Source organism: Haloarcula nitratireducens, assembly GCF_019599505.1.
The window spans coordinates 385,240-439,526 of record NZ_RKLT01000002.1 but is presented as its reverse complement, the minus strand read 5'-3'; the positions used below and the strand labels follow the sequence as shown (position 1 = coordinate 439,526).

The 54,287-nt window shown below is 67.4% G+C and carries 60 protein-coding genes and 1 tRNA gene (1 of these 61 running past the window's edge); 30 read left to right on the top strand and 31 right to left on the bottom strand.

Annotation, left to right across the window (positions count from 1 at the left end; translation table 11 throughout):
- The first annotated feature begins 293 nt into the window (after window positions 1-293).
- Both EGH23_RS08980 and EGH23_RS08975 read left to right on the top strand, forming a co-directional pair.
- Entirely contained in the window at window positions 294-965 is a 672-nt protein-coding gene (locus tag EGH23_RS08980; protein ID WP_220579857.1) for a hypothetical protein, read from the top strand.
- 147 nt (window positions 966-1,112) lie between these two features.
- Window positions 1,113-1,544 (top strand): universal stress protein, encoded by a 432-nt coding sequence (locus EGH23_RS08975; RefSeq protein ID WP_220579659.1) that lies wholly within the window; start codon window positions 1,113-1,115, stop codon window positions 1,542-1,544.
- 60 nt (window positions 1,545-1,604) lie between these two features.
- Here the strand turns inward: EGH23_RS08975 and EGH23_RS08970 are convergent, their stop codons facing one another.
- The gene (locus tag EGH23_RS08970; RefSeq protein WP_220579658.1) at window positions 1,605-2,048 is read right to left on the bottom strand and encodes a universal stress protein; all 444 of its coding nucleotides are present in this window, start codon (window positions 2,046-2,048) and stop codon (window positions 1,605-1,607) included.
- Between the two features lie 60 nt (window positions 2,049-2,108).
- The gene (locus tag EGH23_RS08965) at window positions 2,109-3,119 is read right to left on the bottom strand and encodes a KaiC domain-containing protein (RefSeq protein WP_220579657.1); all 1,011 of its coding nucleotides are present in this window, start codon (window positions 3,117-3,119) and stop codon (window positions 2,109-2,111) included.
- 111 nt (window positions 3,120-3,230) lie between these two features.
- Here EGH23_RS08965 and EGH23_RS08960 point away from each other — a divergent pair, with 111 nt between their 5' ends.
- Entirely contained in the window at window positions 3,231-4,082 is an 852-nt protein-coding gene (locus EGH23_RS08960; protein WP_220579656.1) for an NAD(+)/NADH kinase, read from the top strand.
- Here EGH23_RS08960 and EGH23_RS08955 read toward each other — a convergent pair.
- On the bottom strand, window positions 4,079-4,366 hold the full coding sequence (locus EGH23_RS08955) for a DUF8006 family protein (protein WP_220579655.1): 288 nt from the start codon (window positions 4,364-4,366) through the stop codon (window positions 4,079-4,081). The two genes, EGH23_RS08960 and EGH23_RS08955, sit on opposite strands and share 4 nt — an antisense overlap.
- A gap of 147 nt (window positions 4,367-4,513) precedes the next feature.
- Here EGH23_RS08955 and EGH23_RS08950 point away from each other — a divergent pair, with 147 nt between their 5' ends.
- Window positions 4,514-5,089: a response regulator gene (locus EGH23_RS08950; RefSeq protein WP_220579654.1), complete on the top strand. Its 576-nt coding sequence runs from the start codon at window positions 4,514-4,516 to the stop codon at window positions 5,087-5,089.
- Between the two features lie 21 nt (window positions 5,090-5,110).
- Here the strand turns inward: EGH23_RS08950 and EGH23_RS08945 are convergent, their stop codons facing one another.
- Together EGH23_RS08945 and EGH23_RS08940 are read right to left on the bottom strand one after the other, a co-directional pair.
- Entirely contained in the window at window positions 5,111-5,713 is a 603-nt protein-coding gene (locus EGH23_RS08945; protein WP_236044714.1) for a PAS domain-containing protein, read from the bottom strand.
- Window positions 5,714-5,806: 93 nt separating this feature from the next.
- The gene (locus tag EGH23_RS08940; RefSeq protein ID WP_220579653.1) at window positions 5,807-6,433 is read right to left on the bottom strand and encodes a TetR/AcrR family transcriptional regulator; all 627 of its coding nucleotides are present in this window, start codon (window positions 6,431-6,433) and stop codon (window positions 5,807-5,809) included.
- Window positions 6,434-6,615: 182 nt separating this feature from the next.
- On the opposite strand from EGH23_RS08940, the gene EGH23_RS08935 reads away from it, so the two are divergent.
- The 3 genes from EGH23_RS08935 (at window position 6,616) to EGH23_RS08925 (ending at window position 12,563) form a co-directional block, all read left to right on the top strand.
- On the top strand, window positions 6,616-8,538 hold the full coding sequence (locus EGH23_RS08935; RefSeq protein WP_220579652.1) for a COG1361 S-layer family protein: 1,923 nt from the start codon (window positions 6,616-6,618) through the stop codon (window positions 8,536-8,538).
- Window positions 8,539-11,055: an efflux RND transporter permease subunit gene (locus EGH23_RS08930; RefSeq protein ID WP_220579651.1), complete on the top strand. Its 2,517-nt coding sequence runs from the start codon at window positions 8,539-8,541 to the stop codon at window positions 11,053-11,055. It abuts the gene before it with no gap.
- Between the two features lie 101 nt (window positions 11,056-11,156).
- Window positions 11,157-12,563: a dihydrolipoyl dehydrogenase family protein gene (locus EGH23_RS08925; protein WP_220579650.1), complete on the top strand. Its 1,407-nt coding sequence runs from the start codon at window positions 11,157-11,159 to the stop codon at window positions 12,561-12,563.
- Window position 12,564: 1 nt separating this feature from the next.
- On the opposite strand, the gene EGH23_RS08920 is transcribed toward EGH23_RS08925, so the two are convergent.
- Both EGH23_RS08920 and EGH23_RS08915 read right to left on the bottom strand, forming a co-directional pair.
- Window positions 12,565-12,738: a hypothetical protein gene (locus EGH23_RS08920; protein WP_220579649.1), complete on the bottom strand. Its 174-nt coding sequence runs from the start codon at window positions 12,736-12,738 to the stop codon at window positions 12,565-12,567.
- A 65-nt stretch (window positions 12,739-12,803) separates the two neighbouring features.
- Window positions 12,804-13,547 carry a 5-formyltetrahydrofolate cyclo-ligase gene (locus EGH23_RS08915; RefSeq protein ID WP_220579648.1) on the bottom strand — a complete coding sequence of 248 codons (744 nt, stop codon included), beginning with the start codon at window positions 13,545-13,547 and terminating at the stop codon, window positions 12,804-12,806.
- 61 nt (window positions 13,548-13,608) lie between these two features.
- On the opposite strand from EGH23_RS08915, the gene EGH23_RS08910 reads away from it, so the two are divergent.
- The gene (locus EGH23_RS08910; RefSeq protein WP_220579647.1) at window positions 13,609-14,799 is read left to right on the top strand and encodes a hypothetical protein; all 1,191 of its coding nucleotides are present in this window, start codon (window positions 13,609-13,611) and stop codon (window positions 14,797-14,799) included.
- Window positions 14,800-14,822: 23 nt separating this feature from the next.
- Here the strand turns inward: EGH23_RS08910 and EGH23_RS08905 are convergent, their stop codons facing one another.
- Window positions 14,823-14,963, bottom strand: coding sequence for a hypothetical protein (locus EGH23_RS08905; protein ID WP_220579646.1), 141 nt, complete (start codon window positions 14,961-14,963; stop codon window positions 14,823-14,825).
- A 142-nt stretch (window positions 14,964-15,105) separates the two neighbouring features.
- Window positions 15,106-15,360, bottom strand: coding sequence for a DUF8028 family protein (locus EGH23_RS08900; RefSeq protein WP_220579645.1), 255 nt, complete (start codon window positions 15,358-15,360; stop codon window positions 15,106-15,108).
- Between the two features lie 349 nt (window positions 15,361-15,709).
- Between EGH23_RS08900 and EGH23_RS08895 the strand changes: the two genes are divergently transcribed.
- Window positions 15,710-16,684 carry an AAA family ATPase gene (locus EGH23_RS08895; RefSeq protein ID WP_220579644.1) on the top strand — a complete coding sequence of 325 codons (975 nt, stop codon included), beginning with the start codon at window positions 15,710-15,712 and terminating at the stop codon, window positions 16,682-16,684.
- A 487-nt stretch (window positions 16,685-17,171) separates the two neighbouring features.
- Here EGH23_RS08895 and EGH23_RS08890 read toward each other — a convergent pair whose 3' ends face one another.
- Genes EGH23_RS08890 through EGH23_RS08875 form a run of 4 tightly spaced genes read right to left on the bottom strand, consistent with a single transcriptional unit; the run spans window position 17,172 to window position 20,588 of the window.
- The gene (locus EGH23_RS08890; protein ID WP_220579643.1) at window positions 17,172-17,867 is read right to left on the bottom strand and encodes a DUF7519 family protein; all 696 of its coding nucleotides are present in this window, start codon (window positions 17,865-17,867) and stop codon (window positions 17,172-17,174) included.
- Window positions 17,864-19,135, bottom strand: coding sequence for a DUF58 domain-containing protein (locus EGH23_RS08885; protein ID WP_220579642.1), 1,272 nt, complete (start codon window positions 19,133-19,135; stop codon window positions 17,864-17,866). Before EGH23_RS08885 ends, EGH23_RS08890 begins: the two co-directional genes overlap by 4 nt.
- Window positions 19,132-19,803, bottom strand: a complete 672-nt coding sequence (locus EGH23_RS08880) for a DUF7269 family protein (protein WP_220579641.1) — start codon at window positions 19,801-19,803, stop codon at window positions 19,132-19,134. Before EGH23_RS08880 ends, EGH23_RS08885 begins: the two co-directional genes overlap by 4 nt.
- Complete coding sequence (locus EGH23_RS08875) at window positions 19,800-20,588, bottom strand: DUF4129 domain-containing protein (protein WP_220579640.1); 789 nt, start codon at window positions 20,586-20,588, stop codon at window positions 19,800-19,802. The genes EGH23_RS08880 and EGH23_RS08875 overlap by 4 nt, the downstream gene beginning before the upstream one ends.
- A 214-nt stretch (window positions 20,589-20,802) precedes the next feature.
- On the opposite strand from EGH23_RS08875, the gene aglM reads away from it, so the two are divergent.
- Complete coding sequence (gene aglM / locus EGH23_RS08870) at window positions 20,803-22,107, top strand: UDP-glucose 6-dehydrogenase AglM (protein ID WP_220579639.1); 1,305 nt, start codon at window positions 20,803-20,805, stop codon at window positions 22,105-22,107.
- A gap of 16 nt (window positions 22,108-22,123) precedes the next feature.
- Here the strand turns inward: aglM and EGH23_RS08865 are convergent, their stop codons facing one another.
- Window positions 22,124-23,104 carry an NAD-dependent epimerase/dehydratase family protein gene (locus EGH23_RS08865; protein ID WP_220579638.1) on the bottom strand — a complete coding sequence of 327 codons (981 nt, stop codon included), beginning with the start codon at window positions 23,102-23,104 and terminating at the stop codon, window positions 22,124-22,126.
- Window positions 23,105-23,231: 127 nt separating this feature from the next.
- Between EGH23_RS08865 and EGH23_RS08860 the strand changes: the two genes are divergently transcribed.
- Window positions 23,232-24,317: a guanosine monophosphate reductase gene (locus tag EGH23_RS08860; RefSeq protein WP_220579637.1), complete on the top strand. Its 1,086-nt coding sequence runs from the start codon at window positions 23,232-23,234 to the stop codon at window positions 24,315-24,317.
- 23 nt (window positions 24,318-24,340) lie between these two features.
- Here the strand turns inward: EGH23_RS08860 and EGH23_RS08855 are convergent, their stop codons facing one another.
- Both EGH23_RS08855 and hpt read right to left on the bottom strand, forming a co-directional pair.
- Window positions 24,341-25,720: a uracil-xanthine permease family protein gene (locus tag EGH23_RS08855; RefSeq protein WP_220579636.1), complete on the bottom strand. Its 1,380-nt coding sequence runs from the start codon at window positions 25,718-25,720 to the stop codon at window positions 24,341-24,343.
- A gap of 81 nt (window positions 25,721-25,801) precedes the next feature.
- Complete coding sequence (gene hpt / locus EGH23_RS08850) at window positions 25,802-26,347, bottom strand: hypoxanthine/guanine phosphoribosyltransferase (protein ID WP_220579635.1); 546 nt, start codon at window positions 26,345-26,347, stop codon at window positions 25,802-25,804.
- A 107-nt stretch (window positions 26,348-26,454) separates the two neighbouring features.
- Between hpt and EGH23_RS08845 the strand changes: the two genes are divergently transcribed.
- The gene (locus EGH23_RS08845) at window positions 26,455-26,682 is read left to right on the top strand and encodes an antitoxin VapB family protein (RefSeq protein ID WP_220579634.1); all 228 of its coding nucleotides are present in this window, start codon (window positions 26,455-26,457) and stop codon (window positions 26,680-26,682) included.
- A complete protein-coding gene (locus EGH23_RS08840) occupies window positions 26,669-27,082 on the top strand; it encodes a type II toxin-antitoxin system VapC family toxin (RefSeq protein WP_220579633.1) in 414 nt (137 codons plus the stop codon). Before EGH23_RS08845 ends, EGH23_RS08840 begins: the two co-directional genes overlap by 14 nt.
- A gap of 18 nt (window positions 27,083-27,100) precedes the next feature.
- Here EGH23_RS08840 and EGH23_RS08835 read toward each other — a convergent pair whose 3' ends face one another.
- The 3 genes from EGH23_RS08835 to EGH23_RS08825 all read right to left on the bottom strand — a co-directional run bounded on the left by EGH23_RS08835 (window position 27,101) and on the right by EGH23_RS08825 (window position 30,987).
- Entirely contained in the window at window positions 27,101-28,033 is a 933-nt protein-coding gene (locus EGH23_RS08835) for an NAD-dependent epimerase/dehydratase family protein (RefSeq protein ID WP_220579632.1), read from the bottom strand.
- Between the two features lie 2 nt (window positions 28,034-28,035).
- On the bottom strand, window positions 28,036-29,208 hold the full coding sequence (locus EGH23_RS08830) for an NAD-dependent epimerase/dehydratase family protein (protein ID WP_220579631.1): 1,173 nt from the start codon (window positions 29,206-29,208) through the stop codon (window positions 28,036-28,038).
- Window positions 29,209-29,328: 120 nt separating this feature from the next.
- Window positions 29,329-30,987, bottom strand: coding sequence for a potassium channel family protein (locus tag EGH23_RS08825; protein WP_220579630.1), 1,659 nt, complete (start codon window positions 30,985-30,987; stop codon window positions 29,329-29,331).
- Window positions 30,988-31,110: 123 nt separating this feature from the next.
- On the opposite strand from EGH23_RS08825, the gene EGH23_RS08820 reads away from it, so the two are divergent.
- A tRNA-Pro gene (locus tag EGH23_RS08820) sits at window positions 31,111-31,183 on the top strand.
- A 239-nt stretch (window positions 31,184-31,422) separates the two neighbouring features.
- On the opposite strand, the gene EGH23_RS08815 is transcribed toward EGH23_RS08820, so the two are convergent.
- Both EGH23_RS08815 and EGH23_RS08810 read right to left on the bottom strand, forming a co-directional pair.
- Entirely contained in the window at window positions 31,423-31,692 is a 270-nt protein-coding gene (locus tag EGH23_RS08815; protein WP_220579629.1) for a hypothetical protein, read from the bottom strand.
- Between the two features lie 138 nt (window positions 31,693-31,830).
- Window positions 31,831-33,414 carry an ATP-binding protein gene (locus tag EGH23_RS08810; RefSeq protein WP_220579628.1) on the bottom strand — a complete coding sequence of 528 codons (1,584 nt, stop codon included), beginning with the start codon at window positions 33,412-33,414 and terminating at the stop codon, window positions 31,831-31,833.
- Between the two features lie 263 nt (window positions 33,415-33,677).
- Here EGH23_RS08810 and EGH23_RS08805 point away from each other — a divergent pair, with 263 nt between their 5' ends.
- From EGH23_RS08805 to EGH23_RS08780, 6 genes are all read left to right on the top strand, one after another.
- Window positions 33,678-34,250 carry a hypothetical protein gene (locus tag EGH23_RS08805; protein WP_220579627.1) on the top strand — a complete coding sequence of 191 codons (573 nt, stop codon included), beginning with the start codon at window positions 33,678-33,680 and terminating at the stop codon, window positions 34,248-34,250.
- Between the two features lie 512 nt (window positions 34,251-34,762).
- Window positions 34,763-35,815, top strand: coding sequence for a metal ABC transporter substrate-binding protein (locus EGH23_RS08800; RefSeq protein WP_220579844.1), 1,053 nt, complete (start codon window positions 34,763-34,765; stop codon window positions 35,813-35,815).
- Complete coding sequence (locus EGH23_RS08795; RefSeq protein WP_220579626.1) at window positions 35,812-36,636, top strand: metal ABC transporter ATP-binding protein; 825 nt, start codon at window positions 35,812-35,814, stop codon at window positions 36,634-36,636. Before EGH23_RS08800 ends, EGH23_RS08795 begins: the two co-directional genes overlap by 4 nt.
- Complete coding sequence (locus tag EGH23_RS08790; RefSeq protein WP_220579625.1) at window positions 36,633-37,718, top strand: metal ABC transporter permease; 1,086 nt, start codon at window positions 36,633-36,635, stop codon at window positions 37,716-37,718. Before EGH23_RS08795 ends, EGH23_RS08790 begins: the two co-directional genes overlap by 4 nt.
- A gap of 247 nt (window positions 37,719-37,965) precedes the next feature.
- Window positions 37,966-38,562, top strand: coding sequence for a tRNA (pseudouridine(54)-N(1))-methyltransferase TrmY (trmY, locus tag EGH23_RS08785; protein ID WP_220579624.1), 597 nt, complete (start codon window positions 37,966-37,968; stop codon window positions 38,560-38,562).
- A 53-nt stretch (window positions 38,563-38,615) separates the two neighbouring features.
- Window positions 38,616-39,065: a VanZ family protein gene (locus EGH23_RS08780; RefSeq protein WP_220579623.1), complete on the top strand. Its 450-nt coding sequence runs from the start codon at window positions 38,616-38,618 to the stop codon at window positions 39,063-39,065.
- A gap of 18 nt (window positions 39,066-39,083) precedes the next feature.
- Here the strand turns inward: EGH23_RS08780 and EGH23_RS08775 are convergent, their stop codons facing one another.
- Complete coding sequence (locus EGH23_RS08775; protein WP_220579622.1) at window positions 39,084-39,302, bottom strand: hypothetical protein; 219 nt, start codon at window positions 39,300-39,302, stop codon at window positions 39,084-39,086.
- 47 nt (window positions 39,303-39,349) lie between these two features.
- On the bottom strand, window positions 39,350-39,475 hold the full coding sequence (locus tag EGH23_RS26815; RefSeq protein ID WP_268899420.1) for a hypothetical protein: 126 nt from the start codon (window positions 39,473-39,475) through the stop codon (window positions 39,350-39,352).
- Window positions 39,476-39,559: 84 nt separating this feature from the next.
- On the opposite strand from EGH23_RS26815, the gene EGH23_RS08770 reads away from it, so the two are divergent.
- From EGH23_RS08770 to EGH23_RS08750, 5 genes are all read left to right on the top strand, one after another.
- Entirely contained in the window at window positions 39,560-40,105 is a 546-nt protein-coding gene (locus EGH23_RS08770; protein ID WP_220579621.1) for an NUDIX hydrolase, read from the top strand.
- Window positions 40,106-40,159: 54 nt separating this feature from the next.
- Window positions 40,160-41,632, top strand: coding sequence for a tRNA guanosine(15) transglycosylase TgtA (gene tgtA / locus EGH23_RS08765; RefSeq protein ID WP_220579620.1), 1,473 nt, complete (start codon window positions 40,160-40,162; stop codon window positions 41,630-41,632).
- Between the two features lie 150 nt (window positions 41,633-41,782).
- Window positions 41,783-43,087 carry an acetamidase/formamidase family protein gene (locus EGH23_RS08760; RefSeq protein WP_220579619.1) on the top strand — a complete coding sequence of 435 codons (1,305 nt, stop codon included), beginning with the start codon at window positions 41,783-41,785 and terminating at the stop codon, window positions 43,085-43,087.
- A gap of 61 nt (window positions 43,088-43,148) precedes the next feature.
- Complete coding sequence (locus EGH23_RS08755) at window positions 43,149-43,763, top strand: class I SAM-dependent methyltransferase (RefSeq protein WP_220579618.1); 615 nt, start codon at window positions 43,149-43,151, stop codon at window positions 43,761-43,763.
- Window positions 43,764-43,946: 183 nt separating this feature from the next.
- Window positions 43,947-45,521, top strand: coding sequence for an FAD-dependent oxidoreductase (locus tag EGH23_RS08750; protein WP_220579617.1), 1,575 nt, complete (start codon window positions 43,947-43,949; stop codon window positions 45,519-45,521).
- A gap of 5 nt (window positions 45,522-45,526) precedes the next feature.
- On the opposite strand, the gene EGH23_RS08745 is transcribed toward EGH23_RS08750, so the two are convergent.
- Genes EGH23_RS08745 through EGH23_RS08735 form a run of 3 tightly spaced genes read right to left on the bottom strand, consistent with a single transcriptional unit; the run spans window position 45,527 to window position 46,606 of the window.
- Window positions 45,527-46,057: a hypothetical protein gene (locus EGH23_RS08745; protein ID WP_220579616.1), complete on the bottom strand. Its 531-nt coding sequence runs from the start codon at window positions 46,055-46,057 to the stop codon at window positions 45,527-45,529.
- Between the two features lie 54 nt (window positions 46,058-46,111).
- Entirely contained in the window at window positions 46,112-46,363 is a 252-nt protein-coding gene (locus EGH23_RS08740) for a hypothetical protein (protein WP_220579615.1), read from the bottom strand.
- A 39-nt stretch (window positions 46,364-46,402) separates the two neighbouring features.
- On the bottom strand, window positions 46,403-46,606 hold the full coding sequence (locus EGH23_RS08735; protein WP_220579614.1) for a hypothetical protein: 204 nt from the start codon (window positions 46,604-46,606) through the stop codon (window positions 46,403-46,405).
- A 102-nt stretch (window positions 46,607-46,708) separates the two neighbouring features.
- Here EGH23_RS08735 and arcS point away from each other — a divergent pair, with 102 nt between their 5' ends.
- Complete coding sequence (gene arcS / locus EGH23_RS08730) at window positions 46,709-48,496, top strand: archaeosine synthase subunit alpha (RefSeq protein ID WP_220579613.1); 1,788 nt, start codon at window positions 46,709-46,711, stop codon at window positions 48,494-48,496.
- Window positions 48,497-48,575: 79 nt separating this feature from the next.
- On the top strand, window positions 48,576-48,941 hold the full coding sequence (locus EGH23_RS08725) for a VanZ family protein (RefSeq protein ID WP_220579612.1): 366 nt from the start codon (window positions 48,576-48,578) through the stop codon (window positions 48,939-48,941).
- A 22-nt stretch (window positions 48,942-48,963) separates the two neighbouring features.
- Here the strand turns inward: EGH23_RS08725 and EGH23_RS08720 are convergent, their stop codons facing one another.
- Window positions 48,964-49,191: a hypothetical protein gene (locus EGH23_RS08720; RefSeq protein WP_220579611.1), complete on the bottom strand. Its 228-nt coding sequence runs from the start codon at window positions 49,189-49,191 to the stop codon at window positions 48,964-48,966.
- A gap of 237 nt (window positions 49,192-49,428) precedes the next feature.
- Between EGH23_RS08720 and EGH23_RS08715 the strand changes: the two genes are divergently transcribed.
- Window positions 49,429-50,505 carry an archaeosine biosynthesis radical SAM protein RaSEA gene (locus EGH23_RS08715; RefSeq protein WP_220579610.1) on the top strand — a complete coding sequence of 359 codons (1,077 nt, stop codon included), beginning with the start codon at window positions 49,429-49,431 and terminating at the stop codon, window positions 50,503-50,505.
- Window positions 50,506-50,541: 36 nt separating this feature from the next.
- On the opposite strand, the gene EGH23_RS08710 is transcribed toward EGH23_RS08715, so the two are convergent.
- The 3 genes from EGH23_RS08710 to purS all read right to left on the bottom strand — a co-directional run bounded on the left by EGH23_RS08710 (window position 50,542) and on the right by purS (window position 51,989).
- On the bottom strand, window positions 50,542-50,841 hold the full coding sequence (locus tag EGH23_RS08710; protein WP_220579609.1) for a DUF7967 family protein: 300 nt from the start codon (window positions 50,839-50,841) through the stop codon (window positions 50,542-50,544).
- Between the two features lie 219 nt (window positions 50,842-51,060).
- Window positions 51,061-51,738 carry a phosphoribosylformylglycinamidine synthase I gene (gene purQ / locus EGH23_RS08705; protein WP_220579608.1) on the bottom strand — a complete coding sequence of 226 codons (678 nt, stop codon included), beginning with the start codon at window positions 51,736-51,738 and terminating at the stop codon, window positions 51,061-51,063.
- Complete coding sequence (gene purS, locus EGH23_RS08700; RefSeq protein ID WP_220579607.1) at window positions 51,735-51,989, bottom strand: phosphoribosylformylglycinamidine synthase subunit PurS; 255 nt, start codon at window positions 51,987-51,989, stop codon at window positions 51,735-51,737. Before purS ends, purQ begins: the two co-directional genes overlap by 4 nt.
- A 244-nt stretch (window positions 51,990-52,233) precedes the next feature.
- Here purS and EGH23_RS08695 point away from each other — a divergent pair, with 244 nt between their 5' ends.
- Window positions 52,234-53,223, top strand: coding sequence for a formyltetrahydrofolate deformylase (locus EGH23_RS08695; RefSeq protein ID WP_220579606.1), 990 nt, complete (start codon window positions 52,234-52,236; stop codon window positions 53,221-53,223).
- 299 nt (window positions 53,224-53,522) lie between these two features.
- Window positions 53,523-54,158 carry an RAD55 family ATPase gene (locus tag EGH23_RS08690; RefSeq protein ID WP_220579605.1) on the top strand — a complete coding sequence of 212 codons (636 nt, stop codon included), beginning with the start codon at window positions 53,523-53,525 and terminating at the stop codon, window positions 54,156-54,158.
- On the opposite strand, the gene EGH23_RS08685 is transcribed toward EGH23_RS08690, so the two are convergent.
- Window positions 54,155-54,287, bottom strand: the end of a protein-coding gene (locus EGH23_RS08685; protein WP_220579604.1) for a phosphoribosylaminoimidazolesuccinocarboxamide synthase. Its footprint extends 902 nt past the window's final position; 133 of the gene's 1,035 nt are visible here — the last part of the coding sequence; its start codon lies beyond the right edge, outside the window — the gene reads right to left on this strand; its stop codon occupies window positions 54,155-54,157. The genes EGH23_RS08690 and EGH23_RS08685 overlap by 4 nt on opposite strands.

Here is a 54,287-nt window from a genome sequence, read left to right as displayed (position 1 = left end):
CGGCGGTTCGCGTATCGTCCCTCGTCAGCGTCCCGAAGAGAACGCCTGTCGATAGTCGACCGCCGGGCACTCGCCGCCGGGGCCGCCCGTCGGTCGTGACTGTCGCACTTTCGGCGTCGTAGCTTGCGGAACCAAGTGGCAATTTCTTCCGTCAATCGGGGGAGGAGAGCGGAACGATCATGTTATTTGATAGCACTTTTCATATAACGTACTCCAACTTGCTTGCAGTTCCAGCCCCAATCGGTATTGACCGCGCGGGGAACCAGTCAGTGCGGTCTTGCGGGCCAACTACTATGACTAACGGAAACCAGGACCGGACGCCCGAACAGGGCGACGGGCACGACAGTGGAATCACGGGCGACCAGAACCGACGTTCGGTGCTCAAGACGCTCACCGCCGCCGGACTCGCGGGAGCCGGCATCACGGGTGCCACCGGCTCGGCCGCCGCGAACAACGGCAAGGGTCGCGGCGACGGGCCACCGGAGGGAGTCGGTGACGCGCTCGAAGAGATAGAGATAGAAACCACCGTTCACGCCGAGGAAGACGGCGCCAACTTCGAGGCGGGCGACGAACTGGGGACGTTCTCCGGCGTCCTCGAAGTCAGCGAGGCGGAGGTCGTCGACCCCGTCGACCTCGCCGGAAGCGACGGCGACGCCCTGACCGCGGTCGACCTCACCGAAGGGAAACTGGAGGGGACGTTCGACTCGTCCGTCGCCGGTCTCCCGAGCGGCGAGGTCGAGCGGTCGTGGTCGGGCTCACCGCTTTTGCAAATTCTGGACATTCTCAGTCCGAGCGACAGCGGCGACTGCCCGGTCTTGGACCTCGAGCTCGGGCCGCTGTTCCTCGACCTCCTCGGTCTGGAAGTGTCGCTCTCCGAGATCACGCTCGATCTCACCGCCGTGGCCGGCTCCGGAAACCTGCTCGGGAACCTGCTCTGTGCCGTCGCAGGGCTCCTGGACCCGTAGTCCGGAGACTGATCCCGCTTTTTTCGACGACGACGGGATGCTCTCGCGGACCTCGACTAACTTCTCAGTGAATCGTTCTGTACCGGCGCGACGCGCGGCTGCGGGAGTAGCCAAACTTTCAAGCCGACAGCCGCTGCCGGAAACAGTATGCCAAAGCGCATTCTCGTCCCCGTGGACGGGTCAGATCAGGCCAGCGCGGCCGCGACGTTCGTCGCCGAGAACTACCCGGACGCGGCCGTCGTCTTCCTCCACGTCATCAACCCGGCCGAGGCGGGCTACAGCGCGCAGGCCTCGGTGCCGTCCTTCTCCGAGGAGTGGTACCAACGGAAGAAATCGGCGGCCGAGACGCTGTTCGACGACCTCGAAGCCGAAGCCCGCGAGAACGGCGTCGAGGCGGTAGAGCGCGTCCTGGAGGTCGGCCGCCCGACCCAGACCATCGTCGAGTACGCCGAGGACCACGACGTCGACCAGATCGTGATGGGCAGTCACGGCCGGTCGGGCGTCTCGCGGATTCTCCTCGGGAGCGTCGCCGAGACGGTCGTCCGGCGGGCGTCGGTGCCCGTGACCGTCATCCGCTGACGGCGCGACCGCGAGGACTGCCGCGATTACGCGTGAGAAATCACGGCCGCCCTGCCGCGATTACGCGTGCCGCACGATGTGGACGTCGTACTGCGGATCCTCGGAGACCGGTGCGCCGACGCTCGACACGGGACTGGAGACGCGGCCCGCGTTCTCGCTGCCGATGAACACGATGGAGGCCTCCACCTCGTTCGCCACCGAGCGGATCGTGCGGACCACGTCCGTCGTGACCGACGCCATCTCGCTGACGGCTTCGGGGACCTCGTAGCGGAACTCGGCGTCGGGAGCTACCTCTGCGACCCGGTCGCGGAGGCGGTCGGCGATGGTCTCGGGATCGAAGGGGTCGTCGGCGCTGAGCCAGCCGCGTTCCAACGCGTAGTCCGGTTCGTCGGGAACGACCGCGAGTACCAGTACGTTCTCGTCGGTGTACCCCGCGAACTCCGTCGCGCGTTCGAGGGCCGCTTCCGAGAGGTCCGAACCGTCGTAAGGGACGAGCAACGTCATGGTCGGGGCTTCGCCGGAGAGTGTTAAAAAAGATAGTCCCGTCTCGCTTTCAGGCGCTTCTCAGAAGATGTTCGCCTGCTGGTAGACGCTGATACCGTCCATCGTGATCTCGTAGGGCTTGGTCTCCCGAGAGTGGTTGGCGTTGCGTATCTTCTGGATCTCGACGGCCAGTCGCGTCTCTCGCGTTTCGGAACGGACGTACTGGAGGACGAAGACGGCGTCGGTGAGATACTCGATGATGCCGTGGCGGGAAGCGTAGGGGTTGTCCTCGCTGGCCTCGGAGGTGAGCATCGTCGTCACGCCGGCGGCCTTCAGCGAGCGGGTGAAGTCGAACACTTCGGTGCGGCGTTTCGCGGGGTTATCGTACATCATCTCCAGCAGCGAGACGGAGTCGAGCACCAGTCGGTCGGCGTCGAAGTCCTCGACGAGGTCCGGCAGCTCCCCGCGGATGTTGTCGAGGCTGTTTGCCATCTCGACGGGGTCTAAGTCGACCACCGCCAGTTGGTCGTTCGCCTCGTACTCGTCGAAGTCCCACCCGCGGTCGTTCGCGGTGTCCATGATGGCCGAGTGGGATTGTTCGAGCGTGATGAACACGCAGTTCTCGCCCCGTTCGAGCCCGTGATGGAGGAACTGCAACCCGAACGTGGTCTTGCCGGTCCCCGCCGACCCGACGGTGACGATGAGATGGCGTTCGGGAATCCCGCCCTGTATCATCCGGTCGAGTCCGTCGATGCCGACGTCGATGCGCGGGATGTCGGAGTCGAGGTCCTCGTCCTCGAACTCGCCGTCGCTCCCGCCGCCGTCCGGGCCGGACGCCGAATCGAAGGCGCTGGCGAAGTCGTCGTCGAACAGGCCGCCGCTATCGTCGTCGGACGCTCCGAACGGGTCGTCGTCGGACGCTCCACCGAACGGATCCGCATCGGTGTCGCCGAACGGGCCGTCTCCGCTATCCTCGAACGGACTGTCTTCGCCGTCGCCGGAGCGTGCGGCGTCGGATTCGGACGACTCGGTATCGGCGTCCCCTTCGACGGCGCTCTCGAACCAGTCGTCGTCCCCCTCCTCGTCGCTCATCGCGCCGACCACCGGCCACGGACGCAGGCCATGGAATCCGATTTGTTCCCGGACGGATATAACCTTGCCGTCGTGGAGGGTTTATATCCGCCCGGCGGAAACCCACGGGCAATGACCGTCGGTATCGTCGCCCAGCGGGACAACGACCGGGCGATGTCGCTTGCGAGTGAGCTGGCCGACCGCCTCGCGGACGCGGACGCGTCGGTGGCCGTAGACGAGACGACGGGCGAGGCGCTCGTCGACCACGACGCGTGGCGGGCGGCCCGACCGACCAGCAGGCCGGTCGAGGCGATGCGCGACTGCGACCTCGTCGTCAGCATCGGCGGCGACGGGACGTTCCTCTACGCCGCCCGCGGCGCGGGGTCGACGCCGCTGATGGGCGTCAACCTCGGCGAGGTCGGCTTTCTGAACGCCCTGGCTCCCGAGGAGGCCGTCGAGACGGTCGTCGCGGAGGTCGAACACATCCAGAAAACCGGGAGCGCTCGCACCCGGGCGATGCCGCGCCTGCGGGCCAGCGGTCCCGACTGGGAACTCTCGCCGGCGCTCAACGAGGTCGTCGTCCAGGGGACCCACCGCGGGAGCGGCGGCGGCGGCGAGTTCGAGGTGCGCGTCGACGGGGCGCTGTACACTAGCGGGCACGCGGACGGGGTGCTGGTGGCGACGCCGACGGGATCGACGGCGTACAACCTGAGCGAGGGCGGCCCGCTCGTCCACCCCGACGTTCCCGCCCTCGTCGTCACGGGGATGGCCCCGGACGACGGGATGCCGCCGCTGGCGGTGAGCGCCGACAGCGACGTCTCGGTGGAACTGACGGACGCCGAAAGCGGCGTCGTCGTGAGCGACGGGCGAGTGCGCCAAGAGATCTCGCCGCCGGAACGGGTGTCGCTGACGCGAGCGAGCGAACCCATCCGGCTGGCCGGGCCACCGCTCGATTTCTTCACCGCGCTCGGAAAGCTGGCCTAGCGGCGGCCGACGGCGTACAGCACCGGTGCGAGCGCCAGCAAGACGATGCCGACGATCTTGTACTGAAACGCCGTCCCCAGGAAGCTACCGGCGTTCGGTTCCAGCATCCCCGTGGGGAGGATGAGCAACAGCGCACCGATACTGATGGTGTGGACGCCGAGCACGCGGAGCGACCGCATGGGCAAGATGCCGAGGATACCGACGACGAACCCGAAGAGTAGCACGTCGCCGACGGTGTAGTTAAGCAGGAAACTGTCGACGAGTTGCAGCGGTGGCGCGAGCATTCCTGTTCCGAATTTCGCCGTGACGCAATCTTTAAAGTTCCGTTACGCGACCGTTCCTCGGCGTGTTCCCCGAGTCGTCTCCGGCCGCGAGCGGTGCCGAACGGCCACTAGTACTTATATGAGGGGGAACGGCAATTAGGCAGTACCGTGTCAGAGTCCACTGCGGACGCGACCGTCCTCGTCGTCGACGACGAAGCGGAGGTCGCAGACGTCTACGCGTTGCGGCTCCGCAACCGCTACCAGACGGAGACTGCCTACGGGGGGCAGGCGGCGCTCGATCGCATCGACGACGACATCGATGTCGTGTTGCTGGACCGACGGATGCCGGACGTCGCTGGCGACGAAGTGCTCGCGGAGATCCGCGAGCGAGACGTCTCGGCTCGCGTCATCATGATAACCGCGGTCGATCCGGACTTCGATATCATCGACCTGCCGTTCGACGACTATCTCTGTAAGCCCGTCGAGAAGGAGGCGCTCGTCGCGGCCATCGACCAGCAGCTGGCCGCTCATCGCTACGACGACCGACTCGCGGAGTATCTCGAACTCACGTCGAAGCTCACGCTCCTGGAAGGGGAGAAACAGCCCCAGGCGCTCGAAGGGGACGAGCGCGTCGACGCGCTCCAGCGGCGGGTCAACCGACTGAAAACGGAGATGGACGACGCCCTCGTCGAGTTCGAGGACACCGGTACCGCGTTCGAACAGACCGGACGGGGATCGGAGTGACGAGCGCCGGCGCTACCGCGACTACGTATCGAGAGGCGTGAAGACGAGGTAGCCGCTACTCGCGCCGTCGACCGTGCGCAGCCGAAACGAGACGGGACCGCTCGGTGTCTCGGCGGTGACGACCGTGTCTACGTCTCCCGCGGCGGCCGTCTCGGCATCGAGCGTCTCGATACCCGCGACCGGCAGGGTCTCCGAGAGCGGCGTCCCTTCCAGTCGGTCGGGCGGCACGTCGAATCGCTCGCCGAAGGCGCGGTTCGCGGCGCGGACGACGAGCCCGTGGCCCGTCTCGGCGTAGTACAACACCGGGTCGGGGTGACCGTCGAAGAGGTCGGTCGGTTCCGGCCCGTCGGACACCGACGGGGAGACGTCGACCGTCATCGTCTCGTCGGTCGTCCCCAGGTCGTCGTCGGACTGTAGCAGATGAGCGAGACCACCGAGACCGCCGCCCAGCGCGACACCCAGGCCGAGCGAGACCTGTCGGCTTATCGGGAGGTCGACGAGGCCGTCGGCGGCCAGCATGAGCGCCGCGAGCGCGACGGCACCGGCGGCGATCCAGACGACGATGCCGCCGACGCTACGCAGCCGTTCCGTACCTCCCGTCTCCTCGTCCGCTCCTTCGACCATCGTTCACGCTCTCGTCGGGCGAGGGGTTACGTTTTTCGAGAGCGACCGAGACGCGCCGATACGACGGGACCGCGTCTCGAGAGCGGTTCGACCTCACTCGGCGTTCTCGGCCAGTAACCTGTTCCGGATGTAGTCGTCGATGGCGTCGCGCATCGCCGGCATGGCGTCGTCGTTCCGCGTCGCGTTCCGGAGCGTGATGCCGTCGAGCGCGCTCATGAGGAACTGCGCGGTGCGGTCGGGGTCTACGTCCGCGAACACTCCCTTCTCGACTCCTTCCTCGACGAGCGCCGCGATACGGTCGGCGAATCGCCGGTCCGTCTCCGTGAACTTCGCTCGGTACTCCGGGTTCCGAACCGCCTGTGCGCGGAGTTCGACGTAGGCTTCCAGGAACTCCTCCTCGGCCGGGATCTCCTCGCAGAAGTCGTACGCGCCGAGGACGATGCCGAAGAACGTCTTCAGATCCGCCTCCGGGTCGCCCGTTCTCTCCAACTGGAAGACGCGGTCGAACTCTTCGAGGATGAACTCCAGAAAGGAGAGCAACAGGTCGTCTTTCCCGTCGAAGTGGTGGTAGAACGTCGACTTGCTGAGGTCGGCTTCATCGGCGATGCGCTGGATGGAAAGGCCCGCGTATCCGTGTTCCTGTAGCGCGTAGAACGTCGCACGCATGATCGCCTCGTGCGAGTCCACCGGTTCGCCGGTGAACGGCATCTCGTCGGTCATCCCGACCGAATATTCGTTCGGTAATGAAAAACCCTTCGTCGATCGGGGACCGGAACGTTGATGTTTGACCGAACGTTCGTTCGATACGAGATGACCGACTGGATCTACGGGTCTACCGAGTGCCACGAGCCGAGGCCCGTATCGGCCGCGGAGACATCTTCTGACATCACTTCTTCCAACGCATGAACACGCGAACGCCACTGACGCTGACCGTCGTCGTACTGCTGTTGACCGCCGGTACCGCCGCCGCCGCCGTGGCCGGAAGTCCGGACATCGACGCGACGCTCAAGGACAACACCGTCTCGCCCGGCGAGGAGACCACGCTCGACGTCGTCCTCGTCAACAGCGGCGATGTCACGGCCGGGTCCGCTCAATCTTCGAGCGCCGTGACGACCGCTCGCGCGCTCAAAGTCGACGTCCAGAGCGGCGACGCGCCGATAAACGTCGTCACGTCCAGGCAGTCGCTCGGAACGCTCCAATCGGGGCCCGCGACGACGGTGCCGTTCGAGATCAGCGTCGACGAGGACGCCGATCCCGGTAGCTATCGAGTGCCGGTCGAACTCGACTACGAGTACACGAGTTACCTCTCCGAGGAAGACGGCAGCCGAACGGAGTCCGACGCGTCCGAGACCGCCTACGTGACCCTTCGCGTTTCCGATGACGCCACCTTCGACGTGACGAACGTCGAGTCCGACGCTCGGGTCGGTTCGACGGGGACCGTGGCCGTCACCGTCGAGAACACCGGCCAGTCGGCCGCCCGCGACGCGTCCGTGACTCTCCAGAGTCAGAACCAGGACCTCGGTGTCGGCGGCGGCACGGCGAGCTCCCGCTACGTCGAGTCGTGGGAATCCGGCGAGAACCGGACCTTCCAGTACAGCGTCTCCGCCGCGGAGAGCGCGGAGCCCGAACCCTATCAGTTCAACCTCTCGGTCGGCTTCGACAACGAGAACGGCGTCCGCAAGCAGTCCGTCGGTACCTCGGTCGGTATCGCTCCGGACCCCCAGCAGGCGTTCTCGGTGGTCAGCACGGAGAACGACGTCGCCGTCGACGATACCGGGTCGTACTCGCTGACGCTCCGCAACGAGGGACCGGTGACCGTCAGCGACTCGACGGTGACCGTCGCCTCGCAGAGCCCCGACATCACCTTCGGCGAGGCGTCCTCGACGACGCAGTACGTCGGCGAGTGGGAGCCGGGCGAGACGCGAACTATCACCGTCGACGCCACGGCCGGACCGAACGCCGAGAACCGCAACTACGCGCTCACCGCGTCGATCAACTACGAGGACCCCGAGGGCGACGCGGGCGTCGAGGAGGGGCTCTCGGTCGGTCTCCAGCCGGGACCCGAACAGGATTTCTCCCTCTCGGACGTCGACGCCACGCTGCAGGCCGGTGAGGACGGCCAGCTCGAAGCGACGCTGACCAACGAGGGGCAGCAGGCCGTCGAGAACGTCGTGTTGCGCTGGAACAGCGACCACAGCAACCTCTCGCCGCAGGAGACCCAGTACGCCGTCGGCGACCTCGGCGCGGGCGAGTCCGCCACCGTGAGCTTCGGCGTCGACGCCTCCGACAGCGCCGACGCCGGGCCGCGACAGTTCGACTTCGTCGCCCAGTATCAGGGCAACAGCGGCGATACGAAGGAGGTCGACGGGCTGCAGGTCCGCGCCGACGTCGCGGCCAGCCAGGACGAGTTCGTCGTCGAGTCTGCCAACACGACGGTCGGCCCCGGCGGCTCCGAGGTCATCGAACTCACCGTGACGAACAACGAGGACGTGCCGCTCACCGACATCTCGGCGAAGCTGTTCGCCGACTCGCCCATCTCGGTGACCGACGACGAGGCCTACGTCGACCGCCTCGGACCCGGCGAGTCCACGACGCTCCGCTTCGGTATCAGCGCCAGCGGCGGCGCGATGGAGAAGGCCTACCCCGTCTCGCTCGACTTCCAGTACACCGAGCCCGACGGCGATTCGCCGGTCTCCGATACCTACCGGGTCGCCATCGACGTGAACTCCGAGAACGACGGCGGCGGCTTCCCGCTCGTCGGCATCGCGGCCGTCGTCTTGCTCGTGAGCGTGCTGGCGATCGGCGGCTACGCCAGGTACCAATAGATGGATCACCAGCGCTACATCGACTGGGCGGACGACCGCATCGTCGGCGACTCGCGGAAGGTCGTCCTGGCGTTCCTCGTCGTGACGCTCCTCTTTAGCGCTGGCCTCGGCAACGTCTCGACGAACGCCGGGACCTCGCAGTTCACGACCGGCCTGCCCGCCGAGGAGGCGTTCTCGCAGGTCAACGACGAGTTCTCGCCGGCGTTCTCGGCGGACACGGGCAACACGCAGCTCATCCAGAAGGGCAACAACGTCCTCTCGAAGGGGTCGATGCTGCGGATGCTCAGGGCCCAGAAGTGGCTCCAGGAGAAAGACGGGCTCCGCGTGACCTCCACGTCGAGCGCCGCGAGCATGGTCGCCACGCAACTGGACCCGACGGCGACGACGCCCGAAGGGCAGATCCGCGCCGTCGAGTCCTCGACCGACAGTGAGATCGACGCCGCGGTACGGCGGGCCGCCACAGAGAGCCCGCAGTTCACCAGCCTCGTCAGCAGCGACTTCAACCGCGGCTCCGCGTCCGCCTCGGCGACGCTCGGCCTCGTCGTCCACGAGGTCCCCGCCGGTATCTCCTCGGGGTCGGGACAGGGCGGTTCGAGCCCGCTGACGGCCATCCAACAACAGGCGCAGTTCACGGTGGGGGCGGCCGGCCACGGGAGCATCGTCGTGTTCGGGTCGGGCATCCTCGCCGCGGAGTTCTCGAACGTCGTCGTGGACTCGCTGATACTCACCGTCCCCGCGGCGGTCATCTTCATCCTCTTCTTCCTCACCATCGCCTACCGCGACCTCGCGGACATGGCGCTCGGCCTGATCGCGCTGTTCATGGCCATCGTCTGGACGTTCGGGTTCATGGGGCTGGCCGGCATCCCGTTCTCGCAGATGCTCATCGCGGTGCCGCCGCTGTTGCTCGCGGTCGGCATCGACTTCGGCATCCACGCCATCAATCGCTACCGCGAGGAGCGCGTCGAGGGGGTCGGCATCGACAAGTCGATGCGCATCACGACCGACCAGCTGCTCGTCGCCTTCTTCATCGTCACCGGGACGACGGTCATCGGCTTCGCGGCGAACCTCACCAGTTCGCTCCCGCCGATCCAGGACTTCGGGTTCGTCGCCGCCATCGGCATCACGTTCACGTTCCTCATCTTCGGCGTGTTCCTGCCGGCGGCGAAAGTGGAGCTAGACGAACTCAGACAGCGGTATCCGATTCCGACGTTCGCCCAGACGCCGCTCGGCTCCGAGGGGTCGAAGCTAGGCGGCGTGCTCCGCGGCGGCGTCGCCATCGCCGAGCGAGCGCCGGTGGTCTTCCTGCTCCTGACGCTGGTCCTCACGGCCAGTGCGGGCGTCTACGCGACCGGCGTCTCCACGTCGTTCTCGCAGGACGACTTCCTCCCGCCGGAGGACAACCCCGACTGGATCATGTCCCTGCCCGAGCCGTTCGCGCCGAGCGACTACACCGTGACCCAGCGGACGAACTTCCTCGAAGACAACTTCGACTCGACCCAGAGCGGGCAGGCGACCGTCTTCGTCGAGGGACCGATGCGACAGGACTCCACGCTCGAACGGATCTATCGCGCCGGCGACGACCCGCCGGACTCGTTCGTCCGCGAGGACGGCCGGGCCGCCTCGACGTCGATCGTCACGGTCATCCGGGACCGGGCCGCTCGCGACCCCGAGTTCCGACAGTTGGTCCAACGCAACGACCGGAACGACAACGGCGTCCCCGACGACGACCTCGGGGAGATATACGAGTACCTGCTGGAGTCGTCCTCGCGGGACCGGGCGCTGAACTACCTCGCCGAGGACTACCGGAGCACGCGCGTCGTCTACACCGTCGAGTCGAGCGCGAGCGACTCCGAGGTGACCGAAGACGCCCGCGCGGTCGCCGACGACTTCCCCCACTCGGCGACGGCGACCGGCTCTATCGTCGTCTTCCAGGCCGTCACGGACGTCATCCTCGAATCGGCCGTCCAGTCGCTGGCGATCGCGCTCGCGGGCGCGACGGCGTTCCTCGTCTTCATCTACCGCGTCTTGGAGGGCCGGCCCTCGCTCGGCATCGCCAACATGGTGCCGGTGGTCGTCACCGTGTCCCTGCTGGCGGCGACGATGCGCCTGCTCGACATCCCCTTCAACGCCATCACGGCGACGATGCTCGCCATCACCATCGGGCTCGGCGTGGACTACTCCGTCCACGTCACCCACCGCTTCGCCGACGAGATGCACGAGCACGACCTCGTGACGGCGCTGGACCGGACCGTCCGCGGGACCGGGGGCGCGCTGTTCAGCAGCATGCTCACCACCGTCTTCGGCATCGGCGTGCTGGCGCTCGCGGTGTTCCCCGCCATCGGACAGTTCGGCATCCTGACGGCGATGTCCATCGCCTACGCGTTCCTCACGTCGCTGCTGGTCCTCCCGTCGGTGCTCGTGGTCTGGGACCGCCTGACCAACCGGCGCCGGCCGCTCCGGTCGCTGTTCGACCTCGACTGGTCACGGCCCGCCCGGACGACGGAGAGCGACGACTGACGCTCTCGCGTCGTTTTCTCTCCCGTCCGCTCTCGGACCGCTTCTGTCCGCTCAGCGCACGCCACTGAAGCCTTTATCCGGGGGCACCGCTAGCCTCCGATATGACTCACGTCGTCATCATCGGCGCGTACGGGAGCGCCGGCGCGGCCGTCGCCGGCGACCTCGTAGACGAGGAGGACATCGAACTGACTCTCATCGACGACGGCGACCCCGGCGGGGGCCTCTGTATCCTCGAAGGCTGCATGCCGTCGAAAGAGGTGCTCTCGGCCGGCGCGCACCGCTTCCAGGCCCGTCACGACCACCGACTGGTCGGCGACGCCCCCGACGTGGACCTCGAAGCGGTGGTCGAACAGAAGAACGACCACACCCGCGGGTGGGCGGGCCACCGCCGGGACTCCATCCACTCGATGGCCGAGCGGGACCACGTCGAGTTCATCCACGACACGGCGACGCTCGTCGACGACCACACCGTCCGGGTCGGCGACGAGGAGTACGAGGCCGACTACGTCGTCATCGCCACCGGCTCGTCGGTCAACGTCCCCGACCTCCCCGGCATCGACGACGTGGACTTCATGACGAGCAAAGACGTCCTCCACGCCACCGAGTTCCCCGACTCGGGCCTCGTGATGGGCTTCGGATACATCGGGATGGAGATGGTGCCGTATCTGGCCGAGGCCGGCGGGATGGAACTCACCGTTATCGAGCACGACGAGCGACCCATCGACGAGGCCGATCCGGCCTTCGGCGACGAGGCGCTCTCGATCTACGAGGACAATTGGAATATCCAGATCCCGACGAACTGTCACGAGAAACGCCTCGAAGAAACCGAGGACGGCGGCGTTCGTCTGTACGTCGAGTTCGACGACGGGACCGAAGACGCCTACGAGGCCGACGAGCTGTTCCTCTTCACCGGCCGGCGGCCCACCCTCGACGGCCTCGGGCTGGAGAACACGTCTATCTCCCCGGAGGGCGAGTGGGTCCGAGAGACGATGCAGACGACCGACGCCGACCACGTCTACGCCGTCGGCGACGTCAACGAGAAGGAGCCGATCCTCCACGTCGCCAAGGAGCAGGGCTTCACCGCCGCCGAGAACATCCTCCGGCAGGAGGCGGGCGGCGAGCCACGGGAATACGAGAACGTCCACCACCACGTCATCTTCTCGGGACTGGGCGTCTACCCGTTCGCCCGCGTCGGCCACAACGAACAGACCGCTCGCGAAGCGGGCTACGACATCGTCACCGCCACCAGACAGGCCAGCGACGACGGCGTCTTCAAGTCCAAGGACGTCCCAGAGGGTCTCTCGAAACTCGTCGTCGACGCCGCGGACGGCACGGTCCTCGGCTGGCAGGGGCTTCACTACCACGCCGACAGCTTCGCGAAGATGCTCCAGCTCGTCGTCGAGATGGGCCTGGACGTGCGCGAGTTGCCCGACAGAGCGTACCACCCGACGCTCCCCGAGAACTTCGACGGCCTCATCCGGGACTGCGTGGCCGAACTCGACGACTGACTCACTCCATCGAGGGGTAGTTCTGTAGCTCGACGAACTCGGTGCCCCCGCAGGCCGCACACTCGTCGGGCTGCGCGTAATCGTGGTCGGGCGGGTCGCCACGGGCGGTTCCGGCGACGATGGTATGACATCCCTCGCAGACGTATTCCTGTGGGCGTTCGGGCTGGTGTGCCATGTAGTGTAATTTGAACTACACGTATATGAGCATGGGTTCGGGATGCCGACGGACGCCGTCGGTCATCACTCGCCGCGCTCGCTATCGGGCGAACGAGCGGCCAGCACGGGCATCTCCGCGATCCGCTCGGCAGAGAGCGCCCCCCAGTCCACGCCGTCGGGTCGGCCGTAAGGAGTCTCCGTCTCGACGGTTCGCTCGGGCGTCACGACGTAGTCCATCGGTACGTCGTGGGCGTCGACGGGGACGTTGCTCTCGACGACGCCATCGGGGCCGCCGACGACCTGCAGTTCGTGGACCGTCGTGACGACGGTCGTGGACTCGTCGACGAGGTCGAGTTCGGCGAGTACCGCGTACTCGAGATCGCTGAACCCCTCGCCCTTCCCGATGCGCGCGCCCTCCTCGGTGACGGCGACGGACCCCGAAACCACGAGGTCGACGCTCTCGACGGCCTCCGGACCGACCTGTTCGGCGTGGTCGGCGACGTTCGAGACGGCGGGCGCGGCCTCGACGTCGTCCACCTCGGCGGGGTCGAGCTCGTAGAAGCACTTCTCGTCTCGAAGCCGCGGAACGGCCATGTAGACGGTCTTGCCCGCCCGCAGCGCCGCCCGACGGACCGGGAGCTGTGGCGCGTCGGGGTTGGCCTTCACCGTCTCGGCGGCGTCCCAGACGGCCGTCTCGGCCAGTCGGTCGGCCGCCCGCTCGGCCCCCTCGAAGTTCGGAATCCGGTCGTGGGGCGGGAACGGGAAGCGCGCGACCCCCTCCGCTTCGAGGGCGTCCCACACCGCCGCTCGTATCGCCTGCTTGTCCATGCGGGCCGGTCGCCCACGTTCGCAAAAAGCGTTTAGTCCGGTCGCGTCCCAGACGAGAGCCATGACGGCCGAACGCGTCTCCAGATGGGCACGCCGTCACGTCGCCGTCGGCGCGCTCTTCCTCGTCGCGTGGCAGCTGGCGGCGCTGTTCGGAGCGCCGCATCGGACCGCCGTCACGCTCGGTCTCTACGGGTTCGTCCTCCACACCGTCGTCGGGAAGGGGTACGCGCTCGTCCCGGCGTACTTCGACCGCTCGCTCGCCCTTCCTCGCGCTCCCGCCGCCACCCTCCCGCTCCTGACGCTCGGGGCCGTCGGACTGGCGGTCGCGCCGACGGCACCGCTCCCCCGCGCGGCCGCCGTCGCCGGCGCGGTCTGCTGGGCGCTCGGGGCGGTCGGGTTCGTCGCGGCGCTGGGCTGGACGGTCCGCGACAACCTCTCGGGGGCCGAGACGGGGACGGGCGAGGCGAACGCCGAGCGGCGGCGGATCGACCGCCTCGCCAACGCGTTCGTCCCGGTGGTCTTCGCGTACCTCCTCGCCGGCGCGTACGAGACCGTGGCCGTTACCGCCGGATTCCCGACGCTGGCCGGCCGCGGTGCGGCCGGTGCCACCCACCTCCTCGCGGCGGGAGTCGGCGCGCTGCTGGTCTTCGCGGTCGGGTTCCGCCTCCTGCCACGCTTCCTCGTCGCGTCGCCGCCCGCACCCCTCGTCGCCGTCGTCCTCCCCGCGGGCGCGGTCGGTCCCGCCCTCGTCGCCGGCGCCCTCTGGGGCGGCGTCTGGTTCCGCGCCGGTGCCGTCGCCGAGAGCGTCGCCGTCCTCGGGTTCGCGCTCGTCTTCGTCGCCCTCTTCCGGCGCTCTCCCCGACGTCGCGTCGGGTTCTACGGCCCGCTGCTCGGCGTCCTCGCGGGCGTCGCCGGCGTCGCGCTCGGCCTGCACTTCGCCTTCGTCGGCGCGGTCCCCGGCGGGCCGCTCGCGCACTATCGGCTGAACCTCCTGGGGTTCCTCGGGCTGACTATCGTCGGCGTGGCCTACCAGTTCTACCCGCCCGCCGTCGGGACGTTCCCCGGTGCCGGCGACCGGACGGCGCTCGCCTCGCTCGGCTGTCTGGCCACCGGCCTCGGCGTCGAGGCCGCCGCGTTACTGGCCGGGATCGCGCCGCTCGCCGCGGTCGGTCGACTGGCAGCGCTCGCCGGCGCGGGCCTGTACGCGTACCTGCTGCTGGGTCTCTTTCGAGAGCGCTACGGCACTCGCTGACGGTCCCGACGTCGCGTGCCCGCTCAGAACTCGTAGTGGGCGATCTCCGTCGATCCGCACGCCGGACAGCGACCGTCGGCCTCCTCCACGTCGGTGCCACACTGTCGACACTCGTGTAGGGACTCCGTCCGCTCGGTGACCGAGCGCCGCAACTGGTCGAACATATCTCTGTCCAAGAACGGGAAGGGTATATACACCAGCCATGCGGCGTGAAAGTGAAAACCGGCGGACGAAGCGGGGATCGGACGACGGCCGTCAGACGAGCGTCAGACGATGGGTCGGGGACGGGAGAGGGCGAAAGCGCGCTCAGTTGCCGGTCGAGTGCCGCTGGCCGACGACGGCACAGACGACGTTCAAGAGGAGGAGACCCACGACCAGTAGCGGGGCCGAGGCGGCGGTGCCGGTCACCAGCGTCCCCGCGATGACGAGCGGCAGCGGGATGGTCGCCCAGAAGGCGACCCCCCGGATCGCGGCGACGAGCGACTGACGGAGCGTGGAGAGCAGGGAGCGGGCGGTTGCGAGGGCGGACGGGCGCGGAAGGGACGATTCTGCGGTGGACATGACTGGGTTCTCTACTCGGAGCCACGACCCCTATCCCCATATAACGGAGATATCATTGGCATGAATTCACCGTATGGTCGTCGTTTTAGGACGTTTCATAATCCTTTTCCAGCGTCTGAAAACGCCGAAAATGGTAGATTCCGGTTCAGCGATTCGGACCTCGACTCACCGCTCGGCAGGTGCCGATTTCGGCGGGTCAGTCGGTCGGACCGGCCGCTTCTCGACCCGACCGCGCGGGCCACGGCCCGGACAGACGTCCCGCGAGTCTGACAGCAAACGGCGGCTACACCGGGCGTCGAACGGAGTAGGTCGGCGATAACAAAGCCCGCGTTCCGAGAGTCCCCGCCCAATGGGTACTGAGACAGACGTCCAAGGGGCGGCCGAGCACTGCAACACCGTCCTCGATGCGGTATCGAGGGCGGTCATCGCCGACGAATCGACGCTCGAGACGGTCCTCTCGGGATTTCTCTCCAGAGGACACGTCCTGCTCGAAGACGTCCCGGGGACGGGCAAGACGCTCACCGCGCGCTCGCTCGCGGCCGCGTTGGGCCTCTCGTTCTCGCGCATCCAGTTTACGCCGGACCTCCTGCCGGCGGACATCACCGGCACGTACGTCTTCAACGAGCAGACGCAGGCCTTCGACTTCCGCGAGGGCCCAATCTTCGGCAACGTCGTGCTGGCCGACGAGATCAACCGCGCGTCGCCGAAGACGCAGGCCGCGCTGCTCGAAGCGATGGGTGAAGGGCAGGTCACCATCGACGGGGAGACCCACGCGCTGCCGGACCCCTTCTTCGTCATCGCGACGCAGAACCCGATCGAACAGGACGGCACGTTCCCGCTGCCCGAGGCACAGGTCGACCGCTTCGTCGTGAAGACGAGCCTGGGCTACCCCGACGAGGCCGGCGAGCGCGAACTCATCGACCGGCGGGCCGCTCGAACCGACCGGACGCCCACGGTCGGAACCAGCGCCGCCATCGACCCCGCGGCGCTCCGGCGAGCGCCCGAATCCGTCCACGTCGAGGACGAGGTGCGCGGGTACGTCGTCAGTCTCGCGCGCGCGAGCCGAGAGGACAACCGCGTCGCCACCGGCGTCTCTCCGCGGGCGACGCAACGGCTGTTCGAGGTCGCCAGAGCGCTCGCGGTCGTCCGCGGGCGGAGCTACGTCACGCCGGACCACGTCGCGCGCATCGCGCCCGACGTGCTGGCTCACCGCCTCGTCCTGACGCCGGACGCCCGCGTCGACGACGTGGACAAGCGCGCCGTCGTCGACGACCTGCTCGACTCGGTGCCGGTGCCGACGGTCGGCTACGCGGACGAGCGATAGCGAGCGTCCCGCTCGTTTCGCCCAACCTTGGGATGGTCCTCCGCTTATAGGAGTACAGAACCCCGAAAACGCGGCTAGGCTGTTGCCGCCGGCCGAGTTGACGCCAGGCGGGGATCGCGCCGGCCGATGTCTATCCCCGTGACTCGGCCCGTCTCTGGGAGTTCTGCCGTCACGCGGCTAATCGGGTGCAGGTCGTAAAACGAACCGCTAGCAGATAGGAACCACTCAGTAGTCGTCCAAGGATGGCACAGTATAGCGGTCTCCCTAACCTTGGAAACAGTCATATTCGAGACCGTTTGGATACCGCGCGCGTCACTAACTCTTTGTCTACAGCTGAACGGCTGGTTTTCGACCGCTATGGGAGTCGTCCGTGACGCCGCTCCGGCGGGCGAACTACTAGCCGCGAATCTCGACATACAGAGACCGACTAGCGGCCCGTTCGGTCAAGGTTGGAGACCGAACGGGTGACGGACCGTACCTTCGTGGCTTAGCGGTACAGCGCGGCCATCAGCGCGATCGCGCCGACCAGCAGCGCCACCAGCGTCGCCAGTGGCAGTCCCGTCGCGCCGTTCTCGAAGAGCAGGAGCGTCGCGACGACCAGGGCGACGCCGTAGGCCGTCGAGACGCCGGCGTGGACCAGTTCGACCGAGCGCGTGTCGGCGTCGGTCCGCAGCTGCTCGCCGAGGCTGATGCCGTGTTCCCCGACGTCCCACGCGACGATGGCGGCCGCGACGGCCGCGAGCAGCGCGAGCGGCCCCGCCCGCTCGAAGATGCCGCTCAGAGCGACGGCGACGACGAGCGCGGCGAGTCCGGCCGAGAGGAACCGTCGGGCGAAGCGCCGGCTGACCGGACGCACGCCCAGCCCGACGAGGACGACGCCGACCAGCGCCGGGAACAGTTCCAGGCGCGCGCCGGACGTCGAGGGCGAGGTGAGCGCCAGCGCGAGCGCGGCGAGGACGACGAGCGCGCCGACGGCCGTCCCGAGATACCGGGCGGGTCGGTCCCACGGTGTCCCATCGGGGTAGCGACCGCTGACGAGGAGGATCGCCACGCCGAGGAGCGTGAGCGCGACCGCGCGATGCTGTGCGGCCGAGCGGACGAGGATCGCTGTCGCCCCGGCCGCCAGCAGGACCGCCAGCCCGCTGGCGATCGGCGTCGGCCGGTGGGCGACCGGTTCGCTCACGCCGACCACCCCCGTCGCTGCTCGTCGAGCAGGACCGCACCCAGCGACGCCGTCGGTCCCCAGTCGACGACCGGGACCCCGGCCCCTCGAAGCGAGTGGAGGCGGTTCGTCCGCTCGATCCGCGCGAGTTCCCGCCCGAGCGTGCCGTCGGCCGTCACGTCGGGGCTGACAACCGTCGTCGCGTGACCGTCGGCCTCGAGCGTGCGCACCGCTTCGACGATCGCCTCGTCGGCGAGCGGCGAGAACACGACGATCTGCGTGTCCCGACCGAGGCGCTTGCGCAGTTGCTCTGTCTGTCGCTGGATGTCCCCGTCCTCGTCGGCGGTCGGCGGTCGGGCCGACAGCGTCGGGTGGGTCTGGAGCAACTGTCGGAGGCGGCTCTGGTGGTCCGGACCGACGCCGGGAGCGCGGAAGCAGAACTCCCGGCCGAACGCCGCCAGGCCGACGAAGTCACGGGTGTCGGCGAGCGCCGAGAGCAGCTGTTCGACGCCGGCCAGGCCGTGGGCGACGGCGTTCGGTTCGTCGTCGCTCCGCGAGCGGTAGGCCGGTTCGCGGGCGTCGAGCAGGAGCAGTATCGAGGCCCGGCGCTCCTCGCGGAAGTCGATGGTGGTGAGTTCCCCGGTGCGCGCCCACCGCTTCGAGTCGATGCGGCCCATCGGGTCGCCGGGGCGGTACTCCCGGACGGTGTGGAACTCGATGCCGCTTCCGCCGTCGTCGGTCACCAGCCGGCCCGCGTGGCCGTTGGTCTGCTGGCGGAGCGGGACCGAGGGGACGGCCTCGGCGCAGTCGATCTCCGTCCCGGCGGCCACCGTCGTCTCCACCTCGTGTGCGCCCGTCGGGTCGCGGACGACGACGGTGGCCGGGTCGAACTGGTGGCGGCCGTGGTCGGCCCCGACCTCGTAGCTGAACTCGGTGCTCTCGCCGGGGCGAAGCACCGCGCCGTGGCGGGGGCTGCCCGACGCGACGGTGAGCATCGGCGGCACGCCGTCGATTATCCGGACGTCGGTGAGCGTGCTGTCGCCGACGTTGGTCAGCCGCGCGGTCACCGTGACCGGGTCGCCGCGGTCCGGGTGGTGGTCGTCGACCCGCCGGTCGAGTTCGAACTCGGCGCTCGGCGGGCCGGTCAGGCGCGGATACAGCGCGAAGCCCGCGCCGACGACGCCCGCGAGCATCACTGGCGGGCGGTCCGTGAGGATGCCGACGGCGACGGCGAACAGCGCGACGGCCACGATGCCGCGCCAACGGCCGGTCGCTCTGGTCGCCGTCATCGCATTTCACCGCCGTTGGCTTCGCCACCGCTCGGCTCGGCCCGGGTCGGGCGGCGCTCGCCCTCTCCGGGGCGCTCCGTCTCGGTCTGCCGGGTGAGTTCCCGCGCCGTCGCTCGCGCGCCGTGTTGGACCCACGAGTCGCCGAGCAGCCACAGCCTCGCTCGCTCGCCCAGCGCGGGCGAGGACGGGTCGTCGCTGAGAAACTGACCGGCTACGGGATCGTCCGTCCAGCGGCCGTCGGCGACGCGTTCTTCGGCTCGCTCACGCGAGCGCCCGTCTCGCATCTCCGCGCGGACGGCCGCGGTCCGCAACCGTTCGCGGAGGGCGTCGGCGGTCTCGCCGCTGTCGCGGTGACGCGGGATAGTCGTCCCGAGAAGAGCGTCGAACCCCTCACCGGGTCGGGGCGCGTCGAGTATCGTCTCCGGGTCCGGCGGGTCCGCCTGCGTGACACTGCCGGTCGCGCGCCGGCCGACCATCCACGCCAGGACCGCCAGCGCGACGCCGCCGAAGAGGCCGAGCAGGAAGTAGTCGTTCCCCAGCGCCTCGACCAGCGCCTCGACGGGGAGCGACGACGCCGCGCCCGGAACGACCGCGAGCCCCAGCGCGACGGTGCCGAGCGCCACCAGCAGCCCCCAGCCGAGCCGGCGCACGCTGGACGTCTCGCTCATCTGCCGTCGCCCTCCCCCCGTTCGCCGTCGCGCTCCGGTCGCCGGTCGTCACCCGTCGACCGGCCGCCGTCGCTCTCCAGCCGTCCGCCGGCCAGCGTTCGGAGCGTCTCGCGGGCGTTGCGCTCTCGCTCCTCGGTCGGCGGTGCGCCGCCGTACTGGACGTCCTCGAAGGCCCGGCGCAGTCGATGTACCGCGTCGGCGTCGAACCCGGTCTCGACGGCGGCGCGGGCGCAGTCTCGCGGCGTCCGCATTCGCGGTCGCCTCACTCCCGCTCGCGTCACCAGCTCGACCCACGCCCGCTGGACGTCGTTCTCCGGGACGGGGATTGCCCGCTCGCCTCCCGCCTCGTCGTCTGACTCGTCGACGAGCCGTCCGAACAGCGCCCGCAGACGCTCTCGATAGTAGTAGGCGACGCCTACGAGCAGGGCGAGCACCAATAGCGCCACCAGCAGTTCGACGAGATCGCTCTGTGAGGCGGGGTCCGGCTGTGCGCTCGCGCTCGAACTCTGCTGGCTCTGTGAGCTAGATGAGGACGACGAGGACGAGGACTGCGATTGTGACTGTGACTGCGACTGACTCGCCTGCTGGTCGTACTGGTCGTGCAGTCGCTGTGCGGCCTCCTCCACGTCGTCGCCGCTGTCGCCGAGGGGAAGCGCTTCGTACTCTACGTCGATGGCGTCGGACGGGTCGGTCTCCATCGACGACCCCAGCGTCGACGCGGAGAACGTCAGGGCGACGACGACGGCGACGGCGATGCCGACCGACACTACTCGTTCCGTGTTCATTGTCCCTTGCGTGGCGACCGGAATCGCCAGGCTGGTTCGGGCTGAGTCAGGCGGAGGCGTTGTTATAGGCCGGTTACGGCTGCAACGGACGCAACTGTCTCGGAACGGTCTCCGCGGGAGGACGCGGTCGGCCGACCCGAATCGACGGCCCCGCCGCAGGTTCCGCCCCGAAGGACCCGAATTCTCAAGGGGGGTGGTGGCCAAACCATCGCCGATGAACGTCAGCATCGTCGGCAGCGGCTACGTCGGCACTACCGTCGCGGCCTGTCTCGCCGATTTGGGCCACGAAGTGACGGCAATCGACATCGACGAGGGTATCGTCGCCGCCATCAACGACGGGGAGTCGCCCATCCACGAGCCCGGGCTGGACGAACTCGTCGCCGAACACGGTGGCGACCGCCTCCGGGCGACGACCGACTACGCCGCCGTCCGCGAGACGGAGCTGACGATGCTGGCCCTGCCGACGCCCTCGAACGAGGACGGCAGCATCGACCTGCAGTACATGGAGGCGGGCGCGTCCTCCGTCGGCGAGGCGCTGGCCGCGGGTGGGGACCGCGAGGAACCCCACCTCGTCGTCACCAAATCGACGGTCGTCCCGACGACGACGGAGGAGCGACTCGCCGCCCGCATCGCCGACGCTGGTCTCGAACGCGGAACGGATTTCCTGGTCGCCTCGAACCCCGAGTTCCAGCGCGAGGGATCTGCCGTTACGGACTTCCTGAACCCCGACAAACTCGTCTTCGGGGCCGACGACGAGCGGGCCTTCGCGATGCTGCGCGTCCTCTACGCCCCGCTCCGGGAAGCCGCCGACGGCGAGGTGCCCACCGTCGAGACCGGCATCGCCGAGGCCGAGATGATAAAGTACGCCAACAACGCCTTCCTCGCCTCGAAGGTCAGCCTCATCAACGACATCGGCAACGTCTGCAAGGAGTTCGGCGTCGACGCCTACGAAGTGGCCGACGCCATCGGGTTAGACGACCGCATCGGCGAGCGGTTCCTCCGGAGTGGGGTCGGCTGGGGCGGGAGCTGCTTTCCAAAAGACACGGATGCAATTATATCTGCCGCTCGCGAACGCGGCTACGACCCGGCGGTGCTCTCGGCGGCCGTCGAATTGAACGACGCTCAGCCCGAGCGCCTCCTCTCCCTGCTGGACGACCACGTCGACGTGGGCGGGAAACGCGTCGCCGTCCTCGGCCTGGCGTTCAAGCCAGGGACGGACGACATCCGGAACACGCGGGCCGTACCGGTCATCGAGGGCCTGCAGGAGCGCGGGGCCGGCGTGGTCGCCTACGACCCCGTGGCGACCGAGAACATGCGCGAACGCTACCCCGATATCGAGTACGCCGGGTCGGCCGCAGAAGCGTTAGAGGATGCCTCCGGCGCGGTGGTCGTCACCGACTGGGACGAGTTCGCGGCGCTCGACGCCGAGTTCGACGAGATGGCCGACCCTATCGTGGTGGACGGTCGGCGGATAATCGAGCGGCGCGACGGCATCACGTACGAAGGGCTGACGTGGTAGAGTCGGTTCGTGACCGCTACTCGTCGCCGTCTTCGGCGGCCAGCGCGTCTCGGATCACGGATTCGACGGTGTGGGTCGGCTCCCAGCCGAGCACCTCGCGGGTTCGGCTCGTGTCGACGGTGAACGAATCGACCATCGTCTCGTCGTCGCCGCGGGGGTTCTCGACCAGCGAGACGTCCACGTCGATGCCGGCGTCGGCGGCGGCCGATTGGACCAACTCGGCGACGTCGTGCACGCTCGGGTCCTCGTCGCTGGCGATCTCGTACTTCTCGACGCCGGTCTCGCCGTCGGTCAGTTGCTCGACCATCCGCTCGGCGCTGCGGACGTAGGCGCGGGCGACGTCCTTGACGTGGACGAAGTTTCGGGACTGCGTGCCGGGCTCGTACACCGTTAGCGTCTCGCCCGCCTCCGCGCGCCCGAGGAAGAAGTTGATAACGGTGCCCTTCGAGACCGACTGCCCGTCTATCTCGTGGCTCCCGTAGAGGTTCGATATCATGAACTGGTGGGCGGGGAACGCGCCGTCGGCGAAGTCCTCGATGGCGCGTTCGCTGAGGAGCTTCGTCCGGCCGTACCAGTTCAGCGGCCCGCGCGGGTTGTCCGTCGAGATGGGGAAGTCAGCGGGGTCGCCGACGACGGCCATCGAGAAGGGGAAGACCATCCCCGCACCGGTCCGCCGGCAGAACCACGCGACGTTGTTCGTCCCCTGGACGTTCACTTCGTAGGCCAAGTCCTGCTTGTCCTCGCAGTCGTCGACGCCGGAGATGGCCGCCAGATGCATCACGACGTCCGCTCCGTCGAGCGCGGCCTCCAGCCGGTCGCGGTTGCGGATGTCGACGTGTTCGACGTCTACGTCCCCGATGGACCGGACCTGCCCGAGATAGAAGTTGTCAAGCGCGGTTATCTCCCAGTCGGGGTATTGCTCCCGTAGCTCGTAGACGACGCGACTGCCGATGTAGCCCGCAGCGCCGGTGACGGCGACGTGGGGGGAATCCGCCATGCAACGTGGGTTGACGCGACACGCTATAAACACCCCGCGGTTTAGCGTTCGGCGGGGGCGGCGGTGGGGTAATCCGGCGGGGGAATCGAGGGGTTTATTCCCGTGACACCCCTTGGCAATCGCGGTAATGAACGAACTCCGAACGGGGTTGAGCTACGGCGACGTACTGCTGGTCCCCCAGCGGTCGCCGGTCGATAGCCGGAGCGACGTCGACCTCTCGACGCGGTTGACGCCCGGTATCGACCTCGAGACGCCGCTCGTCTCGGCGGCGATGGACACCGTCACCGAAGCGGCCCTCGCGATCGCGCTCGGCGAGGCCGGCGGCGTCGGGACGATCCATCGCTTCCTCACCGTCGAGGAACAGGCCGAGACCGTCGCGGAGGTGGCCGCGGCGGGCGTCCCGGTCACGGCGGCGGTCGGCATCGACGAGGACCACGTCCGGCGGACGGTGGCGCTGGTCGAGGCGGGCGTCGACGCCGTCGTCGTCGACGTCGCCCACGGGCACATGGAGCGAACCCTCGACGCCGTCGCGGACCTCCGCGAGGAGTACGGCGACCTCGATATCGTCGCCGGGAACGTCGCCACGCCCGACGGCGTCGAGGACCTCCACGCGGCCGGCGCGGACTGCGTGAAAGTCGGCATCGGTCCCGGCTCGCACTGCACCACCCGGAAGGTGGCCGGAGCGGGCGTCCCGCAGTTGACCGCCGTCGACGACTGCGCTGAAATCGCTCGGGACCTCGACGTCACCCTCTGCGCCGACGGCGGCATCCAGACCTCCGGGGACGCCGTGAAGGCGCTGATGGCCGGCGCGGACACGGTGATGATGGGCAGTCTCTTCGCCGGAACGGAGGAAGCGCCGGGCGAAGTCGTCGAAATCGACGGAACGCGTTACAAGCGCTCCCGGGGGATGGCGACGACGGCCGCCGCCGAGGAGCGCTCCGATAAGGCCGAGAACGTCGCCGCCGACGAGGGCGTGGAAGGACTCACGCCGTACAAGGGGCCGGTCGCCGACGTCGCCGAAGAGTTCTGTGCGGGCATCCGCTCGGGCCTGTCGTACTGCGGCGGCCACACCATCGAGGCCGCCCGCGAGAAGGCGGAGTTCATCCGCGTCGCGGACAGCGCCAAGGAGCGAGAAGGCGCGCACTCGGACAGAGAGTGGGAGACGGTCAGCGTCGACAGCACGAAGCACGCTACGGCCGACGCCGACGACTGAGGAACGGAGAGCGGAGCGTTCTGTTAGTCGTCCGAACTACTGAGCCCCATCGCTTCCGCGGGCGTCTCGTCCGGGTCGGCGTCGAACAGCGGGCTCTGCTCGCCGGGGACGAACGTGTTGAGCACGAGCGCCGTCAGCGCCGTGAGGATGACCGGCTGGCCGAAGAACGTCTCGGCGGCCGCGGGCAGGCCCGACAGTGCGTCCGGCCGGGTCGCGACGCCCAGGCCGAGGCCGAGCGAGACGGCCATGATGACCATGTTGCGCCGGTCGAGTTGCGTGTGTAAGAAGATGAGTCGCGCGCCGCTGGCGGCGACCATCCCGACCATCAGTAACACAGCGCCGCCGAAGACCGCACTGGGAATCGTCGTCACGACGGCACCGACCTTCGGGCTGAGACCGAGGAGCGCGAGGATGAGGCCGCCGACGCCGACGACGTGCCGGCTCATCACGCCGGTGAAGTTGACGATGCCGGCGTTCTGCGAGAAGGAGGTCACGGGGAACGTCCCGGCGAGCGAGCCGAGCGAACTCAGCAGGCCGTCGGTGAAGAGGCCGCCGCGGAACTCCTCGTGGGTGGGCGTGCGGCCCTCGGCGGCCGTGATGCTCGACATGTCGCCGACCGTCTCCATCGCCGAGACGAGAAAGAGGAACGCGAAGGTGACGATGGGGACCGGTTCGAACGCGAAACCGAACTTCCCGGGCTGCGGGACGGCGAACCAGCTCGCCCGGAACACCGGCGCGAAACTGACGACGCCGAGCGCGGCGGCCGTCGCGTAGCCGACGACGATGCCGACGAGGACGCTCAACAGTCGGGTGACGCCGGTCGTAAAGAGGTTCAGCAGGACCGCGATGCCGAGGACGAGCGACGCGAGGCCGAGGTTCGTCAGCGACCCGTAATCTTCCGCGCCGACGCCGCCGGCCACGTAGTCCATCCCGACCGGCACCAGATACAGGCCGATGATGACCACGACCAGCCCGGTGACCAGCGGCGGGAAGAACGGTTCGATGCGCTTGAACTGCCAGCCGACGAGCCCCTCGACGACGAAGCCGGTGACGAGGATCGCGCCGAACACCGCCGCCAGCCCGTAGCTCGCGCCGATGGAACTGGCCGCGCCGACGAACGTGAAACTCGTCCCCATCACGATTGGGAGTTTCGCCCCGACCGGGCCGACGGTGTAGGCCTGGACGATGGTCGCCAGCCCGGAGAACAGCAGCACCATCTGGACGATGTAGGCGGTGTCGCCCGCGCTCAGCCCGACGGCCCCGGCGACGATGAACGCCACCGCCGTCGCGGGCACGATCATCACCGCGACGTGTTGCAGTCCCAGCAGCAGCGACGTGGGTAACGGCGGCTTGTCGTCGCGCTCGTATTCGAGTTCGATCTCCCCGTCTGAGTCGGTTCCCATCTATAGCCGGTTCCTCCAGAGATTGCCGCATAATGGTTTCGTCATCGTCTCGCGGCCGGAGCGACGCGGTCGCACGCCCGGTCATTGAACCGTCACTTCGCCGTTCTCGACGGTGATATCCACGAGGCTCTCGACGTCGTGGTCGACGTCGTCCATCGCCGACTCGCCGACCTTCCGCATGACGACGACGATGTCGGATATCTCCGCGCCGATGCCGTCCAGCGCGTCACAGATGGCCGCGAGCGTCCCGCCGGTCGAGAGCAGGTCGTCCACGATGAGTACCTCGTCGTCCTCCTCGACGTCGTTGATGTACATCTCCGATTCGGAGTAGCCCGTCGACTTGTGCAGCGCCACCTCGTCGGGCAGGCCGTAGGCCCGCTTGCGGATGACGACCAGCGGGATGTCCGTCTGCAGCGAGAGCGCCGTCGCCAGGTGGATACCCATCGCTTCGGGTGCGACGATCTTGTCGACGTCTAAATCTGCCTCTTGCATGACCTCGACGACGACTTCGCGCAACAGTTGGGGGTCCAGCATCGGCACGCCGTTGCTGATGGGGTGAACGAGGTACTCGTAGCCGTCCTTGTCGACGATGGGCGCTTCGTGCAGCGACTCGCGGAGGCGTTCCATGACGGCGACTTGCGGAGGCGCGGGAAAAGCGAATCGTTCCGCGGTTCGGCGTCGTAATCGCGACGGTAGTGCGAACGACTTCGTGTACCCATACCCATACACAGAACGTGAGCAAGAACATCTCGATCTCCGACGAGGTGTATCGGAAACTGAAGCGAGAGAAGGGAGACCGGAGTTTTAGTGAACTCATCGAAGAGCGCCTCGAAAACGGCGGACGGCTCGCAGACGTGACCGGCCAACAGATATTCGAACCGGAGACCCACGACGCGGTGAAAGAAGATATCGGTCGGTTGAGCGACGGGACTCTGGACCGACTCGACGATGAAACTCGTTGATACGTCTGTCGTCGTCGATATCGACCGCGGCGGCGTCGACCAGAGGGTCTCGAAACTCGACGGCGAGGGCCGACACGCGATAAGCGTCGTCACGCTGACGGAACTCCGAATGGGCGTGAACAAACAGTACGAGGGCGATACCGAAGCACACGGCGAAGCGATGGAAGCGCTCGAACGGCTCTGTGCTCGCTTCGAGACAGTCGACGTGACGAGACCGGTGGCCGTGAGAGCGGCGGATATCATCGCAGAACTGCAGCGTCGCGGCGAACCGCTACACGACCTCCACGACGTCTATATCGCGGCGACTGCAATGTCGGAGGAGCTTCCGGTCCTCACCGCGAGCGTCGACCGCTTCGAGCGAATCGGCGACGTTCGGGTCGTCGATTGGGCGGACTATTGACGCGCTTCTATCCGACAATCAGACCTGTGCGGTAAAGCGCGTCGCCAGGTCGCGGATGCCCTCCCGAAGCGTCCACTCGGTCTCGAAGCCGGTCTCAGCCAATCGGTCGAAGTTGACGTGGTAGGATGGGCCGGGGTGTTCGTCCTCCAGATAGGTCACGTCGACGGGCGCGACTTCCTCCGAGACGATCTCGGCGATGTCGGCTATCTGGTAGTTGCCCGCGTCCGTGCCGACGTTGTAGGCGAGGTCGTCCCACGCCTCCGGCCGGAGGACCGCGTCGGCGTACGCTCTCGCGGCGTCGCGGACGTGGACGAACGGCCGCCAGTTCGACCCGTCGCCGTAGACGGTGAGCGGGCGGCCGGTCAGCGCACGGAAGACGAAGTAGTTCACGACGAGGTTGAACCGAACGCCCGGCGAGTGGCCGTAGTTGGTCGCCATTCGCAGGGCGGTGCCGGTCATGTCGAACTCCTCGCAGTAGTCGGCGAGCAGGGACTCGGCCTCCAGTTTCGTCTCCGCGTAGGGATTGATGGGGTCAGGTTCGACCGTCTCGTCGATGTCCGTGCTCGTCGCGCGGCCGTAGACGTTACACGAGGAGGCGAAGACGACGTGGTCGATACCGAGTTTCCCCGCCGCGTTCAGGACGTTCTCGGTGCCGTCGTAGTTGACGGCGAACGTCTCTTCGCGGCGGTCGTGCGTGCTCGCCGCGCCGGTTATCGCCGCGAGGTGGATCACGCGGTCGACCTCGCGCATCGCGCTCTCGACGTCGCCGTACTCGGTCACGTCGCCGCGCCGGAACTCCAGCCCGTCGCCGAGGATGCCGAGCAGCGCCCGGGGCGACCCCGAGGAGAGGTCGTCCAAGATCGCCACGCGGTCGACCCGGTCGTCGTCCTGCAGGATGGGCAACAGCGCGCTCCCGATGTACCCGCAGGCCCCCGTGACGAGGACGTCCATCGTCAGTCCTCGCTGAGCACGCCCGGCAGGAAGCGGTCCTCGTGGGACTCGATGGTGTCGCTGTAGCGGGTCAGCGTCTCGAAGATGTCCGCGACGCCCTCTTCGAAGGACTGGGACTGCCCGCCGATGAGGTCGTCGTAGCGGTCGTACTCGATCTCCATCTTGTGGGTCTCGTCCTCGTCGCGGGGGTTCTCGAAGTGCTCGACGTCGACGTCGAGTTCGTGCTCGCCGCCGACCTCGGCGATGGTCTCGGCGATTTCGACGATGCTGATGGCGCGGGTCACCTGATTGTAGACGGTGAGGTCGTCCGGGCGCTCGTCGGCGTCGCCGAGGGCCAGTTGCGCGAGCCCTTCGACGGCGTCTTCGAGCGAGACGAACGGCTTGCGCTGTTCGCCCTTGCCGTAGACGGTGACGGGATAGCCGGCGACGGCCTGCGCGCAGAAGCGGTGCGTGACCGTCCCGAAGTAGTAGTCGAAGTCGAATCGGGTCTTCAGCCGGTCGTCCTCGCGGGTCTCCTCGGTCTCGGTCCCGTAGGTGATGGCCGTGCGCACGTCCGAGACGGGGATGTCGAACTGCTTGTTGGCCAGCCGGAGGTTCGCCGCGTCGTGGGACTTCGTGAGGTGGTACCAGCTCCCGGCCATCGCCGGGAACGGCACGTCGTCGCGCTCGTCCTGGTTCTCCATCGTCGCGCCGCCCTCGGGGATGGGGAACTCCGGCGCGCCGTAGACGCCCGTCGTCGTCGTCTCGATGACGTGCGTGTCGGTCATGTCGTTCTCCTCGAGACCCCACAGCAGGTTCCGCGTCGCCTGCATGTTGTTGTGCTGGGTGTAGTTCGCGCGCTCGCCGTTGATCTGGGAGTACGGCGCGGAGGGCTGGGCGGCCGCGTGGACGATTGTCTCGGGTTCGTGGACCTGCAGGAGTTCGTCGACGGCATCGCGGTCTGTTAAGTCCAACTCCACGAAGGACATGTTCGAGACGCCGAGCGTCTCCTCGGCGGCGGCGAGTCGCTCGTCGATGGACGCGACGGGCGTCGCGCTCACCGCGCCGACCTCCTCGACCCACTCGCGGCGGGCGAAGTTGTCGACCAGCAGGACGCGCTCGTCCGTTCGGTTCGCGATGCGCAGCGCGGTGGGCCAGCCGATGTAGCCGTCTGCCCCGGTGACCAGTATCGTCATAGTTACTCAGTTCGTGAGTAACCTGCATCGAGTAAGTATCTTTTGCCCGACTCCTCGGGGGCCGTCTCCGAAGAATAGAAGATGGCGCTCACGGGGCGCTTCGCCGGGCGAAACCGGGTGTCACTCGCTGCCGACCGTCTGTTCGAACTCCTGTATCGCGGCGTCGCTGCCCGCGACGAACACGTCGTCCTCGGACGCTATTTCGGTGGTCGGTCCCGTGTGCGTTCGCCCGTCTCGAGCGATGCCGACGACCGTCCACCCGTGCCCGCTATCGGCACGCACGGCCGAGAGAGACCGTCCAGCGAACGGGGCGGCGTTCGTCCGGACGAGCCGTATCTGATTGACCGGGTCCATCACCCGCTCGCCGTGCGCTTCCGCGGCGGCGAGTCGCGCACAGACGCGCTGAATCGAGAGGACGTAGTCGGCACCCGCTCTGAACGCCGCGGTCGCTTTCTCCGTATCCGTCACCCGAGCGAGGACCTCTACGTCGGGCGCGAGCGACCGGGCCATCGCGATAGTCAGGAGCGCGGTCGCGTCGTCGTCGACCGTAACCACGAGCGCCGAGGCCTCTTCGAGGTCGGCCGCGCGAAGCGTCTCCGGTTCGGTGACGTCGCCGACGACGTCGGCTCCGGCGTCCGGCGACTGGTCGATAGTCGTCACCTGTGCGTCGTCGGGGAGCGCGTCTCTCGCGGCGACGCCGCCCTCTCCGAGTCCCGCTATCGCGATGCGTGAGTGGACGGAATCACGAGGTCGGCGAACGCCCGCCACCTCGCTCGCGACTTCGTCTATCGACTGTTCGGGACCGGCGACGACGAGAACGGAGTTCGGTGTAAGCCGTTCGTCCTGTGAGGGTTGCAGGCGTAACTCGCCGTCGAACCACCCCGCGACCAGCGTCAGGTCGGGATGGTTGGCGAGCGGAGACTCGCCGACTCGGACGCCGTGGAGCGGACTCCCTCGACGGACGAGAATTTCGCGAATAGCGATGTTGTCTCCGGAAGACTGCGTCTCGATGGTCACCGGTGTCGTCGCCTTCTCCGCGAGGCGTTGACCGATGAGAACGTGTGGCGGAACGCTCCGGTCGACGCCGATCTCCGCGAGCGCGGCGCGCCGACGCGTCGACGTCGTGAAACTGAGCACCCGCAACTCCTCGTTCGCTTCGAGCGCGGTCAGCACCACGCTCGCCGTTCGGTCGCCGGCGTCGGTAATCAGTAACGCGGCCTCCCCGATGCTCGCCCGGTCGAGGTCGCGGCGCTCCTCCGGGTCGCCGTTGATCGCCTGATACCCGTCGTCGGAGAGCCGCTTCGCTTCCTCCTCGTCGTCTTCTATCAGCACGTACCCGACGTCGAGTGCCTCCAGTTCGTTGAGCAGCTCCTCGGTGTCGCGCTCGTATCCCGCGATGACGACGTGGTCGTCTTTGACCGAGAGGCGGTCGTCCAGTTTGAGCGGCGTCCGTTCGAACAGGGGGATGATGAGAACGCGAAGCGTGACGAAACCGACGACGACGCCGGAGACCTGCATCACAGAGACGAACAGGTTCATCGCCGGTGACGTCCACGGCGCGTCCGCGCCGTACCCCGTCGTGGTCATCGTCGCGATGACCGTGTTGATCGCCTGAAAGACTGAGCGCGGGCGGTTTTCGAGCGTCCGCATCCCCCGGAGATAGAGCACCGTAAAGGAGACGATGAGCGCTATCAGACCGGTACCGTAGACGAGTATCAACCGCTGGCGCCCGGTCAAATCGCGCGGATGGAACCCCTCGAAGTCCGACAGTTCACGCATTGGAATCAGTTACCATACGTCGCGCTGCGGCCCCACTAAACCCATCGCCTGCCTATCTCACCGCGCCTCATCGTTCCGGAAGGGTTAAAAATCGGCCTCTCCTCTCTCCGGTTGCTATCGCACGGGCCGGTGGGGTAGCCTGGTATCCTTCGGCCTTCGGGTGGCCGTAACCGCGATTCGAATTCGCGCCGGCCCACTTTTGTGCCGCGAACAAATCGTGAGCGGCGCACACGCAACAGGCGCGATTCGGAGTAGACCAGAGGCAGTCCACACAGCGAAGCGAGCGGGAACCTCTGGACGTAATTCGAATTCGCGCCGGCCCATTTTCCACGGTACGACACCGACGAGCGTAGCGAGTCGGCTGTACAGCGATAAGTAAACCCAAGCGACTTCGAGCGGGGACGTTCCCACGCCAAACAGCGGCTTACCGGCGAGTTAGTCGTCGAATCGCTTCGCCGCCCACGCTGTCCCGGCCACCCAGTCCATCTCCTCTGCGTCGGAGAACTCGGTGTGCTTGTCGACGTATCCGTCGAGCGGGTTGTCAGGTATCTGCTCTACATCCGCTCTCGACCGGATCTCCCACGGGCTATGGGACCAGAATTCCTCTATCGACTCGAAGTCCGTGTACTCCTGCATGAACTCTCGGGTGAACAGCTCGGCTAACGAGAGCCTGTCTGTCTCTCCGGTCGCTTCGGTGCCCTCCACGTACGATTCGAATTGTTGGTCGGTAATACATATTACTCTTGTAATGTAAAATGGCGCGGACGTCGGCCATAATATATCCTCTCTCCCCGTAACTGCCCGGACCGCACTCGGCGGAACGAAGAGACTACGTAGCGACGCTCACTCGGCTCTCGAACCGTTCGTGTTCGTTATCTCGACGAGCGAGGCGGATTCCGGCTCTAGCTCCGCGTCTTGTCCGGGCAGCGTGAAGTGGAAGGTCGTCCCCTCGCCGACGGTGGACTCGACCCAGATGTCGCCGCCGTGTCGCTGGACGATGCGGTCGCAGATCGCGAGGCCGATCCCCGTCGAGTCCGCCTCGTCCACGCCGCTGGCGTCGCCGTAGAACGCGTCGAAGACGTGGTCGACCTGGTCTTCGGGGATACCGATGCCGTCGTCTTCGACGGTGAACTGCCAGACGTCTCCCGCGCGGGTCGCGTCGACGTAGATGTGCGGGGCCTCCTCGTTGTACTTGATGGCGTTGCTAACGAGGTTCTGGAACAGCTGGACGAGCTGGTCGCTGTCGCCCGTGACCGTCGGGAGCGGCTCGCTCTCGATCTCCGCGTCGGCTTCCTCGATGGCGACTTCGAGGTTGCGCTGGACCGTCGCGAGGACGGATTCGCAGTCGACCGCTCTGAACGGGTCGCCCTCGCGGTCGATGCGCGAGTACGTCAGCAGTTGGTCGATCATCCCCTGGAGGCGACGCGCGCCGTCGACGGCGAAGTCGATGAACTCCGTGGCGTCCTCGTCGAGTTCGTCGCTGTAGCGGTGTTCGAGCAACTGGAGGTAGTTGCGCACCATCCGCAGCGGCTCTTTCATGTCGTGGGAGGCGACGTAGGCGAACTGTTCGAGTTCGGCGTTCGAGCGCTCCAGTTCGTCGACCACCTGATCGAGTTCGGCCTGTTTCCGTTCGAGTTCGGCCTGCTTCTGTCTGAGGTCGCTGATGTCGCGGGCGATACCGCAGATGTATCGCGGTTCGCCGTTTTCCGTGACCAGTGACACCACGAACTCACAGGGGGTGCGCTCACCGTCCGCGGAGACGAGGTCGTACTCGCCGGTTGTGTGACCCTCGGTGAGGACCGATGCGAGACTCTCGAACGCGTCCTCTCGGTGTTCCTCGGCAATGAACGCCATCGGGTCGCTCTCGGCGAGTTCCTCGCCGCTGCGGCCCGTTATCTCCTCGAGACGGGTGTTCCACTCGACCATCTCGCGGTTGACCGAGAACACGAAGAACGCGTCGAGCAGGTTGTCGAGAACCGACTTCATGAACTCGGGGTTGTCCCAGAGCGGCGTGTCCCGATAGTCGTACCCCGGCTCTCCGCCGGTGTCGTCGGTGACCGAGCCGAGGTGTGGACTCGACTCCGAGACTAACTCGGCGACGGCCGTCGGCACCGCGTCGGCGTCGGTCGCGACGCGGTCACAGCGGGCCGTGGGAGAGTTGGGAGAGTCGAAACGGTTGGAACAGTCCCCGTCGTAGACGACGATCGGTAGCGTCGGGAGGTTCTCGGCCACCCCGTCGAGGAACAGGTCCCGACCTGCGGGTTCACCTGCGTATACCGCACAGTCGAAAGCGGTTCCGCCGAGGCGCGCGAGGGCGTCCTCGTGCGTGGCCGCGAGACAGACGGTGAAATCCGTCTCGTGCGCTTTGAACGCGCGGATCGGGCTCATCGTATCGCCGACGTAGAGAACGTGAAGTGACGGCGTCATCGACCTGTCACGGAGAGGTTAGTGCCTGCGGAGTTAACTATTATTACGGATTATCGGAGAAGTCGGTAACCGACCGGCCACTTACCAGCGGGTAAGCGGGTGCAGTTCCTGTACGGTTAGCTGACACTTATGGGTGGAAAGCGGGCAAGATGTGATTAGACAGGGCCTAACCGATGTCATCCACGCAAACCACCCAAAACGACGCACGAACCGCGACCGTTGCAGAAGCTCCCGACCGTTGCATCGACGAGCTGGCCGAGCACATGTCAGCGAACATCTGCAAAGGGTTCATCACCCACGACGACCGCCAGCGCGAGGCGTGCGTCGAGGCGTTTTTCGAGGTCGACCGCTATCAGTTCCCCCACCTCTCCGAGGCGGAGGCGCGTCGCGCGGCGACCGCCTACGTAGACGCGCTCTGGGCGAAAGACGACGTCGAAGCGCCGTACGTCCTCGAAGACGGCTCGCTCGACCGCGAATCGCTCGACGACGCCGACTGGAGTCCCGTGGTCGAGTGTCTCGAACGCCGCGCCGACATCGTCGGGATGCCCCGCGAGTACGCGACGGCGACGACCGACGGCTGGCGCAAACACAAGACCGGCGGCGACTACTGGACCCCTCACATGCGCGCCCAACTCCACGAAGTCCGCGCGGCACTCGACGACACCGAGTACCCGCACAAGCGCGGCACCAGCCGGCACGGCCTCGGTCCGCTTCCCGCTCGCTACCTCGTCGGCATCGAACTCCACGACATGAAGAGCGAGGAACACTGGGAGGAAGCCGTCGACGTCATGCAGTCCTACTTCGCGGAACTGCTCCGCACCCAGCGCGACGACTGAGCGCGATTACCTCGCCGTAACCGAACGGTAACTCGGTCAGATACGGGGCGAGCGGGGGAGCGCGGTCTCTCTAACTTTCCGGTTTTCTCGAAACTTTCGACCGGTGATGCGTCTCGGAACCCGGTCTGAAAGCGGAGCGCGCCCGCTGCAGCATCGACCTCTCTAGAACGCCGGGCCGTTCCTACTGATTCTACGCTGCTCGCTGACGGAGGATACCTACCGGTAATCCTTCTCGAGCACCGTCACCCGGCGTCGCCGCCGAATAAGGGGACCGGCCTACGATTGAGAGGCCCGCGAGTGACGTTTCTACGGGTCTCTCGTCGCTCGTCTCGGAGCGGCGTCTGCCCGCGCCAGCGGAGACGGAAATCCGCCCGCTGACCGCCTTCCGCTCCGCCCGCCGCTGTTTTCGAGTACACAACTTATAAGTGTGTATGGGGAAAACAAAAGATTAGACAAGTCTAATAATCGGCTTCGTTTCAACTATGTCACAGGATCTACACGGCGGACGAGCGATGACGCGACGGGACGCCCTCCTCGCCGGCGGCTCGGCGGCGCTGGCGGGATTGGCTGGGTGCACGGCGCTGCCGAGCGCACCGGCACAGACCGGGGACGACAGCGACGAAAGTAGCGACGGCCCGGTCGCCGTGGCCTCCTTCTTCAGCTTCTACGACTTCGGCCGGCAGGTCGCAGACGGCACCCCACTCACCGTGGAGAACCTCGTCCCGACGGGGCTGCACGGCCACGGCTGGGAGCCGAACGCCAGCATCACGCAGCGCATCATTGAGGCGGACGCGTTCATCCACGTCGGGGAGGACTTCCAGCCCTGGGCCGACCGGGCTATCGAGACGCTCCGGGGCGACGACGTGGACACGGCGCTGATCAACGCTCGAAAGGGGGTCGAGTTGGTCGATTTGGCGGCATCGCTGGACCGCGACGAGGAGGGGGTCGGCTCCCAGCGGGGGCAAGACCCTCACTTCTGGCTCGACCCCCAGCGCGCGAAAACGGCGGTCGACAATATCGCCGAGGGGTTCGCCGACTTGCTCCCGGAGCACGCCGACGCGTTCCGGGAAAACGCCGAGGCGTACAAGTCGGAGGTGCTCCAGCGCATCGACGAGGACTACGAGGCCATCTTCGAGGCGGCCGACCGCGACATCGTCCAGCTGGCCGCGCACAACGCCTTCCAGTACATCGGCGTCCGTTACGGCGTGGAGATGCGGCCGCTGGTGACGAACCTCGCCGCGAGCGGCGACGTCAAGCCCGCGGACATTCGCGAGGCGACGCGAGTCATCCGGGAAAACGACATCCGCTACATCGCGAACGGGGTCTTCGAGTCCCAGCGCCCCGCTCGGCAGCTCGTCCGGGAGACGGACGTCGAGGCGTACTTCCCCGTGACCCCGTACGCCGGCGTCGTAGAGACGTGGGTCGAACGAGACTGGGGCTACCGGGAGATCGCCTACAACATCAACATGCCGACGTTCTCCATCGTACTGGGCAACGAAACGCCCGAGGCGGCCGCCCCGTCGCCCGGGTGGGTCGACAAGTGGCGGAACTTCGAGTCGATATGAGTCCGCAGGACGCGGAGTCGGCGACGGAGATACCGAACGCCGGGGCAGCCGCCGAGGACGACGCCGACACGCACGAGACGGCCGAGTCCGTCATCGACCTCGCGAGCGTCACCTTCGGCTACACGGCGACACCCGTGGTCGAGGACGTCTCGCTGGCCATCGACCCCGGCGAGTACGTCGCCGTCGTGGGGCCGAACGGCTCCGGGAAGTCGACGCTGATGCAGCTGATGTTAGGCCTGCTCGAGCCCGGTACGGGTACGGCGCACTTGTTCGGCGAGCGCGCCGACCGCTTCGACGACGGCGAGCGGATCGGCTACGTCGCACAGAACGCTAACGCCGCGAAGAAGATGCCCATCACCGTCCGCGAGGTGGTGAAGATGGGGCGGTTCCCGCACGTCGGGTTCGGCCGGCTGTCGAGCGAGGACTGGGCCATCGTCGACGACGCGCTCGCGACCGTCGGGATGAGCGAGTTCGCCGACCGGCGCGTCACGCAGCTCTCGGGCGGCCAGCGCCAGCGCGCGTTCATCGCCCGGGCCTTAGCGAGCGAGGCCGATCTCCTGGTGCTGGACGAGCCGACCGTCGGCGTCGACGCCGAGTCGGTCGACGCCTTCTACGACCTCCTGGCGGCTCTCAACGCCCGGGGCATCACCGTTCTCCTCATCGAGCACGACCTCGGGGCGGTCGTCGAACACGCCGACCGCGTCGTCTGTCTGAACCGCGAGGTCTACTTCGACGGCCCGACCGACGAGTTCGTCGAAAGCGACGCGCTGGCCCGGGCGTTCGGAACCGAGACGCGGTTTGTCACGGGGGTTGACGGATGAGCGCGGACGCGGCGGCCACGCTCGTGACGGCCCTCCTCGCTACCGCGGACCTCTCGCTCGCGCTCCCGCTACAGAGCGGGGTCGGCGCCATCGGCGACCTCGTCTTCGGCGTTCTCCTGTGGGTCTTAGAGCAGTGGTACTGGCTGATGGATTGGGTGTATCACTTCACGAGTCTGGAGATGCTGAACCCGCGGTACCGGTTCATGCACCGAGCGATACTCGTCGGGCTCTGCGTCGGCGTGATGGCGCCGCTCATTGGGACCTTCCTCGTCCACCGTCAGCTCGCGCTCATCGGCGACGCGCTGGCTCACACCGGGTTCGCCGGGGTCGCCATCGGCCTGTTCCTCAACGCCGTCATCGACCTCGGAGTGTCGCCGTACCTCACGGCGGTCGTCGTGGCGATGATCGCCGCGCTGTTCATCGAGCTCATCTCCGAGGTCACGGACGCCTACAACGACGTCTCGATGGCGATCGTCCTGTCGACCGGGTTCGCGCTGGGGACGACGCTCATCAGCCTCAACGCGGGCGGGCTCGCCGTCGGCATCAATCAGTTCCTCTTCGGCAACCTCTCGACGGTGTCGCCCCAGAGCGCGGCGATTCTCCTGGTGCTGTTCGCCGTCATCGTCGGGACGGTCGCCCTGACGCGCAACCAGCTCCTGTACGTCACCTTCGACGAGACCGCGGCCGCCGTCTCCGGCATCTCGGTCAACTGGTACAACCGGGTGATGGTGATGCTGACGGCGATGGTCGTCGTCGGCGCGATGCAGATCATGGGCGTGATCCTCGTCGCTGCGATGCTCGTGGTTCCGGTGGCGGGCGCGACCCAGGTGTCCCGAAGTTTCTCCGAATCTCTCGTCATCTCGGTCGCCCTCGCTGAGCTCGCGGTGTTGCTGGGCATCGCCGTCGCCTACTACGGCGGCGTCACGGCCGGTGGGGCCATCGTCCTCGTCGCCGTGGGAATCTACGTCTGCGCCGTCGCGCTGGGTAAGATTCAATCTGCCCGCGGTGAACAGACGACGCCCGACATGGGTAGCATCGAGGCCGATAGCGCCGATGTCGGCACCGGCACGGGGAACGACTGACGCCCACGCGGACGACGTGCTATCGGAGCCCGGAGCGCTTTCGGCTATAGCGCGTCGAGAACCGAGCGACGGCGCGGCGAGCCAGCACCGGTAGGCGTTCGAAACCGGAGGAGCCGCGACTTCGGAAGGCTCTATCGTCCCGCACACGACTCACCCCTCGTCTCTGCCGACGAGGCCGGCTCTCTATAGCTGGTCTCGTCGGCAACGAACCCGACACACGTAACCGCTCCCGACGAGATCGCTACGTATGCGCCAGTTCGTCGTCGTCGGTCACGACGCCCCGACGACACCGGAGTTCTCGCTCGACGACCTCGCCGGAGCCGCCGGTCGCTTAGACGTGCTCTGTCGCTGTGTCAACAGCGCCTTCTTCCTGAGTCACGACATTCGAGCGGACGTTCGCACCCACCTCGTGTTGGCCGACGAGTACACGGTCACGTTCGAGGGCGGCGACCTGCGGCGGCTCAACCCCGACGAGCGGTCGACGGCCGCGCTCGTCCGGAACGCCCTCGAAGAGCGCGAGGAGACCATCGGCCACGTCCCGGTCGAGACGTCTCCCGGCGTCTCGCTGACTCGACGCGGGTTCGAGGGGACGCTAGAAGACGCGGCCCGCGACAGCACCGTCGTCCAACTGCACGAGGACGGTGACCCGGTCGTCTCCGTCGACCCGCCCGCGAATCCGCTGTTCGTCCTCTCGGACCACCACGATTTCACCGAGCGCGAAGCCGAACTGTTGGCCGAGCGAGCGGCCGAACGCGTCTCGCTCGGCCCCGAGCGCCTCCACGCCGATCACGCGATCACCGTCGCTCACAACTACCTCGATACCGACGGGTTCAGCGACTACTGACTCATCGCCCGGAGAAACGCTTTTGCGAGCGTGCCGACGAGGGAAGCCAAGCGATGACCGTTCGGTTGCCACTGTTGCCGCGCTGGCTGCGATGGAGCGTCGTCGCCCTCGTCGGCGGGTTCATCTTCTACACCTCCATCGTGACCGCTCCGCCGGAGACGCCGATAGATTACGCGCGGCTATGGGTGGATATCGCACTGGACAAGTGGCGACACTTCGTCGCGTACGCGGTGCTCGCCGGAACGTTGGCTTACGCAACCGACGACTGGTCGCTGGAGCGGCGGGGGATTGTGCTGGCCGTCGTCTCCGTCACCGTCCTGTACGGCGTCGGTATCGAGGTCGGTCAGTCGTTCCTCCCCGGTCGGTACTTCTCACTCGGTGACGCCCTCGCGAACGCCGTGGGCGCGCTGCTGGTCGCGCCGTGGTACCTGCTCCGGCGATACGTTACGTTCGTCGGCGTGCGGTCGTGGCTCCGACTGTTCGCCCCCCATAGCGGTCGCTGATGCGACGTTTCGGCCCGGTTATCGTCGGCTCCCCGCTATCTGGAAGCTCAGGACGGCGGTGGCGAGAGCGAGGAGCGCGAGTCCGGCGAGCGGCGTCGCTGCGAGCGGGTTCCCCATCTCGATCGCGTCGATCGCGATAAGGAGACCGAGACCCAGGAGCAGCATCGGCGTTCGGAGGACGAGCGCCTCTCGGAGCGGCAGTGAGGACGCGGCTGGTTGCTGTCGAAATCCCCGCATAACGGTAGGTACAGAGTCCGGACCAGTCGTGCTCGTCAGTGGCTCGCTCAGGAGCCGAGCCACCGGACGATGGCACCGGCCAGCAGGACGAGTGCGCCGGCGATGAACGTGCCGGGAAGCGGGATCACGAACAGGATAGCGCCGAACACGAGAACGAGAGTGGATGCTTTCATTCCGCCCCATCTTCGGACGGGAAACGGGTACACTTTGTGGCCGGGACCGTCACCGGTTTGGCGGTTCCGGTCCCAGTCTCCGACATGTCAGACGACCTCGCCTGGGAGACGCTCGCGGCCGAGACGGCCTACTCCTGTCCGGGTTTCGACGTGGTTCACGAGGACGTTCGTCTCCCGGACGGGAGCGAGACCGACTTCGACTTCCTGCGGGAGGGCGACAGCGTCGTGATACTGCCGTTCACCGGCGACGGCGACGTGGTCGTCATCGAGGAGTGGCGACAGGCCGTCCACCGGCTCAACCGCGGGCTCCCGGCCGGGAGCGTGGAGGGCCACGACGACGAACCCGCGGCGGCCGTCGACCGCGAGCTCCGCGAGGAGACCGGCTACGAGGCCGACTCGGCGGCCCATCTCTACACCGCCGAACCGGCCAACGGCTACGCCGATTCGGTCTTTCACTACTTCGTCGCCGAGGGCTGTGAACCGACCGCCGAGCAGGACCTCGACTTCAACGAGTCCATCCGCGTCGAGACGGCGGCGTTCGAGGAACTGGTCGAGAGCGTCCGGTCGGGGGACCTCCGGGACGGGCGCTCGGCGGTGGGTATCATGTACTACGCGCTGTTCGAGGAATGAGCGACTCGGACGGGGAACACAACTCTTAGGCGCGCGCCCCGCCCACGACGGACAATGACCAACTTCGAGGTCCGCGCCTACGACGCCGCGGGTCGGCTGGGCGAACTGACCGTCCCGCGGGCCGGCGTCACCGTCGAGACGCCGACCATCCTCCCCGTGGTGAACCCGCACGTCCAGACGGTCGAGCCGTCGACGCTCGAATCGGAGTTCGGCGCGGAGATCCTCATCACGAACAGCTACATCCTCCACGGCTCCGACGATTTACGCGACCCCGCGCTGGACCGCGGCCTCCACGACCTGCTGGACTTCTCGGGCGCGATCATGACCGACTCCGGGTCCTTCCAGCTCTCGGAGTACGGCGAGATCGACGTGACGACCGAGGAGATCCTGCGGTTCCAACGGGACATCGGGAGCGACATCGGGACGCCCGTGGACATTCCCACGCCGCCGGACGTCGACCGCGAGCAGGCCGAAGCCGAACTGGCGACCACGCAGGAGCGACTCGAGCGCGCAGTCGACGCGGACACCGGCGAGATGCTCGTCACCGCCCCGGTCCAGGGGTCGACGTACCCCGACCTGCGCGAACGGGCCGCGAGAGACGCCAAGTCGACGGGACTGGACGTGTTCCCTCTCGGGGCGGTCGTCCCGCTGATGAACGAGTACCGCTACGCCGACCTCGCGGACGTCGTCGCCGCCTGCAAGCGCGGCCTCGGCGAGTCCGGGCCGGTCCACCTCTTCGGCGCGGGCCACCCGATGATGTTCGCCATGGCCGCCGCGCTGGGCTGTGACCTCTTCGACTCGGCGGCGTACGCCCTGTACGCCCGCGACGACCGCTACCTCACCGTGCGAGGAACCGAGCACTTAGACGACATGGAGTACTTCCCCTGTCAGTGTCCGATCTGTACCGACCACACGCCCGCGGAACTCGCCGGGATGGCCGAGAAGGTCCGGGGCGAACTGCTCGCCCGCCACAACCTCCACGTCACCTACGGCGAGATACGGACCGTCCGACAGGCCATCCGCTCGGGGACGCTCCTGGAACTGGTCGACGCCCGCGCTCGCGGGCACCCGACGATGCTCGACGGCTACCGCGCGCTGCTGGACCACGCCGAGCAACTCGAACGAACCGACCGCGTCTCGAAGGGGACGTTCTTCTACACCTCCGCCGAGAGCGCGCGTCGACCCGAGGTCCTGCGCCACCACGAGCGTCTCGACCGCTTCGATATCGACGGCGACGAGGTCTTGCTGACCGAGGGCGGGTCGAACGACCGCTACGACGAGACGTGGGGGGTCCGCCCGCCATTCGGTCCCTACCCGCGAGATCTCGGCGACACGTACCCCCTGACCGCGGAGGTTCCCGACCGAGCGGACCGGGTGGCCCACGAAGCGGCGGCCGACGGCGTCGCCCGCCTCGTCGAGTTGCATCCCGACGTCTCGTTCACGCTGGTCCACGACGACTGGGCGGCGACGGCGCTCGAGCGGGTTCCGGAGCGGGTTCGCCTGCGGGACTTGCACGCGAGAGAGTAGCGAGGGACGCGCGACTGGAAGGAGCGCGGTCCTCGAGTCGGAACGAGAAGCGAAGCGAGCGGTAACGACCCGTCTGCCGACGGCTTCTCGTCCGCGTAATCGAGTCCGGGGCGTACGTTTATCCTGTTCTACGTCTAACCAATTCATGGTATGTCACAGCAAGTCACGAAAGAGCTCGAAGTCGACGAGTACACGCTCGGGCTGGTCGGCCCGGAACAGGAGTGGGCCGGGACAGTCGCCGACGGCGGAACGATCAGAACGCACACGCCGCCGGCCTGCTGGGGGCCGATGATAACCCCGGAGTTCCGGGGCGGCCACGAGGTAACGAAACCCATCCGCGTCGACGGCGCGGAGGTCGGCGACGCCATCGCCGTCCGCATCAGGGACATCGAGGTGACGAGCGTCGCCACCAGCACCGGGTCGATGGCGGAGCGCGAGGGCGCGTTCGGCGACGATCCGTTCGTCGACCACGAGTGTCCCGAGTGCGGTGCCGAGTGGCCCGAGAGCGTCGTCGAGGGGACCGGCGAGGAGTCGATCCGCTGCGCGGAGTGCGGTGCCAACGCCTCCTCGTTCGCCTTCGAATACGGCGTCACCGCGGTGTTCGACCACGACGGCGAAGTCGGGCTGACGGTCGACAGCGAGGCCGCACACGGCCTCGCCGAGCGGGCGGACGAGGCGATGGCGCTCCCGGAGAACTCACGCCAGCACCCGATCCTGCTGTACGAGCCGTCGGAGATGCCCGGGACGCTCGGCCACCTCCGACCGTTCCTCGGTAACATCGGGACGACGCCGCCTATCGAGCTGCCGGACTCGCACAACGCCGGGGACTTCGGGCAGTTCCTCGTCGGCGCGGACCACGACTGGGGCCTCGACAGCGAGGACGAACTCGCCGACCGCACCGACGGCCACATGGACATCAACGCCGTCCGCGAGGGGGCGATACTCCTCTGTCCCGTGAAGGTCGACGGCGGCGGAATCTACGTCGGCGACATGCACGCCAACCAGGGCGACGGCGAACTCGCGCTCCACACCACCGACGTGAGCGGCCGCGCCGAGTTCGAGGTGGAGGTCATCGAGGGACTGGACATCGACGGGCCGGTCCTCCTGCCGAACGAGGAGGACCTGCCCCACATCGCCAAGCCGTACACGGACGAGGACGTCGCGGCCGGGGAAGCCCTGGGCGAGGAGTACGGCGTCGACGTCGAGACGGACATGGGGCCGATTCAGGTCGTCGGGTCCGGCGCGACGGTCAACGACGCCACCGAGAACGCCTTCGACCGGGCGGGCGCGCTACTGGACATGTCCGAGGGCGAAGTCCGGACGCGCTGTACGTTCACCGGCGGCGTCGAGATCGGCCGCCTGCCGGGGGTCGTCCAGCTGACGATGCTCGCTCCGATGGACCGCCTCGAGGATCGCGGTATCGCCCACCTCGTCCGCGAGCAGTACGACCGCTGACGCCTCGGACCGACCGGGCGGAGCCGAGACGCACTTCCCGGTCCGGAGCGTGGGTTCGGGTATGAAGAAGTCGCTCGACGAACACGCGGACCGCTTCTCCGACCACGCCGCCGACTACGACGAGAGTCAGGACTCCCCCGAGTACCGCGCCTGCGCGGACCTCGTCGTCGGACACGCCGATCCCCAGTCGGACGACGTAGTGCTCGATTTGGGAACCGGCACGGGCGCCATCGCCCTCGGCGTCGCCGAGGCCGCCGAGTCGGTCGTCGGCCGGGACATCAGCGAGGGGATGCTCGAACAGGCCCGCGAGAAAGCCGGCGAACAGGGCGTCGAGAACGTCGAGTTCGGCGAGGGCCGCTTCCGCGACCCGGCGGTGCCCGAGGGCGTCGACGTGGACATCGTCACCTCGAACTTCGCCATGCACCACCTGGGCGACGACGAGAAGCGCGAGGCCATCGACGTCATCGCCGGGCTGGAGCCGCGCCGAATCGTGCTTGGCGACGTGATGTTCTTCGGCGAGCCGAACCCCGACGACCCGTTCTACAGCCCCGAGGTGGACGATCCGGCGACGGTCGGCGTACTGGCGGACGCCTTCACCGACGCGGGCTACGCCGTCACGGCCGTCGAGATGGTCTCCGATCAGGTCGGCGTGCTGGTGGCCGAACGGCTGGACTGAGCCGCACCCCGCTCAGGGGACCGGTCCCGAACACCGCCGTGGCAAGTGCTTGCCTCGGACTTTTCCGCGTGATAGCCGAACTACGGCCGGGTACGATAGTGGCCGCTGAAACCCTCGCACGCGCGTTCGGGCGGTACTCTCGACGAGTGCGCTTTCGGTCGCTCCTGTCGTCCTGGACAGTCCATGGAACGAAACGACATCGACTCTGACGGCAGTCCGGAGAAGGCGTCGACGTCCATCTGGCTCGATGGGTCGTCGCCGACGACCTACGACCAACTGGATCGGGACCTCTCGGTCGATACCGTCGTCGTCGGCGGCGGTATCGCCGGCGTCACGACGGCGGCGAGGCTCAAAGAGGCCGGCCAATCCGTCGCGGTCGTCGAGCGAGACCGCATCCTGACCGGGACGACCGGGCACACGACGGCGAAGCTCACCTCGCTGCACGGGCTGCGATACGACCACTTGCTCGAACACTTCGGCGAGGCGGAGGCCCGACAGTACGCCGAGGCGAACCAGGCGGCCATCGACGAGGTGGAGGCGACCATCGAGGCGCGCGACATCGACTGCGAGTTCGAGCGGACGCCCGCCTACACGTACGCGACGTCGCGCGACGGCCGCGGGGACGTCCGCGACGAGGTCGACGCCGCGAGGCGGGTGGGACTACCGGCCACCTACACGGAGTCGACGCCGTTGCCCTACGACGTCGAGGCGGCCGTTCGCTTCGACGAGCAGGCCCGGTTCGACCCCCGAAAGTACCTGCTCGCCCTCGCCCGGGATATACCCGGCGACGGGAGCTACGTCTTCGAGGACACGAAGGCCCTCGACGTCGACGACGGGGACCCGTGCCGCGTTCAGACCGAGTACGGCGACCTCACCGCCGACGACGTGGTGATGGCCACCAACTTCCCGTTCGTCGACCGCGCGCTCTACTTCAGTCGCCTGTATCCGAAACGGTCCTACGTCGTCGCGGCGCGGGTGCGCGACGACCCCGTCGAGGGGATGTACTACCACTCGGAGGAACCGTACTTCTCGGTGCGTCCCCGCCCGGGCGGGGACGAGTCGATGGTGCTCGTCGGCGGGCAGAACCACCAGACCGGGCAGGGCGGCAGCACCGAGGAGCGGTACCGAGCGCTCGAACGGCAGGCACGCGAGCGCTTCGACGTTGAGTCGATCGAGTACCGCTGGTCGACACAGGACTACACCGCCGTCGACGAGGTCCCCTTCGTCGGCCCGCACACGCCCCGCTCGGACCACGTCTACGTCGCGACGGGCTTCGGCGGCTGGGGGCTGACCAACGGCGTCGCCGCCGGTCGCCTCCTCTCCGAACTCGTCCTCGGTCGGGAGCCGTCCTGGCGGGACGTCTACGACCCGAACCGCCTGCAGGTGGGCGCGTCGATGCGGGCGTTCCTTCACTACAACGCCGACTCGATGCGACACTTCGTCGGGGACCGCCTCGAACCGTCGCCGGCCGAGAAGGTCGGTTCGCTGGGCCGGGGCGAGGGGACCGTCGTCAGGGACGGCGCGACGCCGGTAGGCGTCTCGCGGGACGCCGACGGCGAGTTACACGCCGTCTCCGCCCGCTGTACGCACCTGGGCTGTCTCGTCGAGTGGAACGACGGGGAGCGCTCGTGGGACTGCCCGTGTCACGGCTCCCGCTTCGACTGCGACGGCGACGTGCTCGACTCGCCGGCCGTCGAGGAACTGGATGCGGTCGACCTCGACGACGTGTCGGTGTCGGACGACGAGTCGGCTACCTGAGGTCCTCAGTCGTACACTTCGCCGAAGGCGTTCCGGGACCCGAGCCACGTTCCCAGCGACAGCCCGTAGATGGCGTGACCGACGTGGAAGACGAGCTTCTCGTCGTATTCGATCGACTCGTCGAGGACGAACGGGAAGACGACTTTCGTCCCGAACACGGACATGAGGAGACTGTAGACGAATCCGGTGACGAGCCCGCCGCGCAGTCGTTCGTCTTCCCCGTCGAAGCCGAACCGGCCGAACCCGACCCCGAAGAGACCGCCGCCGACTGCCCCGTAGAGAAAGTGCAACAGCAGGCTCTCCGCGAAGTACTCGTCGGCCTCCCCGCTCCCGACGTACTTCGCCCAGAACTCCGCCGTCGGCGGCAGCGCGCGGAAGAGCGGGAGCCGGTACAGCGTCATGACCGCCGTGGCGATGAGCCCGCCCTTGACACCGAGCAGCGCCGCGCGTCCCGGCGTCAGTCGCTCCGAGTCGTTCGTCTCCTCGTCCGTCGGCTCCGTGACTGAACCCGTCCGAATGAGGTCGGTTATCTCCACACGGCGGCTACCCTCGGACGCGATAAGAGCGTGCGGCAGGCGAGGGCAGGGACGTCAGCGCCGGCGTTCCAGTCGCGTCCCGTCCCGCGGGCAGTAGTCGAACTCGGCGGCTTCGGTCTGGAACCCGCACTGCGGGCACTCCCGGACTTCGCGCTCGGATTCGCCGCCCAACCCCCGAAACAGGAACGGGACGAACGGGAGAAAGAGGAAGACGAACAGGCTGTCGAAGTACCACCACAGCGCCGCAGTGACGAACAAACTCGCGAGGAGGCCGACGAGTGCCGTCGCGGTTCGAGAGCCGACCATAGTCGTCGTTGCCGACCGATGGGGAAAACCCCACGGACCTCACCCGTCTCGGTCTTCCGAACGAACGCCGCGGCGGTAGCGGACGTCGGTTCCCGCGTCTTCCTCGACGAGGCGACGTTCGGCCGCTCGGTACTCCTCGGCGAACGCCGACAGCGCGTCGCGGAGCGACTCGTCCTCGAACTCGGTGCTCACCGTCTCTTCGGCCGTGGCGCTCCGGAACTCGCCGCTGACGCTGACTTTCACAGTCTCGGTTTCGGGCGCGAGAGGGATTACGCTTGCCCGGTCGCCGACGGCGGTTCCGGGCCAAAGGCAAGATAGTTGGTCGCGCGCGGCCGACGACTCCCCATGACCGACTACTTCGAGGTCCACGAGCGCGACGGGGCCGCGCGACTGGGCGAGTTGCGCCTCGCCGAGTCCGTGACGACGCCGGCGCTGGTGGACGACGCGGACGCGACGACGCCGGGCGACGTCCACCCCGTTCTCGCCGACGCGGGCGGGCTCTGGGCCGAGTCACAGGAGCGGCCCGAGGGCGACGACTCGCGGGTGACGATACTCCCCCATCGGGGCCTGCCCGCCGGGACCCCCGACGAGGTCGAAGACGCCTTCGCCAGTTCCTACCCCGACGTCGACTACCCGAGCGCCGCCGTCGTCTCGCCGCGGACCGCGACCGACCACGACAGCGACGCGTACGTCCTCTCGGGCGCGCCGGGCTACGTCGGCCACGCGGCGGCGTTCGTCGACGCGGTGACGACCACGCGGGAGAACACCCCCGCCGACACCGCGCTGTATCTCCCCGGCGTCGCCACGCCCCGCAACGTCGCCACGCTCGTCTACGCGGGCGTCGACCTGGTGGACCCGGATCGCGCCGTGATTCGCGGGACCGAGGGCCGCTACTTGACGACCGACGAGGCGTACTTCCTCGAAGACTTGGAGGAGTTGCCCTGCTCGTGTCCCGCCTGTCAGGTGCCTCGCGAAGAGTTCACTCGCGAGGACTGCGTCGCTCACAACGTCAACGCGCTCGCGGCGGAACTCCGGCGGGTCCGCCGCCGGATTCGGGACGGCCGCCTGCGCGACTACGTCGAGGGGCAGGCACGACAGGACAACTGGCTGACGGCGACGGTACGCCGACTCGATCAGGAGTACGGCTACGTCGAGGAGCGCACGCCGCTCATCCGCCGCGCGCAGCTCTCGGCGGCCACCGAGGACGCCATCCGACGCGTCGAGATCCAGCGCTTCGCCGAGCGCGTCACCGAGCGGTACGTCCCGCGATTCGACGACCGGCCGCTGGTCATCGTCCCCTGTTCCGCTCGCAAGCCCTACAGCGACTCGCAGAGCCACAAGCAGTACCACGACGCCGTCCACTGGCGCGCCCACATGGTGTCTATGACCTCTCCCATCGGCGTCGTCCCCCAGGAGCTCGAACTCACCTACCCCGCGCAGCACTACGATTCGGTGGTGACCGGTCGCTGGAGCGCCAACGAGATCGAGTTCGTCTCGCGGGTGCTCGAACGCTACCTCGAAGACGCCGACTACCCCGAGATAATCGCCCACGTCCCCGGCGAGGGCTACCGCGACATCTGCGAACGCGTCGAGGCCTCGCTCGGGCTGGACTTCAGCTACACCGTCACAGATCACCCGACGACGGCCGATTCGCTCGGGAATCTGGCGGCCGAATTGGAGGGGTGGGACACCTACCGGAAGTCCGCCCGCGAGGCGAACACCATCCGAGCGGTCGCCGACTACCAGTTAGGTGAGGGAGCCGGCGACGAACTGTTCGGAGACATCCAGACCGCGGGGCGGTACCCGCAACTGCGAGCGGAAGACGAGGACGGCGAGCAACTGGCGACGCTGGCCCAGCAGTACGGCGTCCTCTCCTTTACCACCGCGGGCGCGCGCCGCTGGGCCGAGAGCGACGTGCCGACCAAGACCGTCGAAATCGAACCGTTCGTCCCCCACGGCTCGGTGCTCGCGCCGGGCATCGTCGACGTCAGCGACGACGTCCGCGTCGGCGACGACGTGGTGGTGCGCGGCGACGCCGCCTTCGGCGTCGGCCGCGCGGAGATGAGCGGCCCGGAGATGCAGTCCTCGACGCGCGGCATCGCGGTCCAGATGCGCCACGTCGAAGAGCGGTAGGCAGCAATCGCTCCGTTGGCCGATGGAGGACCGGTCCGTGGACCGGTCGACTTATCGCCCGAACTCACTAATTCCCCGTATGACCCGGACGGCGACGCGACGACACTTACCCGCGATAGCGTTCGCCGTCGTCCTTCTCGTCACGTCGCTGCTCCCGACACCGGAGAGCGCCGGCGGACAGATCCCGGCGCTGCTCGGTATCTCGCCGGATAAGTGGGTCCACGCGTTCAGCTACGGGGCGCTCACGGGGTTGCTCGCGTGGGGGCGAACTGCCCGGCGGGTCACCGTCGTCGCCGCGCTCGCGGGTATCGCCGTCGCCTACGGTGCCGGCATCGAACTCCTGCAGGGGCTGGTCCCCTCCCGAGGGACGAGCTGGCTCGACTTCCTCGCCAACGCGGTCGGCGCGGCCCTCGCCGGCGCGGCGTGGCTGTGGTACCGGCGGTGAGGAGATCTATCCGCGTCGATACTCAGTCGGCCCCGTTTCGCTCCCAGTTCGCCGAACGCTCGCCGAGAGAGTCCATCGTTCCCGAACGGAGGTGCGCTCCCGTGAGGACGGCGAGCATCGACCCGAAACTGAGACAGAGCAGTCCCAGTGCGATAGCGACCTCGAACAGCGGTTCACTTGCGGATGAGAGTAGCGAGTACATCGGCGGCGAGTGTGCCTCTACTTCTTCGGTTAGCGTCGGAACGTACATTCCTTTCGGTATTGGTATAATTACGAATCCCCTACGTTTTAGCATGACAGACGATTTTTGATAGGTCTTGTTCGGGACTTCTGAGTTCTATAGAGGTATTTTAGGGTATATTCGAAATCGGTATGGAAGCTCGTAATCAGTCGCCGAATCGACTAATAGTTGGGATTCTAATAATAAGTCGCGGTCGGTAGCGAGCGGTCGAAGCGGATTTACGCGCCCGCCGGTTACCCCGGCACAATGAGCAAGCCCAGTCCCGACGTCTACGAGCAGGGCAAGGGCATGGACGCCCACAACTCGGTGATGCGCGAGGTGCGCTCGCGCAACGACTCGACGTACGACCCGCGGGAACCGACTCGCGTCTGGATAGACGAGGACAACACGCCGAGCGGGGTGTACCAGAGCCTGACGATCATCTTGAACACCGGCGGCTGCCGGTGGGCGCGCGCCGGCGGCTGTACGATGTGCGGCTACGTCGCCGAAAGCGTCGAGGGGGGCAGCGTCGCCCACGAGGACCTGATGGCCCAGATTCAGCACTGTCTGGACCACGAGGCCGAGAACGCCGACGGGAAATCCGGGCTCATCAAGATCTACACCTCCGGGAGCTTCCTCGACGAGCGGGAAGTCCCCGCCGAGACGCGACGGGCCATCGCCGATACGTTCGCCGACCGCGAGCGGATCGTCGTCGAATCCCTGCCCGATTTCGTCGAGGAGGAGCGCGTCGCCGACTTCGTCGACGTCGGCCTCGACACCGACGTCGCCGTCGGCCTCGAGACCGCCACCGACCGCGTGCGCCACGACAGCGTGAACAAGTACTTCGACTTCGCGGACTTCGAGGACGCTTGCGAGGAGGCCGAAGACGCGGGCGCAGGCGTCAAGGCCTATCTCCTGATGAAGCCGCCGTTCCTCTCGGAGTCGGAGGCCGTCGAGGACATGAAACGCTCGGTGAGGAGGTGCGCCGCCGTCGACGGCTGTCACACCGTCTCGATGAACCCCTGTAACGTCCAGCGCTACACGATGGTCGAGGAGCTGTACCACGACGGCGGCTACCGCCCGCCGTGGCTCTGGTCGGTCGCCGAGGTGCTCGAATCGACCGCCGACGAGGACGTCATCGTCGTCTCGGACCCCGTCGGCCACGGCAGCGACCGCGGCCCGCACAACTGCGGCGACTGCGACGACCGCGTCCAGCGCGCCATCAAGGACTTCGACCTGCGACAGGACCCGAGCGTCTTCGAGCAGGTCGACTGCGAGTGCGAGGCGACGTGGGATGCCGTGCTGGAGCGCGAATGCAGTTACTCGCTCCCGCTGGCACGATAGAGAGAGCGAACTCCACCGATATCTCCAGTGTCGCCGTCAGAGCGAGGCGTCGGGCGCGTGCTTCTCGCGCATCCGCTCGGCTTCGCTCGCGTACCGTTCTCGCGTCGCTTCGTCATCGACGTTCCCGAGGTTACCGACTTCGACCTCCATCGAAACCGGCGTCTCGCGGTGGTCACCCGTATAGGAGGTCAGCGCTCGCTCCTTCCGGAAGTCGCGCCGGCCGTCCGGCGTCGCGTAGGTGAGGATGATGAGGTTCTGCTCGTCGTCGGAGTAGGTCCGTTCGACCAGCCACACGCGCGCCGTCTCCGTCGTCCCGCCCGCCTCGTCTGTAGGCATATCGAACGGTACGTCGCACCGGTGGATGAGTCTGGTGGCGATTCTCAGACGCCGAGAAGAACCCTTTCACTTTCACTTCGGTAGGGTGGTGCTTTTACCTCTCCGGTTCCATAGCACGTTCTAGGGGCCGCGGAACCTGTCACACGCTCCACTGGCCCCGTCCTATCCTTTGCTCGACTCCGAAGCCACCGCAAAAGCAGCGATGCGTCTCTCGTAACGTCAGTCCGCGAACCCCTGGAGAACCGGCCGGCCGTCAGTGCGACCGAGGTCTTCCAGCGACGCGCGCTCGGGGTGGGGCATCATCACGGCGACGTGGTCGCGCTCGCCGGTGACGCCCGCGACGGCGTGTTTCGAGCCGTTGGGATTCGATTCCGGGGAGACCTCGCCGTCTTCGTCGCAGTACCGGAAGAGGATTCGGTCGTCGGCTTCGAGCTCGTCGAGCCGCTCGTCGTCGATCTCGTAGCGGCCCTCGCCGTGGGCGATGGGCAGTTCGACGACCTCGCCTTCCTCGTAGTGGCTGGTCCACGGCGTGTCGGCGTTCTCGACGCGGAGGTGGACGTGCTCGCACTGGAAGCGCGCGCTCTCGTTGGTGGTGAACACGCCGGGGGTGAGCGCGGACTCACAGCCGATCTGCGCGCCGTTGCAGACGCCGAGTACGGGCGTCCCCGCGTCGGCGGCCTCGCGGACCGCTTCCATGATGGGCGAGCGAGCGGCCATCGCGCCGGCCCGGAGGTAGTCGCCGTAGGAGAACCCGCCGGGGAGCATGATGCCCGACACGCCCTCGGGCAGACCGTCCTCGTGCCAGACGAGTTCGGCGTCGAAGCCAAGCGACTCCAGGGCCTGCACGGAGTCGCGGTCGCAGTTCGACCCGCCGAATTGAATCACTGCGATCGTCATCCGGCCTGTTCGACCTCCACGTCGTAGTCGTGGATGGTCGGGTTCGCCAGCAGGCGCTCGGCCATCTCCTCGGCGCGCTCGGCCGCCCCGTCGGCGCTCTCGGCGTCGAGGTCGATCTCGAAGCGGTCGGCCGACCGGAGGTCGTCGAGTTCGAACCCGAGGCGTTCGAGTTGGCGCTGGGTGGTCTCGGCCTCCGGGTCGAGGACCCCGCGCTTCAGCCGAACGGTGACGGTGGCGGTGAAGGCAGTCATTACTCGGTGGCGGGCGTGCGGCGGAGAAAACGCTTGTGTTCTGGGGCAGCGCGAGACTTTTGGTCTCGCGCTATGGCGAACGGCGACGAAGTCGCCGTGAGCAGCGCGTGGTCGGGAGATTATCTGTCGGTTCCCACTCACCGTTCACGGATAACGCGGAACCTTGCGGTCCCACGCCCAAAACGAAGCCTTTTGCATCGCCCCCGCAGAAGAGGGTGGCAATGAATCGCTACACCGTAGGGAGGTGGCAGGCGTGACTCGCGGCTTCACCGAGATAACCGTCGTCGGCGACGACGACACGGGGCTCATCGCGGAGGTCACCTCGCTCCTCTTCGAGCGCGGCATCAACATCGAGGATCTGGATCAGGCGGTCCGCGACGGCGTCTTCCGGATGACGATGCACGTCGACACCGCCGACATGGTGACGACCGAGGAGAAGCTCCGCGAGGACCTCACCGAGTTGGGCGACGAGTTGGGCGTCGACGTGCAGGTCCGATTCCCCGCCGACCGCGAGACCCAGTCTATCGCCGTCCTCGTCACGAAGGAGTCGCACTGCCTGGAGGCGCTGTTCGAGGCGTGGGCCAACGGCGACCTCGGCGCGGACATCGAGGTGGTCATCGGCAACCACAGCGACCTCGAACCGCTGGCGAAGAAGTACGACGTGCCGTTCCACGACATCGGCGACGAGAAGGGCACGCCCGACGAGGAACAGCTGCTCGAACTGCTCGCGGAGTACGACGCCGACCTCATCGCGCTGGCTCGGTACATGCGCATCCTCTCGCCGGACGTGGTGTTCCGCTACGAGAGCCGCATCATCAACGTCCACCCGAGCCTGCTCCCCGCCTTCCCCGGCGCGTCGGCGTACATGCAGGCCATCGAGGAGGGCGTTCGCATCGCCGGCGTCACCGCTCACTACGTGACGACCGACTTAGATCAGGGGCCCATCATCACCCAGCGAGCGTTCAACGTCCCCGACGACGCCACCGAGGAGGATCTCCAGCAACTCGGCCAACCGCTCGAAGCCGAGGCGCTCATCGAGGCCATCAAGCTCCACCTCAACGACGAGGTGACGGTCCACCGCGGCCGGACGAAGCTCCGCGACCCCGAGGAGACCGACGTGCAACTCGGCGCGCCCGAGACGCTCGATAAGGAGAACCCCGACCGTCCCATCGACGGACTCGGGGAGTTCGTCGCGGGCGAGGAACCGGAGTCTGAGGCCGAAGCGGACGACTAGCGTGATTCGAGTGCAGCGAGAATCACGACAACGCGAGCGGCGAAGCCGTGAGCGATAATAGCGCAATAGCGAGGGTCTGACCGAAGGGCAGACCCTCGAACGTCGAGCGGGGAACGAAGCGACCCGTGAGACGCGTGATTCGAGCGGAACGAATCACGACGAGTGTCCGACGCTACTGGAAGTCCTCGCCTGCGGAGCGGAAGCGAGCGGCTAACGCATCTCTCGCGCTCTTTGTACGGGACGTCCGCGGCCGTAGACGACGCGTTACAATACCCGAACGGCGGCGACTGTCGTCAGCCGTGTCACAGACGACCGACCGCTACCGAACCGGTATCGCCCCGCTCGACCGAGAGCTCGGCGGCGGGATTCCGGCGGGGAGTATCGTCGCGCTCACCGCGCCGCCGGCCAGCCAGTCCGAGCTGTTGCTCTACGGAATGGCGGCGGAACATCAGACCCTGTATCTCACCGCCGAACGGACGACGCTGTCGGTACGGACGGCGATCGAGGACAGCGGCTGCGACCTCACGCGCGTCAACGTCCACGCGGTGGACCGCGACACCCCGCTGACGGACGCCCTCGAATACGTCCGCCGCTTCGACTCGACGTCGGTCGTCGTCGTCGACCCGATGGACGTCATCGAGCGGCGCGACCCCGCACAGCTCAGGGAGTTCCTCGTCACGCTCCGCGGTCGCTTGCTCGAAACCGACAGCGTCGCCGTCTTGCACTGTCTCGACGGCCGGAAGGTGCCCGACCAGCGCGACCGAACGACGTACATGGCCGACGTCGTCTTCGATTTGCAGACTCACATCGACGGTGACCGAGTCGAGAACCGGCTATCGGTCCCGAAGTTCCGCGGCGGCCCGGCGCTGACCGAGGCGATGCGATTGGAACTCACGGAGCGAATCGTGGTCGATACGAGCCGCGATATCGCCTAGAAGTCCCGGACGGCGTCGACGGCCTCGGGGAGTGGGGGGGCGTCGAAGACGTCGCCGCCGACGTAGGCGTTCGTCCCGGCGCAGTAGAGGTCGCGGACGGCCGCGACGACGGAGTCGTCGAGCGGTTCC

Bases quoted from the DNA above. Each gene is read 5' to 3' on its own strand.
- purQ (WP_220579608.1), bottom strand. From the start codon at position 51,738: ATGACGATCGCAGTGATTCAATTCGGCGGGTCGAACTGCGACCGCGAC.
- EGH23_RS08770 (WP_220579621.1), top strand. From the start codon at position 39,560: ATGTCAGACGACCTCGCCTGGGAGACGCTCGCGGCCGAGACGGCCTAC.
- EGH23_RS08780 (WP_220579623.1), top strand. From the start codon at position 38,616: ATGACCGTTCGGTTGCCACTGTTGCCGCGCTGGCTGCGATGGAGCGTC.
- EGH23_RS08955 (WP_220579655.1), bottom strand. From the start codon at position 4,366: ATGCTCGCGCCACCGCTGCAACTCGTCGACAGTTTCCTGCTTAACTAC.
- EGH23_RS08790 (WP_220579625.1), top strand. From the start codon at position 36,633: ATGAGCGCGGACGCGGCGGCCACGCTCGTGACGGCCCTCCTCGCTACC.
- EGH23_RS08925 (WP_220579650.1), top strand. From the start codon at position 11,157: ATGACTCACGTCGTCATCATCGGCGCGTACGGGAGCGCCGGCGCGGCC.
- EGH23_RS08800 (WP_220579844.1), top strand. From the start codon at position 34,763: ATGACGCGACGGGACGCCCTCCTCGCCGGCGGCTCGGCGGCGCTGGCG.
- EGH23_RS08895 (WP_220579644.1), top strand. From the start codon at position 15,710: ATGGGTACTGAGACAGACGTCCAAGGGGCGGCCGAGCACTGCAACACC.
- EGH23_RS08935 (WP_220579652.1), top strand. From the start codon at position 6,616: ATGAACACGCGAACGCCACTGACGCTGACCGTCGTCGTACTGCTGTTG.
- EGH23_RS08755 (WP_220579618.1), top strand. From the start codon at position 43,149: ATGAAGAAGTCGCTCGACGAACACGCGGACCGCTTCTCCGACCACGCC.
- EGH23_RS08920 (WP_220579649.1), bottom strand. From the start codon at position 12,738: ATGGCACACCAGCCCGAACGCCCACAGGAATACGTCTGCGAGGGATGT.
- EGH23_RS08975 (WP_220579659.1), top strand. From the start codon at position 1,113: ATGCCAAAGCGCATTCTCGTCCCCGTGGACGGGTCAGATCAGGCCAGC.
- EGH23_RS08855 (WP_220579636.1), bottom strand. From the start codon at position 25,720: ATGGGAACCGACTCAGACGGGGAGATCGAACTCGAATACGAGCGCGAC.
- EGH23_RS08710 (WP_220579609.1), bottom strand. From the start codon at position 50,841: ATGCCTACAGACGAGGCGGGCGGGACGACGGAGACGGCGCGCGTGTGG.
- EGH23_RS08760 (WP_220579619.1), top strand. From the start codon at position 41,783: ATGTCACAGCAAGTCACGAAAGAGCTCGAAGTCGACGAGTACACGCTC.
- EGH23_RS08960 (WP_220579656.1), top strand. From the start codon at position 3,231: ATGACCGTCGGTATCGTCGCCCAGCGGGACAACGACCGGGCGATGTCG.
- purS (WP_220579607.1), bottom strand. From the start codon at position 51,989: ATGACTGCCTTCACCGCCACCGTCACCGTTCGGCTGAAGCGCGGGGTC.
- EGH23_RS08810 (WP_220579628.1), bottom strand. From the start codon at position 33,414: ATGACGCCGTCACTTCACGTTCTCTACGTCGGCGATACGATGAGCCCG.
- EGH23_RS08905 (WP_220579646.1), bottom strand. From the start codon at position 14,963: ATGTTCGACCAGTTGCGGCGCTCGGTCACCGAGCGGACGGAGTCCCTA.
- EGH23_RS08910 (WP_220579647.1), top strand. From the start codon at position 13,609: ATGACGGCCGAACGCGTCTCCAGATGGGCACGCCGTCACGTCGCCGTC.
- EGH23_RS08940 (WP_220579653.1), bottom strand. From the start codon at position 6,433: ATGACCGACGAGATGCCGTTCACCGGCGAACCGGTGGACTCGCACGAG.
- EGH23_RS08930 (WP_220579651.1), top strand. From the start codon at position 8,539: ATGGATCACCAGCGCTACATCGACTGGGCGGACGACCGCATCGTCGGC.
- tgtA (WP_220579620.1), top strand. From the start codon at position 40,160: ATGACCAACTTCGAGGTCCGCGCCTACGACGCCGCGGGTCGGCTGGGC.
- EGH23_RS08840 (WP_220579633.1), top strand. From the start codon at position 26,669: ATGAAACTCGTTGATACGTCTGTCGTCGTCGATATCGACCGCGGCGGC.
- EGH23_RS08965 (WP_220579657.1), bottom strand. From the start codon at position 3,119: ATGAGCGACGAGGAGGGGGACGACGACTGGTTCGAGAGCGCCGTCGAA.
- EGH23_RS08980 (WP_220579857.1), top strand. From the start codon at position 294: ATGACTAACGGAAACCAGGACCGGACGCCCGAACAGGGCGACGGGCAC.
- EGH23_RS08795 (WP_220579626.1), top strand. From the start codon at position 35,812: ATGAGTCCGCAGGACGCGGAGTCGGCGACGGAGATACCGAACGCCGGG.
- EGH23_RS08750 (WP_220579617.1), top strand. From the start codon at position 43,947: ATGGAACGAAACGACATCGACTCTGACGGCAGTCCGGAGAAGGCGTCG.
- EGH23_RS08900 (WP_220579645.1), bottom strand. From the start codon at position 15,360: ATGTCCACCGCAGAATCGTCCCTTCCGCGCCCGTCCGCCCTCGCAACC.
- EGH23_RS08805 (WP_220579627.1), top strand. From the start codon at position 33,678: ATGTCAGCGAACATCTGCAAAGGGTTCATCACCCACGACGACCGCCAG.
- EGH23_RS08775 (WP_220579622.1), bottom strand. From the start codon at position 39,302: ATGCGGGGATTTCGACAGCAACCAGCCGCGTCCTCACTGCCGCTCCGA.
- EGH23_RS08970 (WP_220579658.1), bottom strand. From the start codon at position 2,048: ATGACGTTGCTCGTCCCTTACGACGGTTCGGACCTCTCGGAAGCGGCC.
- EGH23_RS08945 (WP_236044714.1), bottom strand. From the start codon at position 5,713: ATGGTCGAAGGAGCGGACGAGGAGACGGGAGGTACGGAACGGCTGCGT.
- EGH23_RS08725 (WP_220579612.1), top strand. From the start codon at position 48,576: ATGACCCGGACGGCGACGCGACGACACTTACCCGCGATAGCGTTCGCC.
- EGH23_RS08860 (WP_220579637.1), top strand. From the start codon at position 23,232: ATGAACGAACTCCGAACGGGGTTGAGCTACGGCGACGTACTGCTGGTC.
- EGH23_RS08880 (WP_220579641.1), bottom strand. From the start codon at position 19,803: ATGAGCGAGACGTCCAGCGTGCGCCGGCTCGGCTGGGGGCTGCTGGTG.
- hpt (WP_220579635.1), bottom strand. From the start codon at position 26,347: ATGGAACGCCTCCGCGAGTCGCTGCACGAAGCGCCCATCGTCGACAAG.
- EGH23_RS08915 (WP_220579648.1), bottom strand. From the start codon at position 13,547: ATGGACAAGCAGGCGATACGAGCGGCGGTGTGGGACGCCCTCGAAGCG.
- EGH23_RS08740 (WP_220579615.1), bottom strand. From the start codon at position 46,363: ATGGTCGGCTCTCGAACCGCGACGGCACTCGTCGGCCTCCTCGCGAGT.
- trmY (WP_220579624.1), top strand. From the start codon at position 37,966: ATGCGCCAGTTCGTCGTCGTCGGTCACGACGCCCCGACGACACCGGAG.
- EGH23_RS08825 (WP_220579630.1), bottom strand. From the start codon at position 30,987: ATGCGTGAACTGTCGGACTTCGAGGGGTTCCATCCGCGCGATTTGACC.
- EGH23_RS08865 (WP_220579638.1), bottom strand. From the start codon at position 23,104: ATGGCGGATTCCCCCCACGTCGCCGTCACCGGCGCTGCGGGCTACATC.
- EGH23_RS08720 (WP_220579611.1), bottom strand. From the start codon at position 49,191: ATGTACGTTCCGACGCTAACCGAAGAAGTAGAGGCACACTCGCCGCCG.
- arcS (WP_220579613.1), top strand. From the start codon at position 46,709: ATGACCGACTACTTCGAGGTCCACGAGCGCGACGGGGCCGCGCGACTG.
- EGH23_RS26815 (WP_268899420.1), bottom strand. From the start codon at position 39,475: ATGAAAGCATCCACTCTCGTTCTCGTGTTCGGCGCTATCCTGTTCGTG.
- EGH23_RS08875 (WP_220579640.1), bottom strand. From the start codon at position 20,588: ATGAACACGGAACGAGTAGTGTCGGTCGGCATCGCCGTCGCCGTCGTC.
- EGH23_RS08830 (WP_220579631.1), bottom strand. From the start codon at position 29,208: ATGACGATACTGGTCACCGGGGCAGACGGCTACATCGGCTGGCCCACC.
- EGH23_RS08835 (WP_220579632.1), bottom strand. From the start codon at position 28,033: ATGGACGTCCTCGTCACGGGGGCCTGCGGGTACATCGGGAGCGCGCTG.
- aglM (WP_220579639.1), top strand. From the start codon at position 20,803: ATGAACGTCAGCATCGTCGGCAGCGGCTACGTCGGCACTACCGTCGCG.
- EGH23_RS08885 (WP_220579642.1), bottom strand. From the start codon at position 19,135: ATGACGGCGACCAGAGCGACCGGCCGTTGGCGCGGCATCGTGGCCGTC.
- EGH23_RS08715 (WP_220579610.1), top strand. From the start codon at position 49,429: ATGAGCAAGCCCAGTCCCGACGTCTACGAGCAGGGCAAGGGCATGGAC.